The sequence below is a fragment of the Streptomyces sp. NPDC001002 genome (assembly GCF_053599215.1).
In genome coordinates this window covers 1-50,059 of sequence record NZ_JBSFLV010000068.1, presented here as the reverse complement: position 1 = coordinate 50,059, position 50,059 = coordinate 1, and the positions used below count along the sequence as shown (strand labels likewise).

The 50,059-nt window shown below is 70.1% G+C and carries 51 protein-coding genes; 20 read left to right on the top strand and 31 right to left on the bottom strand.

Translation table 11 applies throughout. From position 1 onward, the window contains the following. Positions 1 to 78: 78 nt before the first annotated feature. The 5 genes from ACWDR3_RS28060 to ACWDR3_RS28040 form a co-directional block, all read right to left on the bottom strand. Positions 79 to 729, bottom strand: a complete 651-nt coding sequence (locus ACWDR3_RS28060; protein WP_450355342.1) for a TetR/AcrR family transcriptional regulator — start codon at positions 727 to 729, stop codon at positions 79 to 81. Continuing rightward, the gene (locus ACWDR3_RS28055) at positions 726 to 1,412 is read right to left on the bottom strand and encodes a DUF4166 domain-containing protein (RefSeq protein ID WP_450355341.1); all 687 of its coding nucleotides are present in this window, start codon (positions 1,410 to 1,412) and stop codon (positions 726 to 728) included. The genes ACWDR3_RS28060 and ACWDR3_RS28055 overlap by 4 nt, the downstream gene beginning before the upstream one ends. Continuing rightward, entirely contained in the window at positions 1,409 to 2,233 is an 825-nt protein-coding gene (locus ACWDR3_RS28050; RefSeq protein ID WP_450355340.1) for a hypothetical protein, read from the bottom strand. The genes ACWDR3_RS28055 and ACWDR3_RS28050 overlap by 4 nt, the downstream gene beginning before the upstream one ends. A 149-nt stretch (positions 2,234 to 2,382) precedes the next feature. Beyond that, on the bottom strand, positions 2,383 to 2,676 hold the full coding sequence (locus ACWDR3_RS28045; RefSeq protein WP_280880636.1) for an MTH1187 family thiamine-binding protein: 294 nt from the start codon (positions 2,674 to 2,676) through the stop codon (positions 2,383 to 2,385). Then, entirely contained in the window at positions 2,673 to 3,017 is a 345-nt protein-coding gene (locus tag ACWDR3_RS28040) for a DUF3817 domain-containing protein (protein ID WP_123997691.1), read from the bottom strand. The genes ACWDR3_RS28045 and ACWDR3_RS28040 overlap by 4 nt, the downstream gene beginning before the upstream one ends. Positions 3,018 to 3,176: 159 nt before the next feature. Between ACWDR3_RS28040 and ACWDR3_RS28035 the strand changes: the two genes are divergently transcribed. The 4 genes from ACWDR3_RS28035 to ACWDR3_RS28020 all read left to right on the top strand — a co-directional run bounded on the left by ACWDR3_RS28035 (position 3,177) and on the right by ACWDR3_RS28020 (position 5,821). Continuing rightward, entirely contained in the window at positions 3,177 to 3,809 is a 633-nt protein-coding gene (locus tag ACWDR3_RS28035) for an AIM24 family protein (RefSeq protein WP_123999261.1), read from the top strand. 1 nt (position 3,810) lies between these two features. After that, on the top strand, positions 3,811 to 4,461 hold the full coding sequence (locus tag ACWDR3_RS28030; RefSeq protein ID WP_450355339.1) for an AIM24 family protein: 651 nt from the start codon (positions 3,811 to 3,813) through the stop codon (positions 4,459 to 4,461). Continuing rightward, the gene (locus ACWDR3_RS28025) at positions 4,458 to 5,252 is read left to right on the top strand and encodes an AIM24 family protein (protein WP_450355338.1); all 795 of its coding nucleotides are present in this window, start codon (positions 4,458 to 4,460) and stop codon (positions 5,250 to 5,252) included. Before ACWDR3_RS28030 ends, ACWDR3_RS28025 begins: the two co-directional genes overlap by 4 nt. A 92-nt stretch (positions 5,253 to 5,344) precedes the next feature. After that, positions 5,345 to 5,821 (top strand): MarR family winged helix-turn-helix transcriptional regulator, encoded by a 477-nt coding sequence (locus tag ACWDR3_RS28020; RefSeq protein WP_450355337.1) that lies wholly within the window; start codon positions 5,345 to 5,347, stop codon positions 5,819 to 5,821. 5 nt (positions 5,822 to 5,826) lie between these two features. Here the strand turns inward: ACWDR3_RS28020 and ACWDR3_RS28015 are convergent, their stop codons facing one another. Beyond that, a complete protein-coding gene (locus ACWDR3_RS28015; protein WP_450355336.1) occupies positions 5,827 to 7,266 on the bottom strand; it encodes a sensor histidine kinase in 1,440 nt (479 codons plus the stop codon). Continuing rightward, positions 7,263 to 7,931, bottom strand: coding sequence for a response regulator transcription factor (locus tag ACWDR3_RS28010; RefSeq protein WP_450355335.1), 669 nt, complete (start codon positions 7,929 to 7,931; stop codon positions 7,263 to 7,265). The genes ACWDR3_RS28015 and ACWDR3_RS28010 overlap by 4 nt, the downstream gene beginning before the upstream one ends. Before the next feature lie 116 nt (positions 7,932 to 8,047). Here ACWDR3_RS28010 and ACWDR3_RS28005 point away from each other — a divergent pair, with 116 nt between their 5' ends. Next, positions 8,048 to 8,689 (top strand): PepSY domain-containing protein, encoded by a 642-nt coding sequence (locus ACWDR3_RS28005; protein WP_450355334.1) that lies wholly within the window; start codon positions 8,048 to 8,050, stop codon positions 8,687 to 8,689. A gap of 15 nt (positions 8,690 to 8,704) precedes the next feature. On the opposite strand, the gene ACWDR3_RS28000 is transcribed toward ACWDR3_RS28005, so the two are convergent. The 3 genes from ACWDR3_RS28000 to ACWDR3_RS27990 form a co-directional block, all read right to left on the bottom strand. Then, positions 8,705 to 9,973, bottom strand: coding sequence for an MFS transporter (locus ACWDR3_RS28000; RefSeq protein WP_450355333.1), 1,269 nt, complete (start codon positions 9,971 to 9,973; stop codon positions 8,705 to 8,707). Between the two features lie 267 nt (positions 9,974 to 10,240). Beyond that, a complete protein-coding gene (meaB, locus tag ACWDR3_RS27995) occupies positions 10,241 to 11,197 on the bottom strand; it encodes a methylmalonyl Co-A mutase-associated GTPase MeaB (protein WP_450355345.1) in 957 nt (318 codons plus the stop codon). 77 nt (positions 11,198 to 11,274) lie between these two features. After that, positions 11,275 to 12,477 carry an acetyl-CoA C-acetyltransferase gene (locus ACWDR3_RS27990; protein WP_450355332.1) on the bottom strand — a complete coding sequence of 401 codons (1,203 nt, stop codon included), beginning with the start codon at positions 12,475 to 12,477 and terminating at the stop codon, positions 11,275 to 11,277. Between the two features lie 148 nt (positions 12,478 to 12,625). Here ACWDR3_RS27990 and mce point away from each other — a divergent pair, with 148 nt between their 5' ends. From mce to ACWDR3_RS27955, 7 genes are all read left to right on the top strand, one after another. Next, positions 12,626 to 13,066 carry a methylmalonyl-CoA epimerase gene (gene mce, locus ACWDR3_RS27985; protein WP_450355331.1) on the top strand — a complete coding sequence of 147 codons (441 nt, stop codon included), beginning with the start codon at positions 12,626 to 12,628 and terminating at the stop codon, positions 13,064 to 13,066. A gap of 230 nt (positions 13,067 to 13,296) precedes the next feature. Next, positions 13,297 to 17,145, top strand: a complete 3,849-nt coding sequence (gene scy, locus ACWDR3_RS27980) for a polarized growth protein Scy (RefSeq protein ID WP_450355330.1) — start codon at positions 13,297 to 13,299, stop codon at positions 17,143 to 17,145. A 188-nt stretch (positions 17,146 to 17,333) separates the two neighbouring features. Continuing rightward, a complete protein-coding gene (locus ACWDR3_RS27975) occupies positions 17,334 to 18,269 on the top strand; it encodes a cellulose-binding protein (protein ID WP_123997703.1) in 936 nt (311 codons plus the stop codon). Positions 18,270 to 18,448: 179 nt separating this feature from the next. Then, positions 18,449 to 19,429 (top strand): ABC transporter ATP-binding protein, encoded by a 981-nt coding sequence (locus tag ACWDR3_RS27970; protein ID WP_450355329.1) that lies wholly within the window; start codon positions 18,449 to 18,451, stop codon positions 19,427 to 19,429. Beyond that, the gene (locus ACWDR3_RS27965) at positions 19,426 to 20,202 is read left to right on the top strand and encodes an ABC transporter permease (RefSeq protein ID WP_450355344.1); all 777 of its coding nucleotides are present in this window, start codon (positions 19,426 to 19,428) and stop codon (positions 20,200 to 20,202) included. Before ACWDR3_RS27970 ends, ACWDR3_RS27965 begins: the two co-directional genes overlap by 4 nt. Before the next feature lie 150 nt (positions 20,203 to 20,352). Next, entirely contained in the window at positions 20,353 to 21,681 is a 1,329-nt protein-coding gene (locus ACWDR3_RS27960) for an ABC transporter ATP-binding protein (RefSeq protein WP_450355328.1), read from the top strand. Continuing rightward, on the top strand, positions 21,678 to 22,550 hold the full coding sequence (locus ACWDR3_RS27955; protein WP_450355327.1) for an ABC transporter permease: 873 nt from the start codon (positions 21,678 to 21,680) through the stop codon (positions 22,548 to 22,550). The genes ACWDR3_RS27960 and ACWDR3_RS27955 overlap by 4 nt, the downstream gene beginning before the upstream one ends. A 38-nt stretch (positions 22,551 to 22,588) precedes the next feature. On the opposite strand, the gene ACWDR3_RS27950 is transcribed toward ACWDR3_RS27955, so the two are convergent. Then, on the bottom strand, positions 22,589 to 22,930 hold the full coding sequence (locus tag ACWDR3_RS27950) for an ATP/GTP-binding protein (RefSeq protein WP_123997707.1): 342 nt from the start codon (positions 22,928 to 22,930) through the stop codon (positions 22,589 to 22,591). Positions 22,931 to 23,153: 223 nt separating this feature from the next. On the opposite strand from ACWDR3_RS27950, the gene ACWDR3_RS27945 reads away from it, so the two are divergent. Beyond that, a complete protein-coding gene (locus tag ACWDR3_RS27945) occupies positions 23,154 to 24,182 on the top strand; it encodes an LLM class flavin-dependent oxidoreductase (protein ID WP_450355326.1) in 1,029 nt (342 codons plus the stop codon). 97 nt (positions 24,183 to 24,279) lie between these two features. Here the strand turns inward: ACWDR3_RS27945 and ACWDR3_RS27940 are convergent, their stop codons facing one another. After that, positions 24,280 to 24,672 (bottom strand): SCO5389 family protein, encoded by a 393-nt coding sequence (locus ACWDR3_RS27940; protein WP_280880658.1) that lies wholly within the window; start codon positions 24,670 to 24,672, stop codon positions 24,280 to 24,282. A 312-nt stretch (positions 24,673 to 24,984) separates the two neighbouring features. Between ACWDR3_RS27940 and nucS the strand changes: the two genes are divergently transcribed. Next, positions 24,985 to 25,656, top strand: a complete 672-nt coding sequence (gene nucS, locus ACWDR3_RS27935; RefSeq protein WP_401728833.1) for an endonuclease NucS — start codon at positions 24,985 to 24,987, stop codon at positions 25,654 to 25,656. Positions 25,657 to 25,766: 110 nt separating this feature from the next. Here nucS and ACWDR3_RS27930 read toward each other — a convergent pair whose 3' ends face one another. The 4 genes from ACWDR3_RS27930 to ACWDR3_RS27915 all read right to left on the bottom strand — a co-directional run bounded on the left by ACWDR3_RS27930 (position 25,767) and on the right by ACWDR3_RS27915 (position 30,653). Further along, on the bottom strand, positions 25,767 to 28,283 hold the full coding sequence (locus tag ACWDR3_RS27930) for an ATP-binding protein (protein WP_450355325.1): 2,517 nt from the start codon (positions 28,281 to 28,283) through the stop codon (positions 25,767 to 25,769). Between the two features lie 243 nt (positions 28,284 to 28,526). Further along, complete coding sequence (locus ACWDR3_RS27925; protein ID WP_123997713.1) at positions 28,527 to 28,850, bottom strand: STAS domain-containing protein; 324 nt, start codon at positions 28,848 to 28,850, stop codon at positions 28,527 to 28,529. Between the two features lie 177 nt (positions 28,851 to 29,027). Next, positions 29,028 to 29,876, bottom strand: a complete 849-nt coding sequence (locus tag ACWDR3_RS27920; RefSeq protein WP_450355324.1) for a 3-hydroxyacyl-CoA dehydrogenase family protein — start codon at positions 29,874 to 29,876, stop codon at positions 29,028 to 29,030. 135 nt (positions 29,877 to 30,011) lie between these two features. Beyond that, positions 30,012 to 30,653 carry a TetR/AcrR family transcriptional regulator gene (locus tag ACWDR3_RS27915; RefSeq protein WP_450355323.1) on the bottom strand — a complete coding sequence of 214 codons (642 nt, stop codon included), beginning with the start codon at positions 30,651 to 30,653 and terminating at the stop codon, positions 30,012 to 30,014. Between the two features lie 80 nt (positions 30,654 to 30,733). Here ACWDR3_RS27915 and ACWDR3_RS27910 point away from each other — a divergent pair, with 80 nt between their 5' ends. The 3 genes from ACWDR3_RS27910 to ACWDR3_RS27900 are packed head-to-tail and all read left to right on the top strand — an operon-like array spanning position 30,734 to position 32,883. Beyond that, the gene (locus ACWDR3_RS27910; protein WP_450355322.1) at positions 30,734 to 31,516 is read left to right on the top strand and encodes an ABC transporter ATP-binding protein; all 783 of its coding nucleotides are present in this window, start codon (positions 30,734 to 30,736) and stop codon (positions 31,514 to 31,516) included. 31 nt (positions 31,517 to 31,547) lie between these two features. Next, a complete protein-coding gene (locus ACWDR3_RS27905; protein WP_450355343.1) occupies positions 31,548 to 32,297 on the top strand; it encodes an ABC transporter permease in 750 nt (249 codons plus the stop codon). Positions 32,298 to 32,310: 13 nt separating this feature from the next. Then, the gene (locus ACWDR3_RS27900; RefSeq protein ID WP_450355321.1) at positions 32,311 to 32,883 is read left to right on the top strand and encodes a cob(I)yrinic acid a,c-diamide adenosyltransferase; all 573 of its coding nucleotides are present in this window, start codon (positions 32,311 to 32,313) and stop codon (positions 32,881 to 32,883) included. On the opposite strand, the gene ACWDR3_RS27895 is transcribed toward ACWDR3_RS27900, so the two are convergent. Beyond that, complete coding sequence (locus ACWDR3_RS27895; RefSeq protein WP_450355320.1) at positions 32,800 to 33,444, bottom strand: hypothetical protein; 645 nt, start codon at positions 33,442 to 33,444, stop codon at positions 32,800 to 32,802. The two genes, ACWDR3_RS27900 and ACWDR3_RS27895, sit on opposite strands and share 84 nt — an antisense overlap. A 187-nt stretch (positions 33,445 to 33,631) precedes the next feature. Between ACWDR3_RS27895 and ACWDR3_RS27890 the strand changes: the two genes are divergently transcribed. From ACWDR3_RS27890 to ACWDR3_RS27880, 3 genes are all read left to right on the top strand, one after another. Next, positions 33,632 to 34,822, top strand: a complete 1,191-nt coding sequence (locus ACWDR3_RS27890; RefSeq protein WP_450355319.1) for a sensor histidine kinase — start codon at positions 33,632 to 33,634, stop codon at positions 34,820 to 34,822. Beyond that, the gene (locus ACWDR3_RS27885; RefSeq protein ID WP_450355318.1) at positions 34,819 to 35,460 is read left to right on the top strand and encodes a response regulator; all 642 of its coding nucleotides are present in this window, start codon (positions 34,819 to 34,821) and stop codon (positions 35,458 to 35,460) included. The genes ACWDR3_RS27890 and ACWDR3_RS27885 overlap by 4 nt, the downstream gene beginning before the upstream one ends. A 135-nt stretch (positions 35,461 to 35,595) precedes the next feature. Next, positions 35,596 to 37,413, top strand: a complete 1,818-nt coding sequence (locus ACWDR3_RS27880; RefSeq protein ID WP_450355317.1) for a glycosyl hydrolase family 18 protein — start codon at positions 35,596 to 35,598, stop codon at positions 37,411 to 37,413. 18 nt (positions 37,414 to 37,431) lie between these two features. On the opposite strand, the gene ACWDR3_RS27875 is transcribed toward ACWDR3_RS27880, so the two are convergent. The 14 genes from ACWDR3_RS27875 to ACWDR3_RS27810 form a co-directional block, all read right to left on the bottom strand. Further along, a complete protein-coding gene (locus tag ACWDR3_RS27875; protein WP_142142521.1) occupies positions 37,432 to 37,878 on the bottom strand; it encodes a DUF2550 domain-containing protein in 447 nt (148 codons plus the stop codon). A 148-nt stretch (positions 37,879 to 38,026) separates the two neighbouring features. Further along, the gene (locus ACWDR3_RS27870; RefSeq protein ID WP_401728848.1) at positions 38,027 to 38,401 is read right to left on the bottom strand and encodes a F0F1 ATP synthase subunit epsilon; all 375 of its coding nucleotides are present in this window, start codon (positions 38,399 to 38,401) and stop codon (positions 38,027 to 38,029) included. A 132-nt stretch (positions 38,402 to 38,533) separates the two neighbouring features. Next, on the bottom strand, positions 38,534 to 39,970 hold the full coding sequence (gene atpD / locus ACWDR3_RS27865; protein ID WP_450355316.1) for a F0F1 ATP synthase subunit beta: 1,437 nt from the start codon (positions 39,968 to 39,970) through the stop codon (positions 38,534 to 38,536). Continuing rightward, complete coding sequence (locus tag ACWDR3_RS27860; RefSeq protein WP_450355315.1) at positions 39,970 to 40,887, bottom strand: F0F1 ATP synthase subunit gamma; 918 nt, start codon at positions 40,885 to 40,887, stop codon at positions 39,970 to 39,972. Before ACWDR3_RS27860 ends, atpD begins: the two co-directional genes overlap by 1 nt. Positions 40,888 to 40,908: 21 nt before the next feature. After that, a complete protein-coding gene (gene atpA, locus ACWDR3_RS27855; RefSeq protein WP_450355314.1) occupies positions 40,909 to 42,498 on the bottom strand; it encodes a F0F1 ATP synthase subunit alpha in 1,590 nt (529 codons plus the stop codon). A gap of 191 nt (positions 42,499 to 42,689) precedes the next feature. Continuing rightward, positions 42,690 to 43,505, bottom strand: coding sequence for a F0F1 ATP synthase subunit delta (locus tag ACWDR3_RS27850; RefSeq protein WP_450355313.1), 816 nt, complete (start codon positions 43,503 to 43,505; stop codon positions 42,690 to 42,692). Continuing rightward, entirely contained in the window at positions 43,502 to 44,053 is a 552-nt protein-coding gene (locus tag ACWDR3_RS27845) for a F0F1 ATP synthase subunit B (RefSeq protein WP_401728855.1), read from the bottom strand. The genes ACWDR3_RS27850 and ACWDR3_RS27845 overlap by 4 nt, the downstream gene beginning before the upstream one ends. Positions 44,054 to 44,095: 42 nt before the next feature. Continuing rightward, the gene (atpE, locus tag ACWDR3_RS27840) at positions 44,096 to 44,326 is read right to left on the bottom strand and encodes an ATP synthase F0 subunit C (RefSeq protein WP_103780068.1); all 231 of its coding nucleotides are present in this window, start codon (positions 44,324 to 44,326) and stop codon (positions 44,096 to 44,098) included. Between the two features lie 76 nt (positions 44,327 to 44,402). Further along, positions 44,403 to 45,236, bottom strand: a complete 834-nt coding sequence (gene atpB, locus ACWDR3_RS27835) for a F0F1 ATP synthase subunit A (RefSeq protein ID WP_185146045.1) — start codon at positions 45,234 to 45,236, stop codon at positions 44,403 to 44,405. Positions 45,237 to 45,446: 210 nt separating this feature from the next. After that, positions 45,447 to 45,860 (bottom strand): hypothetical protein, encoded by a 414-nt coding sequence (locus ACWDR3_RS27830; RefSeq protein WP_450355312.1) that lies wholly within the window; start codon positions 45,858 to 45,860, stop codon positions 45,447 to 45,449. A 302-nt stretch (positions 45,861 to 46,162) separates the two neighbouring features. Further along, positions 46,163 to 47,482: an MraY family glycosyltransferase gene (locus ACWDR3_RS27825; RefSeq protein ID WP_450355311.1), complete on the bottom strand. Its 1,320-nt coding sequence runs from the start codon at positions 47,480 to 47,482 to the stop codon at positions 46,163 to 46,165. A gap of 150 nt (positions 47,483 to 47,632) precedes the next feature. Beyond that, positions 47,633 to 48,874, bottom strand: a complete 1,242-nt coding sequence (locus ACWDR3_RS27820; protein WP_450355310.1) for a serine hydroxymethyltransferase — start codon at positions 48,872 to 48,874, stop codon at positions 47,633 to 47,635. Between the two features lie 70 nt (positions 48,875 to 48,944). Continuing rightward, positions 48,945 to 49,625: an arsenate reductase/protein-tyrosine-phosphatase family protein gene (locus ACWDR3_RS27815; RefSeq protein ID WP_123997733.1), complete on the bottom strand. Its 681-nt coding sequence runs from the start codon at positions 49,623 to 49,625 to the stop codon at positions 48,945 to 48,947. Beyond that, positions 49,622 to 50,059: L-threonylcarbamoyladenylate synthase (locus ACWDR3_RS27810; RefSeq protein ID WP_450355309.1), on the bottom strand; the 438-nt coding region annotated here is incomplete at its 5' end. The genes ACWDR3_RS27815 and ACWDR3_RS27810, both read right to left, overlap by 4 nt.

Genomic DNA, 50,059 nt, shown 5'->3' with positions numbered 1-50,059 from the left:
GAGCCCCCTGGCGGGGTCGAAGGGGCAGCGCCCCTGGGGATGGGACGGGTAGGGGCGGCGGGGGCGAGAAAAGCCCGCTCAGCGACGAGCCGTCCGCCGCAACCGATGCCGCACCGCCCGCTGAGCCACCGGCCCAAGCTCCTCCAACGCCGAGACCAACAGCCCGAGTTGATCCAGCGCATCCAACGCCGAATTCGCCCCCACCGCATCCACCCCCTCGTACAACTCCATCCCCACGAACGACGCCGCCACCGCCCGAGCCAACCCCGCCGGATCCACGAACTCCCCCACCGGCGACCCACCCAACACCCTCACCAAGACCTTCTCGATCTCGACGATCCACAGATCGAGCCCCGCCGAAGTCGCGGGCCCGAGCGCCTCATGAGTCTGCGCCCCGGCAAGCAACTGACCGAGGAGCGCGACATGCCCCCCGTCCCGCTCCGCCTCATGCATCTCCCGCCCCACGACAAGGAGTTCGGACAGAGACGTCACCGCGTCGAACCGCTCCCGATACCGCCCGACCGCCTGCTCCGCCCCGTACCGACAGGCCGCCGCCAACAACTCGTCGACCGACCCGAAGTGGTAGAAGACGAGCGCCTGATTCACCCCCGCCGCCGCAGCGACGGTCCGCGCCGACGTCTTCGCGATCCCCTGCTCGGTGAGCGTCCGCAACGCCCCCTCCAGCAACTTCGCCTTGGTCTCAAGGGACTTCACCGTCTCGGGACTCACGCGCGCGACTCCTCCCGGACAGGCCGCAGACCGGGCCGCACACCACAGCTCCGGATGTCCGCGTACGTCGCCCGAAAGGACCCCTCGTAACCGAACAGCGGCCCGAAGTACTTGTTGACCACCCGCACTTGGATACGGAACCGGCCGCCCACGTCGTCGTACGACTCACGGACCTCCGCCGTCGCCCCGATCAGTTCGGGCACCCGCACATCCACCACCCCTTCCCGGAACCGGTGTTCACCGGACCGGATCAGCAACGACCCGTCCGGCTCGGCACGGAGGTGCAGATCGCTGGCGAGATGCTGATGCGTGCCGAGGTAGTCGAGGACACGGTCCCCCTTCGGTCCCAGCACCATCTGGGCGTCGAATCGGCGGGGTCCGGCGGGAAGGTCGAAGGTGCGCACGAAGGTCACCGTCTCACGGCCGTACGTGTCGACGTAGGGAACGTTCTCGATCACGAAGGGCACGTCACGCCCCTCCCGCGGTACCAGGATGTTGCGCGTGGCCCCGAGCGCGAGGAACGGCTTCACGAACGCCCCGCCGTGCCAGATCCGGTCCATGACACCCCGCCCGACACACGCCTCACCGCTCGCGAGACCGACCGAGAAACGGCGCCGGAGCTGCGGGTGGAGTCGATCGAAGTCCGCGCCCATGACCGTACGGAAGATCGACGGATTAGTCATCGCGAGCTCTCCAAGCCGTCCAGGGTGTCCAAGCCATCCAGGGTGTCCGAGCCGTCGAGGGCATCCGAGCTGTCCAAAGTGCCGAGCAATCGAGGCGCACGCGTGCGTGCCGGCGGCGTCCGCAGGCAGCGCCGGGCCGCCGGAGTCGTCGGCAGCGGCGGCGCGAGAAGCGCCAGGGACAGCAGCACCAGCGTCAGCAACGGCATCGCGTAGAAGAAGAGCGGCGCGAAAGGCCCCGTCAGCCGCACCACCTCCCCGTACCCGAAGCCGGTGCACGCCACGACGATCGCCACGGCCCGCGCCGCCAGTTCCGCCAGCCAGTTCCGGCGTGCGCGCTCCGGTGTGATCCCCCGTTCCAGCCACAGCCGGAGCCGGTCGAAGGACCACGCCGTCGCCCAGCCCATCAGCGGGCGGAAGAGAACGCGGTCGGCGGCCGCACCGAGGACGCCCCAGCGAGGCCGGTAGTCGTAACCGGTGAGGAACCGAATCCCGTCGCCGTCCGGAACGTAACGCCAGTACCCGCTCCCCTCCGCGAGCAGCGAGAGCCGACAGGGCGAGGAGAAGCGGAGCGCCGACGTACGCGTCCCGTCAGGGCGTTCCTTCTCGCCGGCCGAGACCCCCGTGCCGGCGACGGTGAGGAAGGGCAGCACGCGCGTGGCGTACCGAAAACGCTGAGGCTCACCCTCCGCGCGCGGGAGATACGTGATCTCGGTGAAGCGCAGGTCCCAGCGCTGGTGCAGGGAGGGATCCTGCGTGCGGGTCCAGAGGTCGTCGAGGGAGGCGTGGATCCGCGCCTCTATGTAGAGCCCCGCGTTCCGCATGCGCATCCCCCGTGTGCCGTCCGGTGTTTGAGCGGTCGCTCAAATCCACTGGACAGGAAATTACACCTCTTTGAGCGATCGCTCAATCGCATCGCCACAAGAAAGCCCCTGCCCGCGCGGGCAGGGGCTCATCGCGTCAATTGGCGTGGCTACTCGGCCAGATGCCGTTCCACCGTCGCCACCTTGGAGGTGAGTCCGTCGGTCACGCCGGGGCGGATGTCCGCCTTGAGGACCAGGGAGACGCGGGGCGCCCGCGCCTCGACGGCGGCGACCGCGCGCTTGACGACGTCCATGACCTCGTCCCACTCGCCCTCGATCGACGTGAACATCGCGTCGGTGCGGTTGGGCAGGCCGGACTCGCGGACGACGCGGACGGCGTCGGCGACGTACTCGCCCACGTCCTCGCCGACACCGAGCGGGGAGACGGAGAAGGCGACGATCATGCGTTCACGATTCCTTCCTGGCGGGCGCGGGAGGCGATGACCTCGGCCTCGGCGGCGCGCTTGAGCTTGCGCTCGGCGAAGAAGCCGCCCGTGGGCAGGACCGAGAGGACGAAGTAGAGGGCGGCGGTGCCGGGGCCCCACTTGGTGCGGTTCCAGGCGTCGGCCCAGAAGAGCACGTACAGGATGAACAGGACGCCGTGGACCATGCCCATCACCGGCACCGCGTTGAAGTCCGTGGTCCGCTTCAGGACCGAGCAGACCAGCAGGAGCAGGAAGGAGACGGCCTCGGGGGCCGAGACGAGGCGCAGGCGGCGCAGGGCGGAGGCGGTCTTGAGGTCCACGGGTCACCTTCGGTGGGAGGCAGGTCGCTCTTTGTGAACGTGAGCACAAGCGTTCGCCCATTCTGACAAACCCTCCCCCTAGGGGTGCGGTCAGGGTGCCTCTCCACCCCCGGGCCCTGTTCGGCGGGCCGATCCGGCGGCTACCGTCGCTGCGTGGCGATGTTCCGACTTCAAGGCAGCAAGGTGCTCGCCGTCGACATGACCGGGGATGCCGTCAAGGCGAAGAACGGCTCGATGGTCGCGTACGACGGGCAGATGGCCTTCAAGAAACTGAGCGGCGGCGGTGAGGGCCTGCGGGGGATGGTGACCCGGAGGATCACCGGTGAGCAGATGACCGTGATGGAGGTGCGGGGGCAGGGGACGTGCTGGTTCGCGGACCGGGCCTCGGAGATCAATCTCGTGGAGCTCCGGGGGGACAAGCTGTACGTGGAGTCGAGCAACCTGCTCGCCACGGACGCGGGGCTGAGGACGGGCACGACGTTCACGGGGATGCGCGGCGCCTCGCAGGGCAACGGGCTGTTCACGACGACCGTGGAGGGCTCCGGCCAGGCGGCGATCACGTCGGACGGTCCTGCGGTCGTGCTGCGGGTCAGCCAGCAGTACCCGCTGATCGTGGACCCGGGGGCGTACATCGCCCATCAGGGCAACGTCCGGCAGTCCTTCCAGTCCGGCGTGACCTTCCGCACGCTGTTCGGGGAGGGCGGCGGCGAGGCCTTCCAGATCCGGTTCGAGGGGGACGGGCTGGTGTACGTACAGCCGAGCGAGCGGAACACGATCGCGGGGGATGTGTGACATGGCCTTCCGCGAGATCAACTCCAAGATGGTCGAGGCGACCGTGCTGCCCGGGCAGCGGCTGTTCAGTCAGCGCGGCGCGATGCTCGCCTACAAGGGCGAGGTGACCTTCACGCCCAACGTGCAGGGCGGCCAGGGCGGGATCATGTCGATGATCGGGCGCCGGGTGGCCAACGAGGCGACCCCGCTGATGACCGTCGAGGGCAGCGGGACCGTGCTGTTCGGGCACGGGGGTCACCACGTCCAGGTCATCGGCCTCACCGGGGACACGCTCTACGTGGAGGCGGACCGGCTGCTCGCCTTCGAGGGCACCCTGCGCCAGGGCACGATGTTCATGGGCTCGCAGGGCGGCGTGATGGGCATGGTCCGGGGGCAGGTCACCGGCCAGGGCCTGTTCACCACGACCCTCCAGGGGCAGGGTGCCGTCGCCGTCATGGCGCACGGTGGCGTCTTCGAGATCCCGATCACCCCGCAGCGCCCGGTGCACGTCGACCCCCAGGCCTACGTCGCCCACCACGGCGACGTCCGCAACAAGCTGTCCACCGCGCTCGGCTGGCGCGACATGGTGGGGCGCGGCTCGGGCGAGGCCTTCCAGCTGGAGCTCAGCGGCAGCGGTGCGGTGTACGTCCAGGCGTCGGAGGAGAAGCTGTGACCACCTACCCGGGGGCCGGACCCACCATCTTCGACCCGATGACGCTGCCGGTCGACGACAACGTCAACAAGTACACCTTCTGCGTGGAACTCAAAGGGAGCCAGTGGTTCCTGCAGAAGGGGAAGATGATCGCCTACTACGGCTCGATGGAGTTCAACGGCGTCGGACACGGCCGTCTGGACCGCCTTGTCCGTACGTCCTTTCATTCGCCTCTGCACGCCAGCGACTGGGTCGTGGCGGAGGGCTCGGGCAAGATGCTGCTCGCCGACCGGGCCTTCGACGTGAACTCGTACGACCTCGAAGACGGCAATCTGACCATTCGCTCGGGCAACCTCCTCGCTTTTCAGCCAACTCTCGCGCTGAAGCAATCGATCGTGCCCGGTTTCCTGACCCTCATCGGAACCGGAAAGTTCGTGGCCGCTTCGAACGGTCCGGTGGTGTTCATGGAACCCCCGATCCGGGTGGACCCGCAGGCGCTCGTCGGCTGGGCCGACTGCCCCTCGCCGTGCCATCACTACGACCACACCTACATGGCAGGTGTAATGGGCGGTCTACGTGCACTGACGGGCATCGGCGGGGCCTCCGGGGAGGAGCACCAGTTCGAGTTCGTGGGGGCCGGGACCGTCCTGCTCCAGTCCACCGAGATCCTCATGGCCGAGCAGGCCACCGGGGCGGTTCCGCAGCAGGCCGGGGTGCCGGGACATGGCGGACCCACAGGCCCCGGACAGCAAGCCGGCGCACCGCGCCTTCCCGGACAGCTGGGAGACCTCCAACGTCGCTTCGGGCTGTGAGCGGTAGTCTGCGGAGTGTGACATCGAACGCGTGCGCACCGTCACACTGCCCTCACTAGTTCGCATTTCAACATTTTAGGTAGACTTCATTCATGGAGACCGAGACGGCCACGCGCTGGCTGACCGATGCGGAGCAGTGCGCCTGGCGCACCCACCTGGAGGTCAACAGGCTGTTGACGTATCAGCTCGAGAAGGACCTGCAGCCGTTCGGCCTGACGATGAACGACTACGAGATCCTGGTGAACCTCTCCGAGTCGGAGGACCGGCGGATGCGGATGAGCGACCTCGCCTCCGCCACCCTCCAGTCCAAGAGCCGCCTCTCCCACCAGATCACCCGCATGGAGAACGCGGACCTGGTCCGCCGTGAGAACTGCGAATCGGACCGCCGCGGCCTCTACGCGGTCCTCACCGAGCAGGGCCTGGAGACGATGAGGAAGGTCGCGCCGCATCATGTGGCGTCCGTGCGCAGGCACTTCATCGACCTCCTTTCTCCCGAGGCCCTGGCCGAGCTCGACAAGGGGCTGAAGCCCATCGCGGATCATCTGCGGGGGCAGCGGGGCCGGCCCTGACGGGCTCACTTCTCTGAATCGGCGATCGGCAGGCGGAGTTCGAACAGGGCTCCGCCTGCCGGTGCGTCGCGGACCGTGAGGGTGCCGCCGTGCCGCAGGGCCACGTCCCGGGCGATGGCGAGTCCGAGCCCGGCCCCGCCGTCGTCCCGGCCGCGGGCGTCGTCGAGCCGTACGAACCGCTCGAAGACCCGCTCCCGGTCCTCCACCGGCACCCCGTCCCCGTCGTCGGCGACGGACAGCACGGCCCAACTCCCGTCCCGCCGAACCGACATGGTGACCGCCGACCGGGCATGCCGTCGGGCGTTGTCGAGCAGATTCCCGAGCACTCGCTCCACCTGCCCCCGCGATCCGCCCACCTCGACCGACTCCACCGCCACCCGCACCCCCGCCCGCCGGGCCGCCTCCTCCCCCGCCAGCGCCCCCAGGTCGAACCGCCCCTTCCCCGGCCGCTCCCCCGCGTCCAGCCGCGCGAGCAGCAACAGGTCGGCGGCCAGGGACTGCAGTCGTACGGTGTCCTCGACCGCGCCCGGCACATCCAGCAACTCCGGGTGGGCGGCGCCCACTTCGAGCTGGGTGCGCAGGGACGCGATCGGGCTGCGCAGTTCGTGCGAGGCGTCGGCGACGAACCGGCGCTGCCGCTCCACGGAGGTCTCCAGCGCGGCCAGTGTCTCGTTCGTCGTCCGCGCCAGGCGGGCGACCTCGTCGTGCGTGTCCGGTACCGGCACCCGGCGGGCCAGGTCCGCGGAGGCGGTGATCGCGGCCATCTCGCGCCGGATGCCCTCGACGGGCCGCAGGGCACGCCGGGTGACCAGCCAGGTCACGCCCGCGACGACGGCGAGCAGCAGCGGGAACCCGATCAGCAGCGCGGTCAGCGCGGTGCTGACGGCGCTCTGCTCGGCGGCCAGTTGGGCACCGGCGTGGACGGTGAGCAGCCCCTTGCCGGGGACCTCCACGCGGACGGCGGCGAAACGGTAGTCGGCACTGTCGCCGTCGATCGTGGCGGAACCGCCCGTGTAGGAGACCTCGTCGTCGATCTCACCGGGTTCGAGCGCGGAGTCGTCGTCCTGTCGGTCGCCGCCGTGGTCGTCACCCTCGTCGTCGTCACCCGAGGTGGCGGTGGCCGTCGGCTGCGGCCGTACCGCGACCGTCCCGGTGCCACTGATCCGCTCCAGCCCCTCCGTGGCCGCCACGAGCCGCCCGCCGGCGTCGACGACCTGGACCGGCTCCTCGTCGTCGTCCAGGGACAGTTGGCCGTACGGCGTCCCGGCGGCGAGGTCGGCCGCCACGTTCCGTGCGGTGCGCTCGGCCTGGGTGTCGGCCTGGTCGGTGAGGTTGGAGCGCAGGGAGAGCAGCACGGCGACGCCGGCCGCGACAAGGGCCACGGCGACGACGAGGGTGGCGCCCAGGGTGGCCCGGGCCCGCACGGAGCCGAAGAGGCGTTTCATCGGGGGTTCTCCAGGCGGTAACCGGCGCCGCGCACCGTGGAGATGAGCCCGGCGCGCAGCTTGCGGCGCAGGGCGCTGACGTACACCTCGACGATGTTGGGATCGCCCTCGTACGCGAAGTCCCAGACGTGCTCCAGGATCTCGGCCTTGGACACCACCGCGCCGGCCCGCACGACGAGCTGCTCCAGAACGGCGAACTCCTTTGTCGTCAGCGTCACTTCGTCACCGGCGAGGTGGACGCGCCGAGCGGAGGTGTCGACCCGCAACTCACCGAGAACGTGGACGGGCGAGGCCCCGGGCCCTCGACTCCGGCGCCGCAGCAGCGCCTTCACGCGGGCCACGAGGACGACGTACGAGAACGGCTTCGTGAGGTAGTCGTCGGCGCCGGTGTCCAGGCCCTCCGCCTCGTCGTACTCGCCGTCCTTGGCGGTCAGCATCAGGATCGGCACGTCGTGCCCGGCGGCGCGCAGGGCGGCGCAGACGCGGTAGCCGTTGAGGCCGGGCAGCATGATGTCGAGGATCACGAGGTCGTACGCGCCCTCAACGGCCCGGTACAGGCCCTCGCGGCCGTCGTGCACGACGTCCACGGCGTATCCCTCGGCGGTCAGGCCCTTGGCGAGCGACAGGGCCAGCCGCTTCTCGTCCTCGACGATCAACAGGCGCATGTCGTACAGGGTCGCAAAACGAACCTGAAGATCCCTTCAGGCGGCTTCAGGGTCTCCTCAGCATCGGTTGGCGAAGGTGAGGGTGTCGAAAGCGACGCGACTCAGGAGGAAACACCATGAAGCGCAACATCGTGATCGCCGCTGTGACGGCCGCCGCGCTGCTCGGGGGCGGCACGGCCACGGCTCTCGCGGTGACGGGGGACGACGGCGGCCGGGGGACGACGGCGCGAGGGAGCGGGGACGACGGGGTCGGTACGGATGACAGGGGCGACGACAGCGACCGGGACGACGACGGTGGCGATGCCGCGACCCTGGTCGTGCGGCCCGGTGATGTGACGGCCGCCGACGCGATCGCCGCGGCGCTGCGGGACACCGGAGGTACGGCCGTCTCCGCCGAACTGGAGGACGACGGCCGTCGGGGCGGGGCGACCGTGTGGGACGTGGACGTCCTTGCCGGGAACGGGAGTTGGCACAGCGTGCGGGTCGACGCCGGCAGCGGTGCGGTGCTCGGCTCGCACACCGAGGACGAGGACGACGCCGGTGAGGTGCGGGCCGCACTGAAGGGCACGTCCGTGACGGCGGCCGAGGCCGCGCGGGCCGCGTCCGCCAAGGGCACGGTGACATCGGTGGACCTGGACGACGACGCCCGGTCCCAGGGCTGGGAGGTCGAGACCCGCGCGCCCTCGGCGAAGGCCGACCAGGACTGGCTGGTCGACCTCCGCACGGGGAACGTCACGGCGGACCGGTCGGACGACTGACGCGGTCGGCACTGCTCAACGCCGGTTCACCGCCGGTCGGCGGCGGGTCCGTCCGGGTGCGGACGGGCTCGACGCCGGTCGGAGGCGGGTGAGAGCGGCCGGAGCCAGTACCGCCACCCCCGCCACCACGAAGCACGCCGTAAGGGGGAGTCGCCCCAGCAGTAGGCCCGCTGCCATCGCCCCGGCCGAACTCCCCGCGTTCACACCCGTGTTGATCCACGCTCCGGCCCGTGTCCGCGCCCCGGGTGCCGCCGTCTCGTCGGCCAGCAGGTACGCGGTCGTCAGCGCGGGCGCGACGAAGGCGCCGGCGCAGGCCACGGCCGCCGCGAGCGTCCACAGGCCGGGGGCGAGGCCGGCCGCGGCGAGGGTCAGGCCCAACCCCGCCGCGAGCCTGGGGAGTCGTACGCGGGCGGGCGTACGCCAGTCGACGGCGCCGTTGAGCAGGCCGCCCACCGCGCTGCCCGCCGAGAGCGCCGCGAGCACCCACGCGGCGGAGTCGGCGCCGAGGTGGCGCTGCTCGGCGAAGGCGACGACGAGGAGGTCGACGACGCTGAGCGAGAGGCCGACGCCGGTCGCGACGACGACGGGTTGCAGGAGCGCACGCCCGGGCGACGGCGAACTCCCCTCGTCCGGCGGCGACTTCGGCCCCGAACCGGGGTCCGTCGCCGTCGCCGGCCCACCCACCGCCGGTGACGTGACGAAGGCCACCGTCCCCACCGCCATCAGCACCGCACTCAGCAGCACCCCGGCGGCCGGCGAGGCGAACCCCACCACCACGCCGACCAGCAACGGACCGGTGACGAAGAGCAGTTCCTCCGCCACCCCGTCCAGGCCGTACGCGCGCTGCAACATCCCGCGCTCGACGACCAGTTCGGCCCACACGGCACGCATCGTGGGGCCCAGCGGAGGCGCACACGCGCCGGTGACGGCGGCGATCACGCCGAGGGCCACCGCGGGCGTACCGGGACGCCAGGTGGCCGCCGCCAGCACGCAGAGCAGCCCCGCGTACAGCAACGCCATGGGGGTCAGCGCCCGGCGCGGCCCGTACCGGTCGACCAGGGCCGCCCGGTACGGCATCAGGAAGACGCCGGTGGCGCCGAAGAGAGCCATGACCGTACCGGCCACGGCGTACGACCCGGTCGCCCGGGTCACGGAGAGCATCACGGCGACCGAGACCACTCCGTAGCAGAGCCGCCCCACGAGGGCGGCGAGAAAGGTACGGCGGGCATACGGAACGCGGAGAACAGCGGCATACGAAGGCCGCGGAGGTGACGACGCGGACATGAGAAAGGTTCCTCAACTGGAGGCGAAGAAGGGGACGCCGAGGGACCGCGACGGCGACGTCCATACGCGCCGATCGCGGGCCGAGGTGGGCCCTATGCCAAGAGGAGAAACACGAGGGGCAAGCTAGCAGCGGGGTGCGGGGTCCGACCAGGCATTTTCAACACCGGCACCGCCAATCGCCCTTAGGGGCGCGGGGAACTGCGCGACCAGCCACACTCAACCCGCACTCGGCGCACAACCGAACCCGGCAGACGAAAAGGCGCCCCCTCACCCCCGCGTAAGCCCCGCAACCAACTCATCCGCAGCCCGATACGGATCCAGCTCCCCCGCCACAATCCGCTCCGCCAACGCGCTCAGGCGACGATCCCCGTGCAGATCCTCGATGCGTTCCCGCAAGGCCGTGACCGCGATGGTCTCCACCTCACGAGCCGCGCGGCCGCGCCGCCGCTCCGTGAGAACCCCCCGCTCCTCCATCCACGCCCGATGCTTCTCCAGCGCCTCGACCATCTCGTCGATGCCTTCGGAACGCGCGGCGACCGTCTTCACGATGGGCGGGCGCCAATCGCCAGGGCCCCGAGACTCCCCCAGCCCCAGCATGTGGTTGAGCTCGCGCGCAGTCGCGTCCGCCCCGTCACGGTCCGCCTTGTTGACGACGTACACGTCGCCGATCTCCAGGATTCCCGCCTTCGCGGCCTGGATGCCGTCGCCCATGCCCGGGGCCAGCAGCACCACGCTCGTGTCCGCCTGGGAGGCGATCTCCACCTCCGACTGACCCACGCCGACCGTCTCCACCAGCACCACGTCGCAGCCCGCCGCGTCCAGGACGCGGATAGCCTGCGGGGCCGCCCACGCGAGGCCGCCGAGGTGCCCCCGCGTGGCCATGGAACGGATGTAGACGCCCGGGTCGGAGGCGTGGTCCGACATGCGGACGCGGTCGCCGAGGAGCGCGCCGCCGGAGAAGGGCGACGACGGGTCGACGGCCAGGACGCCGACCCGCTTGCCCTGCTTGCGGTACGCGGTCACCAGCGCCGCGGTGGTCGTGGACTTGCCGACGCCCGGCGAGCCGGTTAGACCGACCACGTACGCGTTGCCCGTCAGCGGCGCCAGGGCCGCCATGACCTCCCTGAGCTGCGGGGACGCCCCCTCCACCAGGGAGATCAGCCGGGCCACGGCCCGCGGCCGGCCTTCCCTGGCCTGGGCCACCAGAGAGGAGACGTCCTGCATCACAGCTCCGTTCACGTAAGAGGCACCTTCAGAGGCACCTTCAGAGATACCGCCACAGGTACCGCCACCGATACCGCTCAGGCCTTCGCGACCCGCACGATCAGCGCGTCGCCCTGCCCGCCGCCACCGCACAGCGCCGCCGCGCCGACCCCGCCGCCCCGCCGCTTGAGTTCAAGCGCGAGGTGCAGGACGAGCCGGGCGCCCGACATGCCGATCGGGTGGCCCAGGGCGATGGCACCCCCGTTGACGTTCACCCTTTCCGGGGACACCCCGAGGTCCTTCATGGACTGGACCGCGACGGCCGCGAACGCCTCGTTGATCTCGATCAGGTCGAGGTCGGAGACGTCCAGGCCCTCCTTCTTCAGGGCGTGCTGGATGGCGTTGGAGGGCTGGGACTGGAGGGAGTTGTCCGGGCCCGCCACGTTCCCGTGGGCGCCGATCTCCGCGATCCACTCCAGGCCCAGTTCCTGCGCCTTGGTCTTGCTCATGACGACCACGGCCGCGGCGCCGTCCGAGATCTGCGAGGCGGAACCCGCGGTGATCGTGCCGTCCTTGGTGAACGCCGGACGCAGCTTGCCCAGCGACTCGACGGTCGTGTCGCCGCGGATGCCCTCGTCCTTGCTGAACAGGACCGGGTCGCCCTTGCGCTGCGGGATCTCCACCGGGGTGATCTCCGCCTCGAAGACGCCGTTCTTCTGCGCGGCGGCGGCCCGCTGGTGGGACCGGGCGGCGATCTCGTCCTGCTCGGGGCGCGCGATGCCGAGCCGGGTGTTGTGCTTCTCCGTCGACTCGCCCATGGCGATGTTCTCGAAGGCGTCGGTGAGACCGTCGTACGCCATGGCGTCGAGCATCTCGATCGCCCCGTACTTGTAGCCCTCACGGGACTTGGGGAGCAGGTGGGGCGCGTTGGTCATGGACTCCTGGCCGCCCGCGACGACGATCTCGAACTCACCTGCACGGATGAGCTGATCGGCGAGGGCGATCGCGTCGAGGCCCGACAGACAGACCTTGTTGATCGTGAGCGCCGGGACGCTCATCGGGATGCCCGCCTTGACCGCGGCCTGGCGTGCCGGGATCTGCCCTGCCCCGGCCTGGAGCACCTGGCCCATGATCACGTACTGCACCTGGTCGCCACCGATACCCGCACGGTCGAGGGCGGCCTTGATCGCGAAGCCGCCGAGGTCGGCTCCGGAGAAGGACTTGAGCGAGCCGAGCAATCGGCCCATCGGGGTGCGGGCCCCCGCGACGATCACGGAGGTAGTGCTGTTCGTTCCAGACATGAGGTGCGATCCCCTTCCAGCTGCACAGCTGAAGAAGTGAACGAGGGTTTACTTCGAATGTACTGAGCGGTAGTGCACCCCGTCATCGGGCCGTCGGTGTGATCGCGCGCACGTTGCGTAACCACGGCGGTCGCGCTGCACTGACTCCATGCTGACGCGAATCGACCACATCGGGATCGCCTGCTTCGACCTCGACCGGACCGTCGAGTTCTACCGGGCCACGTACGGCTTCGAAGTGTTCCACTCCGAGGTCAACGAGGAGCAGGGCGTCCGCGAGGCCATGCTCAAGATCAACGAGACCTCCGACGGCGGCGCCTCCTACCTGCAGCTCCTGGAGCCGACCCGCCCGGACTCGACCGTCGCCAAGTGGCTCGACAAGAACGGCGAGGGTGTCCACCACATCGCTTTCGGTACGGCGGACGTCGACACGGACTCGACGGACATCCGCGACAAGGGCGTACGGGTTCTGTACGAAGAGCCGCGACGTGGCTCCATGGGGTCACGAATCACGTTCCTGCATCCCAAGGATTGCCACGGTGTACTGACAGAACTGGTCACTTCGGCGCCTGTTGAGTCACCTGAGCACTGACCCTCGTACATAAGGGCCGGTAGGGTTGGGGGCGGTCGCCGCCGGAACGTGGGCGGCCGGGTCCTGCCGTCGTCGGCGGGACGGAGCCGGGGTCCGGGTTTCGGGGGGCGAGCGTCGGGCAGCAGCCCGTACTCCGCCGTTGATCTGACACCATTCCCCGGGGGCCCCGTTCGGCGGATGAACGGAGTTCTTGGAGACAGACGCGACCAGGGGACGGATGGGACCGCGCAGTGCGGGGCTACGAACGCCAGGAGCGAGAGCCGGCGGCTGACGTCGACCACCTCTCTCGGTTCGAGGCCGAGATGGAGCGGCTGAAGACCGAGCGGGAAAAGGCGATTCAGCACGCCGAGGACCTCGGCTACCAGGTCGAGGTGCTGCGCGCCAAGCTGCACGAGGCGCGCCGCACCCTCATGTCCCGGCCGGCATACGACGGCGGGGACATCGGCTATCAGGCCGAGCAGATGCTCCGTAATGCCCAGATGCAGGCCGACCAGCTGCGTCAGGACGCCGAGCGGGAGCTGAGCCAGGCCCGCGCGCAGACCCAGCGCATCCTCCAGGAGCACGCGGAGAACGCGGCCCGGCTCCAGGCGGAGCTGCACCAGGAGGCCGTGACCCGGCGCCAGCAGCTCGACCAGGAGCTGGCCGAGCGCCGGCAGACCGTCGAGTCGCACGTCAACGAGAACGTGGCGTGGGCCGAGAACCTGCGCACCCGCTCCGAGTCCCAGGCCCGCCGGCTCCTCGACGAGTCCCGCGCCGAGGCCGACCAGGCCCTGGCCGCCGCCCGCGCGGAGGCCGAGCGGGTCGCCACCGAGGCCCGCCAGCGGCTCGAAATGGACGCCGAGGCGGCCCGCGCGGAGACCGAGCAGCTGCTGCGCCGCGCCCGCACGGACGCCGAGCGCCTGCTGAACGCGGCCTCCACGCAGGCCCAGGAGGCCACCGACCACGCCGAGCAGCTGCGCAGCTCGACGGCGAACGAGTCGGACTCCGCCCGCCGCCAGGCCACCGAGCTGAGCCGGGCCGCCGAGTCCCGGATCGCCGAGGCCGAGACCTCGTTGCGCGAGGCCCGCCTTGAGGCCGAGAAGGTCCTGACGGAGGCGAAGGAGGCCGCCGCCAAGGCGCTCGCCAGCGCCGAGTCGACCAACGAGCAGCGCACGCGTACGGCGAAGGAGCAGGTCGCCCGGCTGGTCACGGAGGCCACGAAAGAGGCCGAGACCACCAAGGCGGACGCCGAGCAGGTCGTCGCCGACGCCCGTGCCGAGGCCGAGAAGATCATCGCCGAGGCCGACGAGCGGGCCCGCACCCTCACCGCCGAGGAGACCGCCTCCCAGCTGGGCAAGGCCGCCAAGACCGCCGAGGACGTCCTCAACCGCGCCTCCGAGGAGGCCAAGAACACCACCAAGGCGGCCACCGAGGAGGCCGAGCGCATCCGCGCCGAGGCCGAGGCCGAGGCGGACCGGCTGCGCGCCGAGGCGCACGACATCGCCGAGCAGCTCAAGGGCACGGCGAAGGACGACACCAAGGAGTACCGCGCCAAGACGGTCGAGCTGCAGGAGGAGGCCCGTCGGCTGCGCGGCGAGGCCGAGCAGCTGCGCGCCGACGCGGTCGCCGAGGGCGAGAAGATCCGCGCGGAGGCCCGCAAGGAGGCCGTCCAGCAGATCGAGGAGGCGGCCAAGACCGCCGAGGAGCTGCTGGCCAAGGCCAAGCAGGACGCGGACGAGCTGCGCGCGAAGGCCACCACGGACAGCGAGAAGGTCCGCACCGAGGCCATCGAGCGCGCCACGACGCTGCGCCGGCAGGCCGAGGAGACCCTGCAGCGCACCCGCCAGGAGGCGGAGCGGCACCGCGAGGAGGTCGTCGAGCAGGCCGAGGGCATCATGGCCGACGCCGAGCGGGCCTCGCGCGAGCTGCGCGAGGAGACCGAGCGGGGCGTCGAGGCCAGGCGCCAGGAGGCGGCCGGCGAGCTGACGCGGCTGCACACCGAGGCCGAGGAGCGGCTCGCCAACGCCGAGCAGGCGCTGACCGACGCCCGCGAGGAGGCCAACCGGATCCGCCGCGAGGCCGCCGACGAGGCCGAGCGGCTGCGCGCGGAGGCCGCCGAGCGGCTGCGCACCCTGCACCGGCAGGCCGAGGAAGAGGCCGAGCGGCTGCGCGACGAGGCCGCGTCCGACGCGTCCGCGTCCCGGGCCGAGGGCGAGGCCGTCGCCGTACGCCTGCGGTCGGACGCGGCGGCCGAGGCCGAGCGGCTCAAGACCGAGGCGCAGGACACCGCCGACCGGGTGCGGGCGGAGGCGCTGGCCGCCGCCGAGCGCCTGGGCACGGAGGCGTCCGAGACGCTGGCCGCCGCGCAGGAGGAGGCCAACCGGCGCCGCCGCGAGGCCGAGGAACTGCTCGGTGCCGCGCGCACCGAGGCCGACCAGGAGCGCGAGCGGGCCCGCGACCAGAGCGAGGAACTGCTGGCCTCGGCGCGCAACCGCGTCGAGGAGGCACAGGCCGAAGCGGTCCGCCTGGTCGAGGAGGCCGACCGGCGCGCCAACGAGATGGTGTCGGCCGCCGAGCAGCACGCCCAGCAGGTACGGGACTCCGTGGCCGGGCTGCACGAGCAGGCCCAGGACGAGATCGTCGGGCTGCGCTCGGCCGCCGAGCACGCGGCGGACCGCACCCGGCGCGAGGCGGAGGAGGAGTCGGACCGGGTCCGCGCCGACGCCTACGCCGAGCGGGAGCGGGCCACCGAGGACGCCAACCGGGTCCGGCGCGAGGCACGCAGCGAGACGGACGCGGCCAAGGCGCTCGCCGAGCGCACGGTCGGCGAGGCGATCGCGGAGGCGGAGCAGCTGCGCTCGGAGGCGTCGGAGTACGCCCAGCGGGTGCGTACGGAGGCCTCGGACTCGATCGCGGAGGCCGACCAGGCCGCCGCGCGCACCCGGGCGGAGGCCCGCGAGGACGCCAACCGGATCCGTTCGGACGCGGCGAACCAGGCGGACACCCTCATCACCGAGTCGCGCAACGAGGCGGAGCGACTCACCACCGAGACGATCACCGAGGCGGACCGGGTGCGGTCCGAGGCCATCTCCAAGGCCGAGCGGCTCATCGCGGACGCCACCGGGGACGCGGAGCGGCTGCGCGCCGAGGCCGCGGACACGGTCGGCGCGGCCCAGCTGCACGCCGAGCGGACCCGCGCCGAGTCCGAGCGAGTCAAGTCCAATGCCCGCGAGGAGGCCGAGCGGGTCACGGCGGCGGCGCGCGAGGAGGCCGAGCACACTCTCGACGAGGCACGCAGGGACGCCAACAAACGGCGTTCGGACGTCGCCGAGCAGGTCGACACCCTCATCACGGAGACCACGGCCGAGGCGGACAAGCTGCTCACCGAGGCCCAGCAGCAGGCGCACCAGACCACCGCGGACGCGGAGGGGCAGGCCGACTCCATGGTGGGCGCGGCCCGCACGGAGGCCGACCGGCTGGTCTCCACGGCGACGGTCGAGGGCAACTCGCTGGTGGAGAAGGCCCGTACGGACGCGGACGAGCTGCTCGTCGGTGCCCGCCGGGACGCCACCTCGATCCGGGAGCGCGCGGAGGAGCTGCGCGACCGGATCACCGGCGAGATCGAGTCGCTGCACGAGCGGGCCCGGCGCGAGTCGGCGGAGACGATGCGGTCGACGGGCGACCGCTGCGACGCGCTCATCAAGGCGTCCGAGGAGCAGCTGGCCAAGGCGCAGGCGAAGGCCAAGGAGCTGGTCTCGGAGGCCAACTCGGAGGCGGGCAAGGTCCGGATCGCCGCCGTGAAGAAGGCCGAGGGGCTCCTGAAGGAGGCCGAGCAGAAGAAATCGGCCCTCGTGAAGGAGGCCGAGGAGCTCAAGGCGGAGGCGATCCGCGAGGCCAAGCACACCGTCGAGGAAGGAAAGCGCGAGCTGGAGATCCTGGTGCGCCGGCGCGAGAACATCAATGCCGAGATCTCCCGTGTCCAGGACGTCCTGGAAGCGTTGGAGTCTTTTGAGACTCCGTCGGCGGGCAAGGACGGCGGAGTCAAGACGGGCGCTACGGTGGGGGCCCCTCGATCGAGTGGCAAGTCGTCAGACGGCTAGCGGGCCAAGCCAGTTCGGTTCGGGTGCCTTCTGGGGCCTTTGACCAGATCTTTGGCAAGTCGTCCGCCGGTTAGCCACTCAAAAGGGGTGTCATTCTCCAGATCAAACACGTATCCGCTCGATGACACACCGCTTCGGCCCCTAGGATTCCCCCTATCACCTCACCGGTCTCATTTGACAGGAACCCCATGAGCGACACTTCCCCCTACGGCTTCGAGCTAGTGCGGCGTGGGTACGACCGCGCTCAGGTGGACGAACGGATCTCCAAGCTCGTCTCCGACCGTGACAGCGCTCTCGCCCGTATCACCGCCCTGGAAAAGCGCATCGAGGAGCTCCACCTCGAAACGCAGAACGCCCAGGCTCAGGTGAGCGACGCCGAGCCGTCGTACGCCGGTCTCGGCGCGCGCGTCGAGAAGATCCTCCGTCTCGCCGAGGAAGAGGCAAAGGACCTGCGCGAGGAGGCCCGTCGGGCCGCCGAGCAGCACCGTGAGCTCGCCGAGTCGGCGGCCCAGCAGGTTCGCAACGACGCAGAATCGTTCGCTGCGGAGCGCAAGGCCAAGGCGGAGGACGAAGGCGTCCGGATCGTCGAGAAGGCCAAGAGCGACGCGTCGCAGCTGCGTGGCGAGGCCCAGAAGGACGCGCAGTCGAAGCGCGAGGAGGCGGACGCCCTCTTCGAGGAGACCCGTGCCAAGGCCGCCCAGGCCGCCGCGGACTTCGAGACGAACCTCGCCAAGCGCCGCGAGCAGTCGGAGCGCGATCTGGCGTCCCGTCAGCAGAAGGCCGAGAAGCGCCTCGCGGAGATCGAGCACCGCGCGGAGCAGCTCCGTCTGGAGGCGGAGAAGCTGCGCACGGACGCCGAGCGTCGCGCCCGCCAGACGGTGGAGACGGCTCAGCGCCAGGCCGAGGACATCGTCGCCGACGCGAACGCGAAGGCCGACCGGATCCGTTCGGAGTCCGAGCGCGAGCTGGCCGCCCTCACCAACCGCCGCGACAGCATCAACGCCCAGCTGACGAACGTCCGCGAGATGCTCGCGACGCTCACGGGTGCCGCGGTGGCCGCCGCCGGTTCGCCGGTCGAGGACGAGCCGATCTCCCGCGGGGTTCCGGCCCAGCAGTCCCGGTAAGCACCGGCTCCGCTGACGAACAGCGCGATCAGAGGCCCGTACCGTCTCCCCCGGAGGTGCGGGCCTCTGGCGTGCGCAGGGCTCCACCGCACCACCGTGATCCGACTGTTGCCGATGTCGTACGCATCTGTTTGCCCGTCCGGGTGGCATCGGCCGAACCGTCCCTTTAGCGTGGCCGCATGATCGAGCTCGAGGGGCTGACCAAGCGGTACGGCGAGAAAGTGGCGGTCGACAACCTCACCTTCGCGGTGAGACCAGGGATCGTGACCGGTTTCCTCGGGCCGAACGGCGCCGGCAAGTCGACGACGATGCGCATGATGCTCGGTCTCGACCGGCCGACGGCGGGTGACGTCCGTATCGACGGCGAGCACTACGACCACCTCAAGGACCCGCTGAAGTACATCGGCGCGCTGCTGGACGCGAAGGCGATGCACGGCGGGCGGAGCGCATTCAACCACCTGCTCTGTCTCGCGCAGAGCAACGGCATCCCCAAGAGCCGGGTGTCCGAGGTGCTGGACACCGTGGGGCTCACCTCGGTGGCCAAGAAGAAGGCCAAGGGGTTCTCGCTGGGCATGGGACAGCGGCTCGGGATCGCGGGCGCGCTGCTCGGGGATCCGCGGATCCTGATGTTCGACGAGCCGGTCAACGGGCTCGACCCCGAGGGCATCCACTGGATCCGCAATCTGATGAAGTCCCTCGCGGGGCAGGGGCGGACGGTGTTCGTGTCCAGCCACCTCATGAGCGAGATGGCGCTGACGGCCGATCACCTGGTCGTCATCGGACAGGGACGGCTGCTCGCCGACACCTCCATGGCCGACTTCATCCAGCAGAACTCCCGCTCCTTCGTGCGAGTCCGCTCCCCGCAGCGCGAGCGCCTGCTCGACGTGCTGCACGAGGCCGGCGTCACCGTCGTCGAGTCCGGCAGCGGCGCCCTTGAGGTGGACGGCGGCAAGGCGGAGCGGATCGGCGAGCTGGCCGCGCAGCACCAGATCGTGCTGCACGAGCTGAGCCCCCAACAGGCCTCCCTGGAGGAGGCGTTCATGCAGCTGACCGCGGAGTCGGTGGAGTACCACGCGCACTCCGACGGGCCCTCCGCCGCGACGCCGGCCGGCCCGGAAACCCCGCGGCAGCCGTGGGGCGACGACTGGAAGAGGAGCTGACCATGGCGGCGACCCAGGTCGTACGGTCCGAGTGGACCAAGATCAGGTCGGTGGCCTCGACGATGTGGACGCTCTCCCTCGCCGTGGTCGTCACCGTCGGTCTCGGCATGCTGATCTCCGCGCTGTCGGCGAACGACTTCGACAACCTGAGCCGGGACGACAAGCTCTCCTTCGACCCGACCTACATCAGCTTCGCCGGCACGAGCCTCGGCCAGCTCGCGATGATCGTGTTCGGCGTGCTCGTCGTCTCGAACGAGTACAGCACCGGCATGATCCGCACCTCGCTGGCCGCGGTCCCGCAGCGCGGCACCTTCCTGTTCAGCAAGATCGCTGTCGCGTCCGGTCTCTGCCTGGTCGTGGGCCTGGTCACCAGCTTCCTCACGTTCTTCCTCGGGCAGGCGATGCTCGGCTCGCACAAGGCGTCCATCGGCGACTCGGGCGTGCTGCGGGCGGTCATCGGCGGCGGTCTCTACATGACCCTGATCGCGCTGTTCTCGATGGGCGTGGCCACGATGCTGCGCTCGCCGATGCTCTCGCTGGGCATCCTGATGCCGTTCTTCTTCCTGATCTCCAACATCCTGGGGAACGTCTCCGCGACGAAGAAGATCGGCCGGTTCCTGCCCGACCAGGCCGGCAGCAAGATCATGCAGGTGGTCACCCCGATCGACGACGACACCCCGTACGGCCCCTGGGGCGGCCTCGGGATCATGGCCCTGTGGGTCCTCGCGTCGATCATCGGCGCCTACGTGCTGCTGAAGAGGCGTGACGCCTAGTTCTCCGACAGTTCTCCGAGGCGACAGGACGGTAGGCGGACGGCAACCTTTTACTTGCCCTTGAGCGGAACCGTCAGCGCCTCGGTATCCTCCTAACCCTTACGGGGGGCGTGTGCCCCGCTGTCCTGAACCTTTCGATGGGTGCGGAGCATGATCGAGGCAGTCGGCCTGACCAAGCGCTACGGCGACAAGACCGCTGTGTACAACCTCTCCTTCCAGGTGCGGCCCGGTGCCGTCACCGGGTTCCTGGGGCCCAACGGCTCGGGCAAGTCGACGACCATGCGCATGATCCTCGGCCTCGACAACCCGACCGCGGGCCAGGTGACGATCGGCGGCCACCCCTACCGCAACCTGCCCAACGCGCCCCGCCAGGTGGGCGCCCTGCTCGACGCCAAGGCCGTGCACGGCGGCCGGTCCGCCCGCAACCACCTGCTCTGCCTCGCCCAGCTGTCGGGCATCCCGGCCCGCCGGGTGGACGAGGTGCTCGGCGTGGTCGGTCTGCACGAGGTGGCCAAGCGGCGCTCCAAGGGCTTCTCGCTGGGCATGGGCCAGCGGCTCGGCATCGCCGCCGCGCTCCTCGGCGACCCCCAGGTGCTGCTCTTCGACGAGCCGGTCAACGGCCTCGACCCCGAGGGCATTCTCTGGGTGCGCAACCTGATGAAGGCGCTCGCGGCAGAAGGCCGTACGGTCTTCGTCTCCTCGCACCTGATGAGCGAGATGGCGCTGACCGCCGACCACCTCATCGTGATCGGGCGCGGTCAGCTGCTGGCCGACATGAGCGTCCGGGACTTCATCGCGGCGAACTCCGCCGGCTTCGCGCGCGTGCGCACCCCGGACACCGAGCCGCAACTGCGCGAGAAGCTGACCTCCGCGCTGACCGAGGCCGGCGGGCACGTGCTGCCGGAGCAGGACGGCGCGCTGCGGGTGACCGGGCTGCCGCTGCCGAGCATCAGCGACATCGCGCACGACACCGACGTACGCCTGTGGGAGCTGTCGCCGCACCAGGCCTCGCTGGAGGAGGCGTACATGCGGATGACGCAGGGCGCGGTCGACTACCGCTCGACGGTCGACCAGAAGGCGGGCCTGATGCAGCCCCTGCCGCCCGGCGCGCAGCCGCCGATGCCGGTGCCGGGACAGGGCCAGCCGGACTGGTACGCCCCGCCGTCCCCGCAGCAGGGCGGCCAGCCGTTCGCGATGCAGCCGGCACAGCCCGGCCCGTACGGCGCGGGACAGCCCCCGGCGGGCGCGTACGGCGCTCCGGGCGCCCCCGCCGCGGACGCGCCCAACCCCTATGCCCAGCAGGCGCCTCAGGCACCCCAGGCGCCCGCTCAGGCCCCGCCCGTGCGCCCCTCGGCCGACCCGCGGTCGGCCCCGGCCGACGCACCCCCCGCGCCCACCGAGTCCGCGGCTCCCGTCGCCGCGTCCGCTCAGCCCGCGCAGCAGTCCGCCGACCTGACCAAGCCCGAGGACGCCCGATGAGCACGCCCCAGACCCCGATGCCGCAGGCCGCCGGAGCCGAGTGGCAGTCGGTGCCCGGTTCGCCGTATCCCAGCTACACCTCGCCGATCCCCGTGACGCCCACGCACCTCGGGAACGCGATCGCGTCGGAGTGGACCAAGATCCGGTCGGTGCGCTCCACGATGTGGACGCTCGGTGTGTTCGTGCTGCTCGTCGTCGGCATCGGGCTGCTGGTGGCCACGCTGGTGGCCGCCAACGCGGGCGAATCGGACCTGTCCGGCGAGAACCCGCTGTCGTTCGGGGTCTTCGGACTCCTGCTGGGCACCATGTGCATCATCACGCTCGGCGTGCTGACCACGGCCTCGGAGTACGGCACGGGCATGATCCGGACCACGATGACCGCGTGCCCGACCCGCGGCCGGGTGCTCGCGGCGAAGGCGATCGTCTTCTTCTCCGTGGCGTTCACCGTCACGTTCGTGTCGGTGCTGCTGGTCGCGCTGGCGGACGTGGCCCTGCTGGACGGCGCCCGGACCCCGACCGGCGCGGAGTGGCTGAAGGGCACCCTCGGCATCTCGCTCTACATCGCGCTGCTCGGCCTGCTCTCGCTGATCATCGGCTCGATCATCCGGCACTCCGCGGGCGCGATCACCATCATGATCGGCCTGGTGCTGGCGCCGCTGGTGATCGCGCTGTTCATGTTCTCCTCGGCCCTGGAGGGCCTGCGCCAGGCGCTGTTCGACTACTCGATCCCGAACCAGCTCAGCGTCTTCTACACCGACGCCCTGAGCGACTCGGGCCCTTCGGGCTGGGAGCCGCTGTGGATCGCCGTGGTCGTGACGGCCGCGGCCTTCGCGGGCGCGGTCGCACTGCTGCGGCAACGGGACGTCTGAGCCGTACCGGAGTCCCCGCGGCAACCGCCGCGACGGGCCTAGAACTTCGGGCTGTTCCTGGACCGCTGCACCCTCGTGGTGCGGCGGTCCTTCGCGTTCCAGCAGGCCTTGTGCCAGTGGCGGCGGTCGTCCACGCCCGAGTGCTCCGGCCAGGCCACCACGTGCGGGACGCCGGAGGGGATCAGCTGGTCACAGCCGGGACAGCGGTACGTCTTGCCCTGGGCACTGGCGCCCGCGACATGGCGCACGCTCCACTCCTCGCCCTGCCAGGTCTCCGTCGACTGCCAGCCGCCGTACCGGTCGGAACGCTCGTCGTCGGCGCTGCGGCCGGACGAACTCGACGGATCGGCTCCCTTGGGTCGGTTGCGACGCGGGGACACGGAACACCTCACGGGGCTATACAGGAAGCATGTGTCCGCTCCAGCCTACGGGGCGCGAGCAGGGGTACGCGTAGGAGACCAATCATCGCAAGTCCCCCACCGCCATGACGCATTCTGCAGACAATCCGCAAATCTCTTCGCCAGGCCGTGTCCTCGGCACGTGTCGTCCGGTTATGCCCGGTGGGGGAGCTCCATGTCGGAGCCAAGGAAGCAGGAAAGAGCGATGCACGTAGGAAGTTTCGTGTTGGCGGCCCAGTTCCCGGGGCAGGGCCAGGGGGAGGCTCTGCACCGCGCGGTCCGCTCGGCGGAGGTCGCGGAGGAGGTCGGGCTCGACTCGGTCTGGCTGGCCGAGCACCACTTCGTGCCGTACGGCACCTGCCCGTCGGCGATCACCCTGGCCGCGCTGCTGCTCGGCCGCACCAGCCGCATCCGCGTCGGTACGGCGGTCAGCGTGCTGCCCACCGTCCACCCGGTGGCCCTCGGCGAGCAGGCCGCGCTGCTGCACGTCGCGTCCGGCGGGCGCTTCTCGCTGGGCGTGGGGCGCGGCGGACCGTGGGTCGACCTGGAGGTGTTCGGCACCGGACTGGCCGCGTACGAGCAGGGGTTCCCGGAATCACTCGATCTGCTGCTGCGCTGGCTGCGCGAGCCCTCGGTGGCGGGTCCCGGCGGGCGGTTCGCCTTCCGTGAGGTGCCCGTCGTGCCCCGTCCCTCGGAGTCCCTGTCGGAGGCGGCGGGGCCCGAGGTCGTCGTGGCGTGCACGTCCCCGGCGAGTGTCCGGCTGGCCGCCGAACGCGGGCTGCCGATGCTGCTCGGGATGCATGTCGGGGACGAGGAGAAGGCCGAGATGATCGCCCTGTGGCGGCAGTTCGCGCGCGCGGCCGACCGTCCCGCCGACGAGATCCTCGGCGCGGCCCATGTCTCGGCCGGCGTCTGCCAGATCGCGGACCGGCGGACGGACGCGGTGGAGGCGCTCACCAAGGCGATGCCGGGCTGGCTGAAGCAGGGGCTCGACGCGCATGTCACGGTGGACGGCCGGGCCCGGCAGATGCGCGACCCGCTGGCCTACACGGAGTTGCTCTGCGGGCTGCATCCGGTGGGCACGCCCCGGCTGTGCGCCGACCGGCTCGCGGCGACCAGCGAGCGGACCGGCATCACCCGCTTCGCACTGCTCGTCGAGGGCTCGGGCGATCTGGCGGCCACCGAGGAGAACGTGCGGCGGCTCGGCACCGAAGTGCTCCCGCAGCTCGACTGACCGTGGACGGATCCCAACTGCCCCGCCCGGCGTGGAACTTGCCGCTCCGTACTGAAATGCACCTCCCGCGTACGGAGCGGCAAGTCGGCGGTGCCGCTCAGCAGTCCCTGAACTCCGGGGACTGGTTGAGCAACTGACTGCGCACCGAGGTGAAGCGGGCCAGCGTCTCGTCGACCGAGGCGTCCAGCGGGAACACCGCCACCCGGTGGCAGTTCTGGAAGGCCAGCCGCACACCGAAGTGCCGTTGCAGCGCGCCGCGTATCGCGTCACTCGCGAGCGCACGCAGCAACTGACCGCGTGCCTGCTCGTCCGGCGGCGGCGTCTGGTTGTCGGCGAAGTTACCGCCGTCCACCTTCAGCTGGGCCACCAGGGAGCTGATCATCTCCCATGCGTAGGGCAGGGAGGTCCGGACGCAGTCGACGAATTCCGCTTCGTCGACCTCGCCTCGCTCGGCCTGTTCGAGTAGGGCCGGTGAGACGTCGAGCGACATGGGTTCTCCTCTCAGACCCCTGTAGTCCACAGGGGTTCCCGGACAGGTAAGGGAGTTCGCGATATCGAACACGCTGCGTACACGTTTCGCGACCTCCCGTTTACTACGGTAAGCAACCGACCGTGACGACACCAGGCGAATGCGTACATGCGGAGACCTCGTTAGACCCACAATCAGCCATAAATGAACAAGGGTTGTCTGGGGGTCTTCCGGGATCAAAGGGGCGGCCCGCAGGGCCTCGGTTGAGGGCGGTGGTGGGAGACGGGAGGGCGAATCGCGTGGACCACTGCCCGTCGAGTAGCGTTGCCGACCATGCGTCTCGTCATTGCCCGTTGCTCCGTCGACTACGCGGGCCGGCTCACCGCCCACCTCCCCGCGGCACCCCGCCTGATCCTGGTGAAGGCGGACGGCAGCGTCTCCATCCACGCGGACGACCGCGCCTACAAGCCCCTGAACTGGATGTCGCCGCCCTGCACGCTCAAGGAGGGCACGGGCGACGAGGAAGGCGTCTGGACCGTCGTCAACAAGGCCGGCGAGAAGCTGATCATCACGATGGAGGAGATCCTCCACGATTCCTCGCACGAACTCGGCGTGGACCCGGGCCTGATCAAGGACGGCGTGGAAGCACACCTCCAGGAACTGCTCGCCGACCGCATCGACACCCTCGGCGAGGGCTACACGCTCATCCGCCGCGAGTACATGACGGCCATCGGCCCGGTCGACATCCTGTGCCGGGACGCCGAAGGGCAGACCGTCGCGATCGAGATCAAGCGGCGCGGCGAGATCGACGGCGTGGAGCAACTCACCCGCTATCTGGAGCTGTTGAACCGCGATCCCCATCTCGCCCCGGTCCGCGGCATCTTCGCGGCCCAGGAGATCAAGCCCCAGGCCCGCGTCCTCGCCACCGACCGCGGCATCGGCTGCACGGTCCTGGACTACAACGCCCTGCGCGGCATCGAGGACGACAAACTCCGCCTGTTCTGACGCCTGTTGCGACGCCCTCCGACGCTTTTCCGGCCGCGGCGCAGCGACTTCTACGACAGTGAGGGCCGGGTCCGTGGACAACGGACCCGGCCCTCACGTGTAGCGGTACCTCAGATCACGTCACCCGAGCTGCTCGCGGTGGTGGTCTCCGGCGCGGACGCCGAACTGGTGGTCTCCGCAGGGGCACTTGAGGAGGCGGGGCCACTGGCCGTGTCGGTGGTGCCCGGCTCGGTCGGCGGAGTCGTTTCCGTGGGCGGCGTGGTCTCCGTCGGACTCGGCGACGAGGTGTCACTCGGCGACGCTGGCGGCGAAGACTCCGGATCGGAGGCCGGCGGACTGCTCGACGGCGGCTTCGACGAGGACGAGTGCGACGGCGAGTGCGAGGAACCGCCCCCGCCCTGCGTGCCGCTCGGGTTGTCCGACGGCTTCGACGTGTCCGACGGCGGCGTCGGGTCGTCGGACGTGCCGAACGTGCCGTCGGGGCCCGGGTCGGTCGGCCGGCTGGTCGCCGTACCGGTGTCGCCCTTGCCGTCGTCGTTGGCCGGCAGGTCGGCGCCCAGGCTGCCGTCCTCCAGGCCCTGGCTCGCTGACGGGTTGGGGCCGACCTGGTTCGACGGGTTGTCGGCGTCGTTGTTGGACGTGGCGCCGAGCGTCACCACCGTGCCGAGCACGGCCGCGAGCAGGGCGCCCGCGCCGGCCGCCACGAGGTTGCGCCGGGCCAGGCCCCGCAGACCGCCACGGCGGGCCCTGGAGGGTCCCGGGGCCCCGGTGCGGTGGGTGACCAGGGTCGTGCCGTCGCCGCCCGGAGGCAGCGCGAGGACGACCGCGGGGACACCGCCGGGCGGCGACTGCGACTCCTCGTAGCGCGCGTCCGGCACCTCCTCGCCCGCGGTCGAACCGAAGCCCGGCGTGGTGCCGGTGCGGTCGGCGACCAGGGCCAGGGCACGGCGCCCGGCGACGCTGCCGCGCTTGTCGGCGACCGCGCCGCGCAGTCCGACCGCGGCCTCCAGTTCGGCGCGGGCCTGCTCGAAGTCTCCGCCGCAGAGCGCGAGAATGCCCAACTCGTGGTGGAAATAGGCCTGTTCCGACACCTCGCCGGACAGGTCCGCGGCCTCGGCACCGGCCCGCAGGGCCCGCTCCCAGGCGCTCCAGTGCAGCCCCGCGGCGAACGCGGGCGCCGCCGTGCGGGCCAGCTGGACGGTGACGCTCTCCTCGTCCTCGGCGGGTGCCGTGGTGCCCGGCACCAGGAGGTCGAGGGCGGTGAGCAGGGCGTCGGCCTCGGCGCACACCCGCTCCGGGGTGACCGAGGGGTGGCCGGCCCACCAGGCGTAGTGCTGGGCGGCGGCCAGGGCCTGGACCTGGGCGTCGTCGCCGTATCCGGCGGCCACCAGCTGGGCCGGTACGCCGGCGGCGAGCCGGTAGCGGGTGCCGACCGGGGAGACGAGGCCGCAGCCCGCGAGTTCGCCGAGGGCCGCGTCCGCGTGGGTGTCGCCGACCAGCGCGGGCAGATGGGCCTGGTGCGGCACCTCGCCGCCGAGCGCGACGGCGAACCGCAGGGTGGCGCGGGCCGAGGCGCTCAGCCGGGCGGCGAGCAGCGGGGCGGGCGCGGCGGCCTCGCCGAGGGACGGCAGGGGCACCTCGTCGCCGGGCTCGGTCTCGAAGGGCGCGTCCACCGGGAGGGCGTCCGCGAAGACGCCGAACTCGTCGACCGCGCCGGTGCCGTTGCGGATCTGGTCGCGCTGGCGCAGCAGGGCGCCGGCCTGGACGAAGCGCAGCGGCAGGCCCTCGGACTCGAACCAGAGGTCGCCCGCCCAGTTGGCCTCCTCCTCGGTGAGGACCCGGCCGACGGCGCGCTCCAGGATCTCCACGCCGCCCGCGCGGTCGAGGCCGGACAGGAAGACCTCCTCGACGGCCGCGTCGACGGAGGGCGCCGGTACGTCGGGCGTCGCGGCGATCAGGAAGGCGCACTCGGGTGTCGCGTCCAGGAGTTCGTCGAGCGCGGCGCCGCCGAACTCCAGGTCGTCCAGGACGACGACCGCGCCGATCTCCCGGACCAGCGCGCGCAGCTCGTCGGGGGCCGGCCGGTACAGGGGTGCGTCGTAGACGGCGTAGAAGAGGTCGTGGAGCAGGTCGTCGGCGGTGCGGTGGAAGCCGTCGAGGCGGACGACGCCGTCGGGGGCGAGGTCCTCGCAGTCCTCGGCGACCAGGTCGAGCAGGCTGGTGCGGCCCGAGCCCGCGGGGCCGGTCAGCAGGACCGAGCGACCGCGCGCGAGCAGCCGTACCAGGCGCTCGCGGTCGTCCTGGCGCTCCAGCAGGGGCAGGGTCGGCTGGGCCGGACCCGGTGGGACGGGCGGCCGGGCGGCGCGGTCCGTCTCGACGCGCTCGTCGGCCGTGAGCTTCGCGGGTCGTCCGGGCCGTTCGCTGGGCGGGCAGGCCTCTATCTCGCTGCCGTCCACGGGATTGACGGTGAGCAGGTAGTCGCCGGTGACGAGCTGCACCGTGCGCGCGAGCGCGGGTGCGTGCTGTCCGAAGTCGGTGGTGAGGGGTTCCCTGGGCGGGCGCTGACGCGGCGGGCTGCCGTCGGCGTCATGGCCGTACTCCTCGGGTCCCCGGTCGTTCGGGTCCATAGGTTTCAAGCCCCCCAAAAGCGCTCGTGTGCTCTTCAAGCCCCTCCCGGCCTTGCCGCACACCACGCTGTCGCTTCTGGTCCGGTGCCCACACGAGGGATCAAGGTGGCGGGCAGGCGAACCCTAAACCTTCGCACAGTATGTCCGACAGCCCGGGGTACCGCGCCGCCCGAGACGTCACAGTCTCGTGAGGATTGCGCGCGCCCGGTGTTTCGCGCCCCGCCCGTCCCCCCGCGCCGGGCGTCACACGCGGGGCAGTGACTCCACGCCGATGCCGCCCTCGATCGCCAGGATCCGGTGCAGCCGGGTGGCCACCAGCAGGCGCTGCATCTGCGGCGGTACGTCGCGCAGCACCAGGCGCCGGCCGCAGCGGCCGGCCCGCCGGTGGACGCCCATGATCACGCCGAGTCCGGTGGCGTCCCAGGAGTCCAGTTCGGACAGGTCCAGCACCAGATCGCCGACTCCGTCGTCGACGGCCGAGTGCAGGACCGTACGGGCGTCCGCCGCGCTGCGGACGTCGAGGCGGCCCCCGACGACCAGCTCGGCGTGGTCGCCCCTGATGTGCATATGCGCTCCCCGTGAGTGCGGTGGTCTGTCCTCGTACTCCGTGACGGTGGCTGTGCAACGTCTGACTGCTTCAGCGGCGAACAGGTTGCCGTCTGTAAGCGAACCGATACCGAATTCACCCCGGAGGGTGATGCCTCCGGGGGCTGTGCGGTTTCAGTGGCTGTACGTACTGGTGTTTCAGTACGTGTAGAAGCCCTGCCCGCTCTTGCGTCCGATGTCACCGGCGTCAACCATCCGGCGCATCAGCTCCGGCGGCGCGAACTTCTCGTCCTGCGTCTCGGTGTAGATGTTGCCGGTGGCGTGCAGCAGGATGTCGACGCCGGTCAGGTCGGCCGTGGCCAGCGGACCCATGGCGTGCCCGAAGCCCAGCTTGCAGGCGAGGTCGATGTCCTCGGCGCTCGCCACACCCGACTCGTAGAGCTTGGTCGCCTCGACGACGAGCGCCGAGATGAGACGGGTCGTCACGAAGCCGGCTACATCGCGGTTGACGACGATGCAGGTCTTGCCGACGGACTCGGCGAACTCCCGCGCGGCGGCGAGGGTTTCGTCGCTCGTCTTGTAGCCGCGGACCAGCTCGACGAGCTGCATCATCGGCACCGGCGAGAAGAAGTGCACGCCGACGACCCGCTCGGGGTGCTCGGTGGCCGCCGCGATCTTGGTGATCGGGATCGCGGAGGTGTTGGACGCCAGCACGGCATCCGGGCGCACGATCTTGTCGAGCGCGCGGAAGATCTCGTGCTTGACCTCCAGCTTCTCGAAGACGGCCTCGACGACGAGGTCGGCGTCCGCGGCGGCGTCCAGATCGGTGGTCGCGGTGATCCGGCCGAGGGCCGCGTCGGCGTCGTGCGCCTCCAGCTTCCCCTTGCTCACGAACTTGTCGTACGAGGCCTTGATGCCGTCGGTGCCACGCTTCAGCGCCTCGTCGGTGACGTCCCGGAGGACCACCTCCCAGCCTGCCTGCGCGGCGACCTGGGCGATACCGGAACCCATCAGACCGGCGCCGATGACGGCCAGCTTCCGTGCCACTGTGCGACTCCCCTTTTGAACGCCTTACACGCTGTTTAGTTGCCTCTTCGGCGGACCTTAGCGCTCGCGAAGCGCTGTGTGACCGGTAAGTAACGCGCGTCACGTCTCATCTGACGGACATCACACCGGCACGGGTCACGGGGCGCCACGGACGGCGTAGTTGAGCACCTTCTCGCCCAACAGCTCCTCGATCTCGTCGAGAAGGACGAGCACCTCTCGTGACACTACGTCCGGATTGCGCCCGGTGAGCATCGCGCGGCCGACGCTCACCATGACCATCTGCTGGACCCAGCAGATCTGACCGGCGATCAGACCGGGCAGGGGGTCGTCCGCGGCCGCGCCGACCTCCTCGCGCAGGGTCGCTTCGAGGTGGTCGAGGATCTCCTGCTGGAGCGTCCACAGCCGCGAACGCAGGGGCGGGGCCTCGTGGATGACGCGCATGAAGCGGCCGTAGCCCGCCATGAGACCGACCCGCGGCGAGACCACCTCGACCTCGGCGCGCAGTTCCCGCAGGACGGCCCGGGCCGCCGACTCCCCCGCGTCCCGGCCGCGCACCCAGCGGGAGGGCTGCCCCACGGCCTGGGCGGAGCGGTCCAGGAAGAGGTCCTCCTTGGCGGGGAAGTAGTTGTAGACGGTGTTGACCGAGACGTCGGCCGCCTCCGCGATCTCCGCGATGGTCACGTCCATGAACCCGCGCTCCACGAACAGCCCGGTGGCAATGTCCGAGATGCGCTGTCGCGTCTCGCGCTTCTTCCGCTCCCTGAGCCCTTCCGCCATGGTCCACATCCTAACTTCGATGGGCCCTCTGAAACTTTGGGGTCATTGCAAACTTTAAGAGACTCTGTTTTTCTGGTGCCATGCCCATCATCAGTACGGCCTCACTGGCCCGTACCTTCCAGAGCAGGCTCGGCCCGGTGGCGGCCGTGCGCGGTATCGACCTCACCGTCCGGGAGGGCGAGATCCTCGGCCTCCTGGGCCCGAACGGCGCCGGGAAGACGACCACCCTCCGCATGCTCACGACCCTCCTCGAACCCACCGGCGGCGCGGCCACCATCGCCGGCCACGACCTCGCCACCGACCCGACCGGCGTGCGCCGGGTCTGCGGATACGTGGCCCAGTCCGGCGGCGTCGACCCGCAGATCTCCGTACGCGAGGAACTCGTCACGCAGGGGCGCCTGTACCGGCTGGCGAAAGATCAAGCAGCCGAGCGGGCAAGGGAGTTGGCCGACGCCCTTGACCTCACCGGCCTGCTCGACCGCAGGTGCGGCACGCTCTCCGGCGGTCAGCGGCGGCGCCTGGACATCGCGCTGGCGCTCGCCCACCGCCCGAAGGTCCTGTTCCTCGACGAGCCCACGACCGGCCTCGACCCCGGCAGCCGCGCCGACCTGTGGGACCTGATCCGCGGACTGCGCGACGAGCACGGCACGACCGTCTTCCTGACGACCCACTACCTCGACGAGGCCGACGCCCTCGCGGACCGGCTGGTCATCGTCGACAAGGGCGTCGTCGTGGCCGAGGGCACGCCGAGCGCGCTGAAACTGCGCTACGGCGGCTCGATCGACGCGACCCTCCAGGACACCTTCCTCGCCATCACCGGCCGCGGCCCCGCCCCGGCCGACGCGGCCCCCGTAGCCGTATAGCCGCCCCCGGAACCACCGCATGAGGAGTCAGATGTTCGTCCACGACACCGCGCTGATCTACGGGCGCTATCTGCGCCAGTCGCTGCGCTCCCGATTCGCGTTGCTCTTCGGGTTGTTGATGCCGTTGCTGTACCTGCTGTTCTTCGGTCCGCTGCTCACTGAGTTGCCGCTCGGCGGTCAAGGCAGCTCCTGGCAGGTGCTCGTGCCCGGGCTGCTGCTTCAACTCGGGCTGTTCGGGGCCGCGTTCGCCGGCTTCTCGGTCATCGTCGAGAAGGGGCAGGGCGTGGTCGAGCGGATGCGGGTGACCCCGGTCAGCCGGCTCGCGCTGCTGCTCGGCCGGGTGCTGCGGGACGCCACGGTCCTCGTCGCCCAGGCGGTGCTGCTGGTGCTGGCGGCCGTGGTGATGGGGCTGCGCGCACCGCTGGCCGGCGTCCTGATCGGGTTCGCCTTCGTCGGCCTGCTCACCGTCTCGCTGGGCTCGCTGTCGTACGCCGTGGCGATGCGGTTCTCCACCCCGCAGGAGTTCGGGCCGCTGGTCAACGCCGTGACCATGCCGTCGATGCTGCTGTCCGGCCTGATGCTCCCGATGTCCCTGGCCCCGGGCTGGCTGGACCTGCTCTCGCACGTCATGCCGCTGCGCTATCTGGTGGACGCGGTGCGGGACGCGTACGTCGGCTCGTACACGAGCGCCCCCATGCTCTACGGGGTCCTGGTGGCCGTCGCCCTCGCGACACTGACCGTGACGGTGGGCACACGCGTGTTCCGGACCGCCGGGGCGTAACTACGCTGGCCCCATGGTCAATCTGACGCGCATCTACACCAGGACCGGCGACCAGGGCACCACCGCCCTCGGCGACATGAGCCGGGTCGCCAAGACCGATCTGCGGATCTCCGCGTACGCCGACGCCAACGAGGCGAACGCGGTGATCGGCACGGCGATCGCGCTGGGCGGCCTGGACGAGGAGATCGTCAAGGTCCTCGTCCGCGTCCAGAACGACCTCTTCGACGTGGGCGCGGACCTGGCGACGCCGGTGGTGGAGAACCCGGAGTTCCCGCCGCTGCGGGTCGAGCAGTTCTACGTCGACAAGCTGGAGGCCGACTGTGACCGCTTCAACGAGGAGCTGGAGAAGCTGCGCTCCTTCATCCTCCCCGGCGGCACCCCGGGCGCGGCCCTGCTCCACCAGGCCTGCACGGTCGTCCGCCGGGCCGAGCGGTCGACGTGGACCGCGATGGAGGTCCACGGCGAGGTCATGAACCCCCTCACCGCGACCTACCTCAACCGGCTATCGGACCTGCTCTTCATCCTTGCGCGCACGGCGAACGCGAGTGTCGGAGACGTGCTGTGGGTCCCCGGCGGAGAGCGCTGACCCCGACTCCACCCCCGCCTCCGGCTCCGTCTCCGGGCGCTTCTTCGGCCAGATCACGTACGTCAGCGCGATCAGGCCGTGGATGCCGACGGCCCTGAGCGCCACCCACTGGAAGCTGCGCAGGGACGAGGTGTCGCCCTCGCCGACGTACCAGATCGCGGCCTGGAGCAGGGCGCAGGCGACGGCGGCCATCAGGACCGTGCGCAGCCAGAGCCGGCCCTCGTGCAGGGCCCGGGGCGCTCCGTAGCGGGGCGGCTTCGGCGGGCGCGGGGCGCCGGCCAGGCGGTGGGCGGCGTGGCCGTCCAGCCAGCGGATCGTGTAGTGGCCGTAGGCGACGGTGAAGCCGATGTAGAGGGCGGCGAGGCCGTGTTCCCAGCTCGGTTCTGCGCCGTTCTTGAGGTCCACGGCCGTCACGACGAACAGGACCAGTTCGAGGACCGGCTCGCACAGCAGCAGCGCCACGCTCGTGCGGCGCATCTTGAGCAGGTAGCGGACGGCCAGCCCGGCGGCCAGCAGCACCCAGAACCCGACCTCGCAGGCGATGATCAGGGCGACGATCACGGTGTGCTCCTCACTGCGGTGGTGCGGTGGTGGTCAATGGCGGGGTTGTGGTCACCTCTCCAGGCTCGCGGCGCGCGGGCGGCGATTCGTCGTCGGCGGTGAGGAAGTCGCGGTACATCGAACGATGCAGTCGAGGACCGTTCCCGGGGAGCAGGCGGGCGGGGCGGGTGCCGTGTTGGATGGAGTCATGGCCGTGACACTCCCCCGCCCGCACCGCGACGACGTACGCATCGCCGTCGGGGGCCTGCTCGGCGGGCTGATCGTCTGGGCGGTGAGCGTCGGCATCCGGCCGCAGGACGACCCGATCGTCCGCTGGCACGGCCACTGGCCGATCCTGGTGCCGCTGTTCGTGATGGCCGGCTGCGAGCTGCTGCGCCGGACCCGACCGCGTACGGGCCTGCTGATCGGCGTGGCCGCGCTGACCGTCGACACCATCACGCAGGGCAATCTGGCCACCCTCGTGATGTTCACGGACCTCGTCTACGCGGGCGTGCTGTACACCCCGCCCGCCGTCGCCCGCCGGGTGCTGTGGATCAGCGGGCTGATGACGGTGGTCGCCACCGTGCTGCCCCTCGCGACCCTGCGCAAGCCCGAGGCCCTGCTGATCGGGGTGGCCGTCGGGCTGGTGGCGTTCACGCCCGCGGCCACCGGCTGGATCGTCCGCAACCACCGTGACGCCGCCGACAGCGCCCGGCTGCGCGCCGAACAGACCGCGCTGCTCGCCGAGATGGACCGCGTCCAGGCGGTGACCGCCGAACGCGCCCGGATGGCACGGGAGTTGCACGACATGGTCGCCAACCACCTGTCGGCGATCGCCATCCACTCCACGGCCGCGCTCTCGCTCGACGACCCCAAGACCTCGCAGGAGGCGCTCGGGGTGATCCGGGAGAACAGTGTCGAGGGGCTCGCGGAGATGCGCCGGCTGATCGGGATCCTCCGCGACGACAGCGGCGACAAGGAGCCCACCGCCGCACCCACCCTCGAAGGGCTCGGCGCCCTGGTTGCCGGTGCCCGGTCCAACGGCCTCGACGTCACCCTGGAGGCCGCGCACGCCGAACGGCTGCCCGCGCCGGTCGAGTTGGCGGCGTACCGGATCGTCCAGGAATCGCTGACCAACGCGCTCAAGCACGCGGGACCGGGGGTCGTCACGGTCGTCCTGAAAGAGTCGGACGGGGCCTTGACCATCGCCGTGACCAGCCCGTTCGGTCATCGTGACGGGCCCCGCGCGCCCGGTTCCGGTGCCGGTCTGGTGGGTATGCGGGAGCGGACCGCGCTGTTGAAGGGCACCTTCGAGGCGGGGCCCGAGAACGACGCGGCGGGCGGCAAGATCTGGTCGGTACGGGCCGCCCTCCCCCTCAGCGAAGGAGCGCCCGAATGATCCGTGTCCTGGTCGCCGAGGACCAGTCCGCCGTGCGCGCCGGGCTGGTCCTCATCCTGCGCAGCGCCCCCGACATCAAGGTGGTCGGCCAGGCGGCGGACGGGGAGCAAGCGGTGGCCCTGGCGCGGGAGTTGCGGCCGGACCTGGTGCTGATGGACATTCAGATGCCGCGCCTGGACGGGGTGTCGGCGACCCGGCAGGTGGTCGCGGAGGGGCTGGCCGACGTCCTCGTGCTGACCACGTTCGACCTCGACGAGTACGTCTTCGGGGCGCTGCGCGCGGGCGCCGCAGGTTTCCTTCTGAAGAACACCGACGCCAAGGACCTGTTGGAGGCGGTGCGTACGGTCGCGCGCGGCGAGGGCCTGATCGCCCCGGCCGTGACCCGGCGGCTCATCGCCGAGTTCGCCGCGGTACCGGCACCGCGGCCGAAAGCCGACCTGTCCGTCCTCGACGCCCTGACCCGACGGGAGCGGGAGGTGTTGTCGTGCCTCGGCGAGGGAATGTCCAACGCGGAGATCGCGTCCCGGCTGGACATGGCGGAGGCGACGGTGAAGACGCACGTCAGCCGATTGCTGGGCAAGCTGGAGCTGCGCAGCCGGGTGCAAGCGGCCGTACTGGCGCAGGAGTTGGGGATCTGATCCCGTATACGAGTAGTGGTCCAGACCTCTTGACCTGTGGTCCAGACCTTTCTATTCTCGCGGCACCGTGGGTGCGAAGGCTCAGTCGCACCCCCACCCCCGCTCTTTGAGCTCTTTGAAAAGAGGAGGCGCACCATGCGCTTCAGACACAGAGCCGCCGCAGGGTTCGCGTCCCTGCTGCTCCCGTTGGCCGGTCTCATCGGCCTCGCGAGCCCCGCCCAGGCCGCCACGGCGACCGCCACCTTCACCAAGACCAGCGACTGGGGCACCGGCTTCGGCGGTCAGTGGACCGTCAAGAACACCGGTACCAGCGCGATCAGTTCATGGACGGTCGAGTGGGACTTCCCCTCCGGTACGTCCGTCACCTCCGCCTGGGACGCCGACGTCACGTCCTCCGGCACCCACTGGACCGCGAAGAACAAGTCCTACAACGGCACCATCGCCGCGGGCGCCTCCGTCTCCTTCGGCTTCAACGGCGCCGGCTCCGGCTCGCCCTCCAACTGCAAGCTGAACGGCGACAGTTGCGACGGCACCACGGTCCCCGGTGACGCGGCGCCCTCCGCGCCCGGCACCCCGACCGCCTCGAACATCACCGACACCTCGGTGAACCTGTCCTGGTCGGCGGCCACCGACGACAAGGGCATCAAGAACTACGACGTGCTGCGCGACGGCGCCAAGGTCGCCACGGTGACGACGACGTCGTACACCAACACCGGCCTGACCGCCGGCACCGACTACTCGTACACGATCCAGGCCCGGGACACCGTCGACCAGACCGGCCCGGTCAGCGGCGCGGTCGCCGTGCACACCACGGGCGGCACCACTCCCCCGACCACCGGCAACAAGGTCAAGCTCGGCTATCTCACCGAGTGGGGCACCTACACCCGCAACTACCAGGTCAAGAACCTGGTGACCTCGGGCTCGGCCTCGAAGATCACGCACATCAACTACGCGTTCGGCAATGTGACGAACGGGCAGTGCGCGATCGGTGACGCCTACGCCGACTACCAGAAGACGTTCACCGCGGACCAGTCGGTCAGCGGCGTCGCCGACACCTGGGACCAGCCGCTGGCGGGCAACTTCAACCAGCTGCGCCAGCTGAAGGCCAAGTACCCGAACATCAAGATCCTGTGGTCCTTCGGCGGTTGGACCTGGTCCGGCGGCTTCGCCCAGGCGGCGGCCAACCCGACCGCATTCGCCAACTCCTGCTACAGCCTGGTCGAGGACCCGCGCTGGGCCGATGTCTTCGACGGCATCGACATCGACTGGGAGTACCCGAACGCCTGCGGCCTGACCTGCGACACCAGCGGTGCCGCCGCGTACAAGAACCTGATGTCCGCGCTGCGCACCAAGTTCGGCTCCAACTACCTGGTCACCGCCGCCACCACGGCGGACGGCACCTCCGGCGGCAAGATCGACGCCGCCGACTACGCGGGCGCGGCCCAGTACGTCGACTGGTACAACGTGATGACGTACGACTTCTTCGGCGCCTTCGACGCGGACGGCCCGACCGCCCCGCACTCCCCGCTCACCACCTACACCGGCATCCCGCAGGCCGGGTTCACCACGGCCGACGCGATCGCCAAGTTCAAGTCGAAGGGCGTCGCCGCGAGCAAGCTGCTCATCGGCATCGGCTTCTACGGCAGAGGCTGGACCGGCGTGACCCAGGCCGCACCCGGCGGCTCGGCCACCGGCCCCGCCCCGGGTACCTACGAGCAGGGCATCGAGGACTACAAGGTCCTCAAGACGTCCTGCCCGGCCACCGGCACGATCGCCGGCACGGCGTACGCCTACTGCGGCAACAACTGGTGGTCGTACGACACCCCGAGCACGATCGCCGGAAAGATGAGCTGGGCCAAGACCCAGGGTCTGGGCGGCGCGTTCTTCTGGGACTTCAGCGGCGACACCAGCAACGGTGAGCTGGTGACCGCCATCAACAACGGCCTCGCGTAAGCGAGTTGCCGATAACAGCTAAGCGACGTTGACGCGCTGACCGGGCGGGGCTGCCTCCAGCCACGCGAGAAATCCGGTCAGCGCGTCATCGCTCATGGCGAGTTCGAGCCGCGTGCCCCGGTGCAGACAGGTGAGGACCACGGCGTCGGACAGCAGCGCCAACTCCTCCTCGCCCTCGGGCAGTCGGCGGCCGGCCACCTCGATCGCGGCGCGCTCCAGGACCCGGCGCGGACGGTAGGCGTAGGAGAAGACGCGGTACCACTCGATGCGGTCGCCGTTGTAGCGGGCGACGCCGTAACTCCAGCCTTTTCCACTGGTGTCGGGTTTCTCCGGGACGTCCCAGCGCAGGGAACAGTCGAAGGTGCCGCCGGAGCGCTGGATGAGTCTGCGGCGCAGGCCGAAGACGAACAACCCCAGCACCACCAGGGCCACGACGATTCCGCACACAGTCAGAGCGAGGACCATCGACACCGACCTCCTCGTCTCCTAGGTACCGAAAACAGATAACGGAACGGAAAAAACATCCAGATCTGCCTCAGCCGCGACCGGCTCCGGATTGCTCCGGTGCCGATCGCGGCTGAGTGACGTCATCGCAGCTGCGCTGGGCTCAAGCTCAGCTCCCGGCCGCCGTACGCAGTCGTACGTCCGCACGGCGCTCCGCGGAGGCGTCGCCCTCCGCCTTCGCGCGCTCCAGCTCCCGCTCCGCGCGCTGGACGTCGATCTCGTCCGACAGCTCGGCGATCTCGGCCAGCAGGGACAGCTTGTTGTCCGCGAACGAGATGAAACCGCCGTGGACAGCTGCCACGACCGTTCCCCCGTCGCTCGTACGGATGGTCACCGGGCCCGACTCCAGCACACCGAGCAGCGGCTGGTGACCGGGCATGACGCCGATGTCGCCGGACGTGGTGCGCGCGACGACCAGGGTGGCCTCGCCGGACCAGACCTCTCGGTCGGCCGCGACCAACGCGACGTGCAGCTCAGCAGCCAAGGTTGGCTCCTCGGGTCACCACCCGGCGGTTGTGCCGGGTGTTGGTTACAAGTCTAGTGGGCGTGAATGAGGGGGCGGGACGTGCCCCGCCCCCTCACCTGTGAGTCATCCGACTCACGTCGAGCTCAGGGCTCAGGAGACGCCCAGCTCCTTGGCGTTGGCCTTCAGGTCCTCGATGCCACCGCAGAGGAAGAACGCCTGCTCCGGGAAGTGGTCGTACTCACCGTCGATGATCGCGTTGAACGCGGTGATCGACTCCTCCAGCGGGACGTCCGACCCGTCGACGCCGGTGAACTGCTTGGCGACGTGGGTGTTCTGGGACAGGAAGCGCTCCACGCGACGGGCGCGGTGGACGGTGAGCTTGTCCTCCTCGCCGAGCTCGTCGATACCGAGGATGGCGATGATGTCCTGGAGGTCCTTGTACTTCTGCAGCACCGTCTTGACGCGCATGGCGGTGTTGTAGTGGTCCGCCGCGATGTAGCGGGGGTCCAGGATGCGGGACGTGGAGTCCAGCGGGTCCACGGCCGGGTAGATGCCCTTCTCGGAGATCGGACGGGAGAGAACCGTCGTCGCGTCGAGGTGGGCGAAGGTGGTGGCCGGGGCCGGGTCGGTCAGGTCGTCCGCGGGGACGTAGATCGCCTGCATCGAGGTGATCGAGTGACCACGGGTCGAGGTGATGCGCTCCTGGAGGAGACCCATCTCGTCGGCCAGGTTCGGCTGGTAGCCCACCGCGGAGGGCATACGGCCGAGCAGGGTCGAGACCTCGGAACCGGCCTGCGTGAAGCGGAAGATGTTGTCGATGAAGAACAGCACGTCCTGCTTCTGCACATCGCGGAAGTACTCCGCCATGGTCAGACCGGCAAGCGCCACACGAAGACGCGTGCCCGGGGGCTCGTCCATCTGACCGAAGACCAGGGCGGTCTTGTCGATGACGCCCGAGTCGGCCATCTCCTCGATGAGGTCGTTGCCCTCACGGGTGCGCTCGCCGACACCGGCGAACACGGAGACACCGTCGTGGTTGTTGGCGACGCGGTAGATCATCTCCTGGATGAGCACCGTCTTGCCGACGCCGGCACCGCCGAACAGGCCGATCTTGCCACCCTTGACGTACGGGGTGAGCAGGTCGATGACCTTGACGCCGGTCTCGAACATCTCGGTCTTCGACTCGAGCTCGTCGAAACGCGGGGCCTTGCGGTGGATGGACCAGCGCTCGCCGTCGTACTTCTCGTCGCTGTTCAGGACCTCGCCGAGGGTGTTGAACACCTTGCCCTTGGTGAAGTCGCCGACCGGGACGGTGATGCCCGTGCCCGTGTCGGTGACGGCGGCCTGGCGGACCAGACCGTCGGTGGGCTGCATCGAGATGGTGCGGACCAGGCCGTCACCCAGGTGCTGGGCGACCTCCAGGGTCAGCGTCTTCTTCGCACCGTCGAGGGCCGGGTCGGCCACCTCTACGTGCAGAGCGTTGTAGATCTCCGGCATCGCGTCGACGGGGAACTCCACGTCGACGACCGGGCCGATGACCCGGGCGACGCGGCCCGTGGCAACGGCCGTCTCAACTGTCGTCGTCATTACCTGTCACTCCCCGCGGTCGCGTCGGCCAGGGCTGCGGAGCCACCGACGATCTCGCTGATTTCCTGGGTGATTTCGGCCTGGCGGGCCGCGTTGGCAAGTCGGGAGAGCGTGGTGATCAGGTCTCCCGCGTTGTCGGTGGCCGACTTCATCGCACGGCGCGTGGCGGCGTGCTTCGAAGCGGCCGACTGGAGCAGCGCGTTGTAGATACGGCTCTCCACGTACCGCGGCAGCAGGGCGTCCAGGACGTCCTCCGCCGACGGCTCGAAGTCGTACAGCGGAAGGATCTCGCCCTTGGGCGCCGCCTCCTCCGCCACCTCTTCGAGGCTGAGCGGAAGCAGTCGGCTGTCGATCGCCGTCTGCGTCATCATCGACACGAACTCGGTGTAGACGATGTGGAGTTCGTCCACGCCGCCCTCCGCCGTCTCCGTCTCGATCGCCTCGATCAGCGGACCCGCGACCTTCTTCGCGTCCGCGTACGTGGGCTCGTCGGTGAAGCCCGACCACGACTCCACGACCTTGCGCTCGCGGAAGTTGTAGTGGGCCAGACCGCGGCGGCCGACGATGTACGTGTCGACCTCCTTGCCCTCGGCCTCAAGACGCGCGGTCAGCTGCTCCGCCGCCTTGATGGCGTTGGAGTTGAAGGCGCCGGCCAGACCGCGGTCGCTCGTGAGGAGCAGAACCGCGGAACGGGTCGGCGACTCGGCCTCGGTGGTCAGCGGGTGCTTGGTGTTCGAACCGGTGCCGACCGCCGTGACCGCGCGGGTGAGCTCGGTCGCGTACGGCGTGGAGGCCCTCACCTTGCGCTGCGCCTTGACGACGCGCGAGGCGGCGATCATCTCCATCGCCTTGGTGATCTTCTTGGTCGCGGTGACGGATCGGATGCGACGCTTGTAGACCCGGAGCTGGGCTCCCATGAGTCAGGTCCCTTCCTTACGTCACTTGGCCGCGGCCGGGGCGTCCTCGCCGAGAAGCTTGCCGTCCGAGGTCTCGAACTGCTTCTTGAAGTCGGCGATCGCGTCCGCTGCGGCGGTGAGGGTGTCGTCCGACATCTTGCCGCCCTCCTTGATGGAGGTCATGAGGCCCTGCTGCTTGCGGTGCAGGTACTCCAGGAGCTCCTTCTCGAAGCGCCGGATGTCGTCGACCGGTACGTCGTCCATCTTGCCGGTGGTCGCGGACCACACGGAGACGACCTGGTCCTCGGTGGGCATCGGCTGGTACTGCGGCTGCTTGAGCAGCTCGACCAGCCGCTGACCGCGCTCCAGCTGGGCCTTCGACGCGGCGTCCAGGTCGGAACCGAAGGCGGCGAACGCCTCCAGCTCGCGGTACTGGGCGAGGTCGAGGCGCAGTCGGCCGGAGACCTGCTTCATCGCCTTGTGCTGCGCGGAACCACCGACTCGGGAGACGGAGATACCGACGTTCAGCGCGGGGCGCTGACCGGCGTTGAAGAGGTCCGACTCCAGGAAGCACTGGCCGTCGGTGATGGAGATGACGTTGGTCGGGATGAACGCCGAGACGTCGTTGGCCTTGGTCTCGACGATCGGCAGACCGGTCATCGAGCCCTTGCCCATGTCGTCGGAGAGCTTCGCGCAGCGCTCCAGCAGACGGGAGTGCAGGTAGAAGACGTCACCCGGGTAGGCCTCACGGCCCGGCGGACGGCGCAGCAGCAGGGACACGGCGCGGTAGGCGTCGGCCTGCTTCGAGAGGTCGTCGAAGATGATGAGGACGTGCTTGCCGTCGTACATCCAGTGCTGGCCGATGGCCGAACCGGTGTACGGCGCCAGGTACTTGAAGCCGGCCGGGTCGGACGCCGGGGCGGCGACGATGGTCGTGTACTCCAGGGCGCCGGCCTCTTCGAGCGCACCACGCACGGAGGCGATGGTGGAGCCCTTCTGACCGATGGCGACGTAGATGCAGCGGACCTGCTTGTTCACGTCGCCCGAGCGCCAGTTGTCGCGCTGGTTGATGATCGTGTCGACGGCCAGGGCGGTCTTGCCGGTCTGACGGTCGCCGATGATCAGCTGACGCTGGCCACGGCCGATCGGGGTCATCGCGTCGACGGCCTTGTAGCCGGTCTCCATCGGCTCGTGCACCGACTTGCGGACCATGACGCCCGGCGCCTGCAGCTCCAGGGCGCGGCGGCCGGTGGTCTCGATCTCGCCGAGGCCGTCGATCGGGTTGCCGAGCGGGTCGACGACACGGCCGAGGTAGCCCTCGCCGACGGCGACGGACAGGACCTCTCCGGTGCGGGTGACCGGCTGGCCCTCCTCGACACCGCTGAACTCGCCGAGGATGACGGTACCGATCTCACGCTCTTCGAGGTTGAGCGCGAGACCGAGGGTGCCGTCCTCGAACTTCAGCAGTTCGTTGGCCATGGCCGAGGGGAGGCCCTCGACCTTCGCGATGCCGTCGCCGGCAAGGGTGACCGTACCGACCTCCTCGCGCGAGGCCGCGTCCGGCTTGTACGACTGGACGAAGTTCTCCAGCGCGTCCCGGATCTCCTCCGGCCGGATCGTGAGCTCCGCCATCTGGGTTCCCTGCTCTCCTTGTTGGGCCCGAAGTTTCACTTTGGGGGGATGGGGACTCCCCCCTGAAAGAGGTGAATCCTCTGCACGGCCCAACCGGGCCGTAGGTACGTACTGCTCTGTCACTACTGCTGTCGTGCTGCTACTGCTGTACTGCTCTGCTGCTGTACTGCTCTGCTGCTTTGAAGTTGCTGCTAGCTCGCCAGGCGGCGGGCGGCGTCCTCGATGCGGTCCGCGACCGAACCGTTGATGACCTCGTCACCGACCTGCACCCGCAGCCCGCCGACGACCTCGGGGTCGACGTCGAGGTTCAGGTGCATCGGGCGGCCGTAGAGCTTCGCGAGGGCGGCGCCCAGGCGCTGCTTCTGCGAGTCGCTCAGCGGCTCGGCCGAGGTGACCACGGCCACCATGCGGTCCCGGCGCTCGGCGGCGAGCTTGGACAGGGACTCCAGTCCCGCCTCCAGGCTACGTCCCCGGGGCGCGGTGACCAGACGCGTCACCAGACGCTCGGTGGTCGGGTTGGCCCGGCCGTCGAGCAGGCGGTGCAGCAACTCGGTCTTGGCGGTGCCGACGTCCTTGCGGCCGGTCAGCGCGGCACGCAGCTCGGTGCTGGAGGAGACGATCCGGCCGAACCGGAACAGCTCGTCCTCCACGTTGTCGAGCGCGCCGGCCTGCTGGGCCGCGGTGAGGTCGGCGACGTTGGCCAGCTCCTCCAGCGCGTCCGCCAGGTCCCGCGACTGCGACCAGCGCGAGCGGACCATGCCGGACACCAGGTCCACGGTGGTCCCGCCGACCTGACCGCCGAAGAGGCGCTCGGCCAGCTGTGCCTTGCCCGCACCGTCCTGCGCCGGGTCGGTGAGGACCCGACGCAGGGACACCTCGCGGTCGAGCAGCGCGGTGACGGCGGCCAGCTCGGCGGCGAGCGAGCCGGCGTCCACGGACGTGCTGTCCGTCAGGGCGTCGAGACGCTCGCGTGCGGCTGCCAGGGCCTCGCGGCTCGCTCCGTTCATCGAGCCGCCTCGGCCTTCTCCTCAAGGTCATCGAGGAAACGGTCGATCACGCGGCTCTGCCGGGCGTGGTCCTCAAGGGACTCACCGACGAGCTTGCCGGCCAGGTCGGTGGCGAGCTTGCCCACGTCCTGGCGCAGCGCGGACGCGGCGGCCTTGCGGTCGGCCTCGATCTGGGCGTGACCGGCGGCGACGATCTCCTCGCGCTGACGCTGGCCCTCGGCCCGCATCTCCGCGATGAGCGTGGCGCCCTGCTCCTGCGCCTCCTGGCGCAGACGCGCGGCCTCGTGCCGGGCCTCGGCGAGCTGGGCCTTGTACTGCTCAAGGACGCTCTGGGCCTCGGTCTGTGCGGCCTCGGCCTTCTCGATACCGCCCTCGATGGCCTCGCGACGCTCTTCCAGAACCTTGTTGATGGTCGGGAGGAGCTTCTTGGCGAGGAAGCCGAAGACGATGACGAAGGCGATCAGGCCGATGACGAGCTCCGGCCACGGCGGAACGAGGGGATTCTCCTTCTCCGCCTCGGCCGCCAGCTGAACCAGTGCGTGGTTCACATCAGTGCCTTTCGTCGAATGGGGCTGTCGTCGTCGTTCGTCTTAGTAGACGAACGGCATGACGAGGCCGATGAGGGCCAGCGCCTCACAGAACGCGAAGCCGAGGATCTGGTTGGCGCGGATGAGGCCGGCCGCCTCGGGCTGGCGGGCGAGGGCCTGGGTGCCGTTGCCGAAGATGATGCCGACGCCGACGCCCGGGCCGATCGCGGCGAGGCCGTAACCGATGGAGCCGAGGTTGCCGTCGACCGCAGCGAGGGTCTGGAGAGCGGACATGCCGGTTCTTCCTTCTCTTTCAGTGACCGGTGGGGGTTGGCCACCGGTGGGTCTGTCGGTTGGGTCAGGGGGTCGCTCAGTGGTTCTCGGCGAGCGCGCCCTGGATGAAGGTGCAGGTCAGGAGGACGAAGACGTACGCCTGAACCGCTTGGATGAAGAGCTCGAAGGCGGTCATCACGATGACCATCACGAACGAGACAGCGGAGTAGGCGATGCCGATGCCGTTCAGCATGTACCAGCTGGCGATCGTGAAGAGCAGCAGCAGGGTGTGACCGGCGAACATGTTTGCGAAGAGTCGCACCGCGTGCGTGAACGGACGGACCAGCAGGTTCGAGAAGAACTCGATGGTCATGGAGAGCGGCAGGACGGCGCCGAGCGACTTGTCGTACCCGGTGACGTTCTTGAAGAAGCCGACGAAGCCGTGCCGCTTGAAGGTGAGCGAGACCCAGGTGATGTAGACGATCGCCGCCAGCACCATCGGGTAGGCGATGATCGACGTCACCGGGAAGGACGCGAGCGGGACGATCGACCAGAGGTTCATCATCCAGATGAAGAAGAACAGCGAGACGGCGAGCGGTACGTACTTCTCGCCCTCGCGCTTTCCGATCGTCTGGTAGACGATGCCGGTCCGGACGAAGTCGTATCCGGCCTCGGCGACCATCTGGAGCTTGCCCGGCACGATCTGGGGCTTGCGGAAAGCGGCCCAGAAGAAGCCCACCACGAGGATCGAACCGAGCAGGGCCAGCAGCATCGGCTTGTTGAAGTACAGGCCGTCGGTGTCGCCGGCGATCGGCTCGAACAGGAACGAGTGCAGGCCCGGAGCCGGGAAGCCGCACCCGTCGAACAGGTGGCAGCTCGTGTCGAAAGCGAGCGTCTGCGTCGGATCAGCACTCACCGCGGGCTCCTTCATCGTGGCGCATAGGTACGGCAACCTCGTTGTGTCGGCGCGGCGCGAGGCCGCGGTTCGGCACGGGACTGGTGTGACGGATGTGGGGGCGGCTGGGGGGCATCTCGCCTCGCGATTGAGCAGGCGTCAGCTCAGATGCCCGCGCCCGCGATGCCGCAGTTGGCACCGGACGATAGCAGGGTCCCGCGTGCGCTTTTATCCCGGCCCTACCTCTCACGACGAGTGCCCCGTCTTTTCGGGCTCGACGTAGAGGATCTTGGCCTTCATGTGGGCTCGCGTCTGCGCGCCGATCCAGGCGAGAGTGCCCGCGACGAGCGTGAGCGCGAAGGCCCGGGGGTTGAACAACGTCGTGTTCTTGAAGATCGCGAGGAACATGAACAGCAGAAGAATCTGTGCCGCGTAGAGCATCAGACCCATCATCTGGAACAAGTGCGGAAGCGATTTGGCAGTGCGCTGCAGAACGTAGAGCCCGATTCCCATGAAGAGGATGACGATCAGCGTCGCGACAGCCGCCCCGATCGCGCCCTTGCCACCCGCGACCACGCCGCTGACGACGGCGGCGATCGCGCCGACGGCAGCCGTGGGCACGGCGGCCTGGGCCAGGATCCGGACGTCATTGGACGGCATGGCGGCAACTCCGCTTTCGCAGGGGGGCTGGGGGTGTCGTCATGGACGAGCGTAGCCCCGGGGCGATGAGGAGTCTCACGCCAATGGACCGTCGCACTACGGTCCTTCGGCTCTGTCCGGGGTTCTCGTGAACCGTATCACAAACTATTTGATGCGGTCTTTACCAAGTAGGTGTGCTCGCTGTCACACATGAGAGTGAGAGTGCGCGTCTGTGCGGAATCACGGGCAACTTGTCTGGTATTGGGAAGCTTTGCTCCCCCACGAGTTGGCAATGCTCTAGTCAGATTCTTACCTTGTCGAGATCAGCGCCGACGCCGGGCACTGAGTGCGGTCGCCCCGTTGACTCCCGATACGCCGACGGCAACCGGAGTGCGAGATTCCGCACAGTCCTCGGCCGCCTCCTCCGCCAATGCGGCGGCCACCGGCTCCAGTTCCTCGCCGTGCTCCCCCTCGGCGGACCGCCGGCGGCGCCGGTAGCGCGGCGGCACGAACGCCTCGGCCCAACGCGGGGCGCGCGGGGTGAAGCGCGGCAGCAGCAACAGCGCGAGACCGATGGCGCTGAGGAACACGATCCCCAACACGATCCACATGGAAGCCGAGTTGACCGAGTAGGCGAGCGCCCCGAACGCGATCAGCGCCGACCAGAAGTACATGATCAGCACCGCCCGGCTGTGCGAGTGGCCGATCTCCAGGAGCCGGTGGTGCAGATGCCCGCGGTCGGCGGCGAACGGCGACTGGCCCTTCCAGGTCCGGCGCACGATGGCCAGGACCAGGTCGGCGGTGGGCACCGCGATGATGGTCAGCGGCATCAGCAGCGGGATGTAGACGGGCACCATCTGGTGCACGGTGGAGCGCTCGGAACTGAACAGGTTGTCCGGGTCGACCTGACCTGTCACGGAGATCGCGCCCGCCGCGAGCACCAGCCCGATCAGCATCGAGCCCGAGTCCCCCATGAAGATGCGCGCGGGATGCATGTTGTGCGGCAGGAAGCCCAGGCACATCCCCATGAGGATGGTCGCGAACAGCGTCGCGGGGGCGGCGGCCTCGATGCCGTACGAGTACCAGATGCGGTACGTGTACATGAAGAACGCGGCGGCCGCGATGCACACCATGCCGGCGGCGAGGCCGTCGAGGCCGTCCACGAAGTTGACGGCGTTGATGGTGATGACGACGAGCGCGACCGTCAGCAGGGTGCCCTGCCACTGGGTCAGCGCGACCGTGCCGACCTTCGGGATGGGCAGCCACAGGATCGTCAGACCCTGCATGACCATCACGCCCGCGGCGATCATCTGGCCGCCCAGCTTGATCAGGGCGTCGATCTCGAACTTGTCGTCCAGGACACCGATCAGCCAGATCACGGCCGCTCCGGAGAGCAGCGCGCGCGGCTCGTTGGAGTTGTCGAAGACCTCGCTGAGGTTGGTCAGATGGTCCGCGACCAGCAGTCCGGCGCACAGGCCGAAGAACATCGCGATACCGCCGAGCCGCGGAGTGGGTTCCCGGTGCACGTCACGGGCCCTGATCTGCGGCATCGCTCCGGCCACGATCGCGAACTTCCGCACCGGCCCTGTCAGCAGATACGTCACCGCGGCCGTGATGCAGAGCGTCAGCAGGTATTCACGCACAGGCTTCCCCACAGGTCTCGCTGGCCATCTCAGCCCCACACCCTAGCGAGGGACGCATATGAGTGGGGACTTCCGGGTAGCGACGATGGTTGCACGCGTGCCTGTGCACGCGGATTGCACCCAGGTGTACGCAGGTGCGTGTACCCCCGCTCAGCCGCTGTACGGAGGAAATCTACCCGCCAGCTCACGCACCTCGTCACGCGCCTTCTGGCTCTCGGTCTCCCCGCGCAGCACGCGCGCCGCCAGCGCCGCCACGTACGCCATCTCCTCCTCCCCCATGCCCTGCGTGGTCAGGGCCGCCGTGCCAAGGCGCAGTCCACGGCCGTCCCCGTGCGGCAGCGCGCAGCAGTCCAGGACCAGACCGGCCGCGGCGAGCCGGCCGCGTGCGGCCCGGCCCTCGATGCCGAGGGGCGCGGGGTCTGCGGTGATCAGGTGGGTGTCCGTCCCGCCGGTCGTGACGACGAGCCCCTCCGCCGCGAGACCGGCCGCCAGTACCCTCGCATTGGCGACCACCTGATGGGCGTACGCGGTGAACGCCGGTGTTGCCGCCTCCCCGAACGCGACCGCCTTCGCGGCGATGGTGTGCATCTGCGCCCCGCCCTGCGTGAAGGGGAACACGGCCCGGTCCACCCGCCCCGCGAGCTCCGCGCCGCACAGCAGCATCCCGCCGCGCGGCCCGCGCAGCACCTTGTGGGTGGTGGCACAGACGACATCGGCGTACGGCACCGGATTGGGCGCCGCTCCCCCGGCGACGAGCCCGATGGGGTGGGCCGCGTCGGCGATGAGATAGGCGCCCACCTCGTCGGCGACCTCGCGGAAGAGGGCGTAGTCGACGTGCCGCGGGTAGGCGATCGAGCCGCACACGATCGCCTTGGGGCGGTGGGTACGGGCCAGGGCGCGGACCTGGTCGTAGTCGATGAGGCCGGTCTCCGCGTCCACGCCGTAGCCGACGAAGTCGAACCAGCGGCCGGAGAAGTTGGCGGGCGAGCCGTGGGTGAGGTGGCCGCCGTAGGGCAGGCCGAGGGCGAGGACGGTGTCGCCGGGGCGCAGCAGGGCGGCGTACGCGGCGAGCACGGCCGAGGAGCCCGAGTGGGACTGGACGTTGGCGTGCTCGGCGCCGAACAGGGCTTTCGCGCGGTCGACGGCGACGCGTTCGGCGACGTCGACGATCTCGCAGCCGCCGTGGTGGCGGGCGCCCGGGTAGCCCTCGGCGTACTTGTTGGCCAGCGGTGAGCCGAGCGCGGCGAGCACCGCGGGCGAGGTGAAGTTCTCGGCGGCGATGAGCTGGAGCGTCGTCGACTGCCGTGCCAGCTCTCCGAGCAGGATCTCGGCGAGTTCCGGGTCCTGGCGACGCAGGACGTCCGTGGCCTCAAGGGTGTGGATGACCGCCATGGTGGGCTCCGGGGGCGTCGAGGATGACGTACGTCCAATGTAGGCCCGGGGCCGACGGGGTGCGCGACCGTTACGTGCGCGCGGAGACGCCGGTGAGCGCCGTGACGACCGGGTCCACGGCCTGGTGTATCTCGTCCCCGATGGAGCGGAAGAACGTCAGCGGGGCGCCGTAGGGGTCGTAGACCTCGTCCGCCTCGGCGGTCGGGGCCAGGAGCCAGCCGCGCAGGGCGGCGGCCGCGCGCACCAGGGCACGCGCGCGCACGACCACGCCGTCCTCCAGGGGCGGCAGGGTCGCGGTGTCTATCGCCCGGACCAGCCGGGTGAACTCCTTCAGCGTGAAGGTGCGCAGGCCCGCGGAGTGGCCCATGGAGATGACCTGCTGGCGGTGGTCGCGGGTCGCGGTCAGCACCAGGTCGGCCCTGATGACGTGCTCGTCGAGCAGCTCACGGCCGACGAAGCCGGAGGCGTCCGCGCCGAAGTCGGCCAGGACCGCCTCCGCGTTGGCCTCCATGGGCGCGCCCTCGTGACCCCAGGTGCCCGCGCTCTCCACGATCAGCCCGCCGCCCAGGATGCCGAGCCGCTGCTTCACGTAATGCCGGGTCAGCCGCTCGGTGATGGGCGAGCGGCATACGTTTCCGGTGCTGACGTGGAGGATGCGGAAGCTGTCGCGCGGGAGCCCGACGAACGTCGTCGTGATCTCCGTGGCGCGTTCCCCGTTGCCTATGCCACGCCCCGCTTCAGGGGCCGTCAATTCGCCACCTCGAGGTCGGGTACGACCTTCCTCAGCTCCTCGGCCGACAGCGCGCCCGCGCGCAGCAGCACCGGCACCGGGCCGGTGACGTCGACGATGGAGGACGGCACGTTGCCCGGGGTCGGGCCGCCGTCGAGGTAGACGGAGACGGAGTCGCCGAGCATCTCCTGCGCGGCGTCGCAGTCCTCCGGCGCCGGGTGGCCGGTCAGGTTGGCGGAGGAGACGGCCATCGGGCCGACCTCGGTGAGGAGTTCGATGGCGACGGGGTGCAGCGGCATGCGGACGGCGACCGTGCCGCGGGTGTCCCCGAGGTCCCACTGGAGGGACGGCTGGTGCTTGGCGACGAGCGTGAGGGCGCCCGGCCAGAAGGCGTCGACCAGCTCCCAGGCCAGCTCGGAGAAGTCCGTGACGAGGCCGTGCAGGGTGTTCGGGGA

What these genes read in the sequence shown, in the direction of transcription:
- ACWDR3_RS28055 (WP_450355341.1), bottom strand. Translation starts at nt 1,412, where the DNA reads ATGACTAATCCGTCGATCTTCCGTACGGTCATGGGCGCGGACTTCGAT.
- ACWDR3_RS27900 (WP_450355321.1), top strand. Translation starts at nt 32,311, where the DNA reads ATGGTCAATCTGACGCGCATCTACACCAGGACCGGCGACCAGGGCACC.
- ACWDR3_RS27970 (WP_450355329.1), top strand. Translation starts at nt 18,449, where the DNA reads ATGATCGAGCTCGAGGGGCTGACCAAGCGGTACGGCGAGAAAGTGGCG.
- nucS (WP_401728833.1), top strand. Translation starts at nt 24,985, where the DNA reads ATGCGTCTCGTCATTGCCCGTTGCTCCGTCGACTACGCGGGCCGGCTC.
- ACWDR3_RS27905 (WP_450355343.1), top strand. Translation starts at nt 31,548, where the DNA reads ATGTTCGTCCACGACACCGCGCTGATCTACGGGCGCTATCTGCGCCAG.
- ACWDR3_RS28020 (WP_450355337.1), top strand. Translation starts at nt 5,345, where the DNA reads ATGGAGACCGAGACGGCCACGCGCTGGCTGACCGATGCGGAGCAGTGC.
- ACWDR3_RS27875 (WP_142142521.1), bottom strand. Translation starts at nt 37,878, where the DNA reads ATGGTCCTCGCTCTGACTGTGTGCGGAATCGTCGTGGCCCTGGTGGTG.
- ACWDR3_RS27890 (WP_450355319.1), top strand. Translation starts at nt 33,632, where the DNA reads ATGGCCGTGACACTCCCCCGCCCGCACCGCGACGACGTACGCATCGCC.
- ACWDR3_RS27940 (WP_280880658.1), bottom strand. Translation starts at nt 24,672, where the DNA reads ATGTCGCTCGACGTCTCACCGGCCCTACTCGAACAGGCCGAGCGAGGC.
- ACWDR3_RS27885 (WP_450355318.1), top strand. Translation starts at nt 34,819, where the DNA reads ATGATCCGTGTCCTGGTCGCCGAGGACCAGTCCGCCGTGCGCGCCGGG.
- ACWDR3_RS28045 (WP_280880636.1), bottom strand. Translation starts at nt 2,676, where the DNA reads ATGATCGTCGCCTTCTCCGTCTCCCCGCTCGGTGTCGGCGAGGACGTG.
- ACWDR3_RS28050 (WP_450355340.1), bottom strand. Translation starts at nt 2,233, where the DNA reads ATGCGGAACGCGGGGCTCTACATAGAGGCGCGGATCCACGCCTCCCTC.
- atpD (WP_450355316.1), bottom strand. Translation starts at nt 39,970, where the DNA reads ATGACGACGACAGTTGAGACGGCCGTTGCCACGGGCCGCGTCGCCCGG.
- ACWDR3_RS27860 (WP_450355315.1), bottom strand. Translation starts at nt 40,887, where the DNA reads ATGGGAGCCCAGCTCCGGGTCTACAAGCGTCGCATCCGATCCGTCACC.
- ACWDR3_RS27910 (WP_450355322.1), top strand. Translation starts at nt 30,734, where the DNA reads ATGCCCATCATCAGTACGGCCTCACTGGCCCGTACCTTCCAGAGCAGG.
- meaB (WP_450355345.1), bottom strand. Translation starts at nt 11,197, where the DNA reads ATGCAGGACGTCTCCTCTCTGGTGGCCCAGGCCAGGGAAGGCCGGCCG.
- ACWDR3_RS27915 (WP_450355323.1), bottom strand. Translation starts at nt 30,653, where the DNA reads ATGGCGGAAGGGCTCAGGGAGCGGAAGAAGCGCGAGACGCGACAGCGC.
- ACWDR3_RS28000 (WP_450355333.1), bottom strand. Translation starts at nt 9,973, where the DNA reads ATGTCCGCGTCGTCACCTCCGCGGCCTTCGTATGCCGCTGTTCTCCGC.
- ACWDR3_RS28035 (WP_123999261.1), top strand. Translation starts at nt 3,177, where the DNA reads ATGTTCCGACTTCAAGGCAGCAAGGTGCTCGCCGTCGACATGACCGGG.
- atpE (WP_103780068.1), bottom strand. Translation starts at nt 44,326, where the DNA reads ATGTCCGCTCTCCAGACCCTCGCTGCGGTCGACGGCAACCTCGGCTCC.
- ACWDR3_RS28015 (WP_450355336.1), bottom strand. Translation starts at nt 7,266, where the DNA reads ATGAAACGCCTCTTCGGCTCCGTGCGGGCCCGGGCCACCCTGGGCGCC.
- ACWDR3_RS27990 (WP_450355332.1), bottom strand. Translation starts at nt 12,477, where the DNA reads ATGTCTGGAACGAACAGCACTACCTCCGTGATCGTCGCGGGGGCCCGC.
- ACWDR3_RS27830 (WP_450355312.1), bottom strand. Translation starts at nt 45,860, where the DNA reads ATGCCGTCCAATGACGTCCGGATCCTGGCCCAGGCCGCCGTGCCCACG.
- ACWDR3_RS27960 (WP_450355328.1), top strand. Translation starts at nt 20,353, where the DNA reads ATGATCGAGGCAGTCGGCCTGACCAAGCGCTACGGCGACAAGACCGCT.
- atpB (WP_185146045.1), bottom strand. Translation starts at nt 45,236, where the DNA reads ATGAAGGAGCCCGCGGTGAGTGCTGATCCGACGCAGACGCTCGCTTTC.
- ACWDR3_RS28010 (WP_450355335.1), bottom strand. Translation starts at nt 7,931, where the DNA reads ATGCGCCTGTTGATCGTCGAGGACGAGAAGCGGCTGGCCCTGTCGCTC.
- ACWDR3_RS27880 (WP_450355317.1), top strand. Translation starts at nt 35,596, where the DNA reads ATGCGCTTCAGACACAGAGCCGCCGCAGGGTTCGCGTCCCTGCTGCTC.
- ACWDR3_RS27955 (WP_450355327.1), top strand. Translation starts at nt 21,678, where the DNA reads ATGAGCACGCCCCAGACCCCGATGCCGCAGGCCGCCGGAGCCGAGTGG.
- ACWDR3_RS27975 (WP_123997703.1), top strand. Translation starts at nt 17,334, where the DNA reads ATGAGCGACACTTCCCCCTACGGCTTCGAGCTAGTGCGGCGTGGGTAC.
- ACWDR3_RS27925 (WP_123997713.1), bottom strand. Translation starts at nt 28,850, where the DNA reads ATGCACATCAGGGGCGACCACGCCGAGCTGGTCGTCGGGGGCCGCCTC.
- ACWDR3_RS27930 (WP_450355325.1), bottom strand. Translation starts at nt 28,283, where the DNA reads ATGGACCCGAACGACCGGGGACCCGAGGAGTACGGCCATGACGCCGAC.
- ACWDR3_RS27820 (WP_450355310.1), bottom strand. Translation starts at nt 48,874, where the DNA reads ATGGCGGTCATCCACACCCTTGAGGCCACGGACGTCCTGCGTCGCCAG.
- ACWDR3_RS28030 (WP_450355339.1), top strand. Translation starts at nt 3,811, where the DNA reads ATGGCCTTCCGCGAGATCAACTCCAAGATGGTCGAGGCGACCGTGCTG.
- mce (WP_450355331.1), top strand. Translation starts at nt 12,626, where the DNA reads ATGCTGACGCGAATCGACCACATCGGGATCGCCTGCTTCGACCTCGAC.
- atpA (WP_450355314.1), bottom strand. Translation starts at nt 42,498, where the DNA reads ATGGCGGAGCTCACGATCCGGCCGGAGGAGATCCGGGACGCGCTGGAG.
- ACWDR3_RS27850 (WP_450355313.1), bottom strand. Translation starts at nt 43,505, where the DNA reads ATGAACGGAGCGAGCCGCGAGGCCCTGGCAGCCGCACGCGAGCGTCTC.
- ACWDR3_RS27945 (WP_450355326.1), top strand. Translation starts at nt 23,154, where the DNA reads ATGCACGTAGGAAGTTTCGTGTTGGCGGCCCAGTTCCCGGGGCAGGGC.
- ACWDR3_RS28005 (WP_450355334.1), top strand. Translation starts at nt 8,048, where the DNA reads ATGAAGCGCAACATCGTGATCGCCGCTGTGACGGCCGCCGCGCTGCTC.